This window comes from Zooshikella ganghwensis DSM 15267 (assembly GCF_000428585.1).
GTDB classification, from domain to species: domain Bacteria; phylum Pseudomonadota; class Gammaproteobacteria; order Pseudomonadales; family Zooshikellaceae; genus Zooshikella; species Zooshikella ganghwensis.
Genome location: NZ_AUAF01000004.1, coordinates 57,672 through 100,967 on the forward strand (window position 1 = coordinate 57,672; position 43,296 = coordinate 100,967).

Genomic DNA, 43,296 nt, shown 5'->3' on the forward strand with positions numbered 1-43,296 from the left:
TTATCAGCTTTAGCAACGTAATACAGTAGATTTTTAAGAAGCTCATCAGGGGCTGTCTGGTTTAACGACTCAGGTCCCTCTTCTGTAACCCGTTTTAGCTCAATATCAATTTGTCTGAGTAACGCCCTTATGGTTGAGCTGTTATGGATTGATCCATTATTAAGTCCATCAATTACCCCAGATGCAATCCACCAAAGTTGTCCCAGTGGGGTTTTCATGAATAACTGCTCAAGCCGATTGAAAACCTTTGCCATATAACCTAGGTTTTCGGCCATGTGCTGGTCTCGTAAAATACCCACCATGGCAAACTGATACATCTGCCGAAGCTTGCGCACCAGTGTATTGAAACTTTCCCCCTGTAACTTGGCTAAAGCAGCGTCACTCAGTTTAGGATTTTTTTGGCTTAAATCAGGCGAAAACAGTGATGTTTCAGAAAGTAGGCTTTCACCACGAGCAGCTCGAATATCATTTAGAATAGGTAGCAGAATAACAGGCAAATCTCGGCGTCCACTTTGGACCCGGTCCAGGTACATTGGCAGCTGTAACATCGCCTGCATCAATACTTCGTGCGCTTCCCCCTTGTTAGTCACCGCTTCATCTAACAATCCTTTAGCGAGTGCTTCCATTTCTTCAGCAAGCAAAGCAGCACCATAAAACTCCACCATTTGCAACGTTCCATGCACCTGGTGTATGTAATTCAAACAAAAGCGAAGCTTGGTAGAATCCTGGGGGTTTTCCGCATAAGCCTCTAACGCTTGGCGTGCCTGTTTAAGCGTTTCTTCTATCTCACCTTTAACCCAGTCCAGGGCTACATAGTCGTGGCGATCACCCATAACTACTCCACTTGTCATCAATTCGCCGCCTTATGCTTGATAAAAGCTAAAGCACGATCAGTGTATGCGCGCCGCAGATCTGAGTGCTTCCAATCTACAATTTCCCCTAGCCCTAGTACCAATAACCCCCCTGGTACTAACCGCTCAACTAGGCAATTCACGATCATTTTGCGCCGCCAACGCCGGAAATAAATCAGTAGGTTTTGGCAAAAAATAATATCCATACCGTACATTGGGGCCTTATTAAGCTCCAAAACATTGACTCGGGCAAAACAAACCCGTTCTTTAAGTCCTGGATTTACCTCAAATTTTTGCTGTCCAATACTTCTAAAGTATCGATCACGAATGTCTGAATCTATATTTTCTAGTTTACGCTGACTATAGATTCCCTGCCTGGCTTTAGCCAAAGCAGGTACACTAATATCCGTTCCAGTTACACCAAAATATTGAGATTTGCCTTGTTCGCCGAGAACTGCATTTGCGAGCATCGCTAGAGAATATGGCTCTTCACCGGTTGCGCAGCCAACACTCCAAATTTCAATAGGTTTGTTGAACTCGCTTACACGCTGGCTTAAGTACTCTTCAACAACTTCAAAGGAAGGACGGTGCCGAAAGAAGCTGGTTTCCTGAACAGTTAAGCGATCTACAAGGGTTGTCCACTCTTGTGCCGCTGCTGGGCCATTCATAATCTCTTCAAAATAGGTCTGGTAATCTGAATAGCCGAGCTCACGCATGCGTATACCAACACTGGTTTGTAAAAACGACTTTCTTTGCTCAGATATACGCATGCCAGTCCTATCTTCAAGAAGAGACTGCCACTGCTCAAACTGTTGCTGGTCCATGTCAGGCAGTGACTGCATTGACCAATCTTTAGTTATCATGCTCACTTACTTCAGGCGACCCACCTTTGAATTAAACTAAACAGTGTTATAAACCAAAGGGACTATTAACCCTCTGGCAGCTTAAAGCCTGCTACCGATTTACGCATTTCAGTAGCCAGTTCAGCAAGGTGTCCGATAGAGTTAGCAGTCGCATTGGTACCCGCAGAGGTTTGAGCTGTAATCTCTTGAATAACGTTCATCGTATTAGAGATATGACCTGCAGATGAGGCCTGTTGACGTGCTGCGTTAGAAATGTTTTGAATCAAGTCAGCAAGGTTTTTCGATACTTTCTCGATCTCTTCTAGTGCCACACCCGCGTCTTGTGCGAGGCGAGCACCTTTAACCACTTCTGAAGTCGTTTGCTCCATCGAGATTACCGCTTCGTTGGTATCTGTCTGAATGGTTTTAACCAACGCTTCGATCTGTTTGGTTGCCGCAGATGCACGTTCCGCCAAGCGCTGTACCTCGTCGGCAACCACCGCGAAACCACGCCCTGCGTCCCCTGCCATCGATGCCTGAATCGCCGCATTCAATGCCAGAATGTTCGTTTGGTCAGCGATGTCATTGATCAACGATACGATATCACCGATTTCCTGAGATGACTCACCCAGACGCTTGATACGCTTAGAAGTATCTTGAATCTGTTCACGAATGGTATCCATGCCGGCAATGGTATTCTGTACAACCTCATTACCTTTGTTCGCGATCGCCACCGACCGCTCCGCTACCGCAGCAGACTCAGAAGCGTTAGCCGATACCTGGTCAATCGACACAGCCATCTCATTAACCGCTGCGGAAGCACCTGCAATCTCTTGAGCCTGGTGCTCTGCGGCTTCAGCAAGATGCATCGCTGTTGCTTGGGTTTCTTGTGCAGCTGAAGCCACTTGTACTGCTGTATTATTGATGGTTGCAACCAGCTGCCTTAGCTGGTCAATAGAGAAGTTGATAGAGTCTGCAATCGCACCTGTGAAGTCTTCTGTTACCGTAGCCGATACAGTTAAGTCACCATCAGCCAGGTCAGCTAGCTCATCCAGCAGTCGCAGGATAGCCGCCTGGTTTTGTTCGTTATGCTCTGCTTGCTCTTGCAAACGCTGGCGAGTATCACGAACCATAACCAAACCAATCAAGACAATTGATAGTACGGCCAGCAAGCCAAATAGTGCACCCGTTTGGGTACTGATAACCCGCTCACCCTCCAAGCCTTCAAACAGGTTTACTAACTTAGATGCTTCTTGGAGTAGCTGCTGAGAATCAGCAAAAATTTGGTCAGACGCTTCACGGACCTGAAATAACTCTGGGGATGTTTCAAGGATTTCATCCACACTACCATCAACAAACTCAAACAAATCAGAAATTTCATTCAGTCGGTCAATAGCTTCACTATCACTCACTCGGGTAATACCTAACTCACTGTCGCCATTTATCATCCCGCGTAATACACGACCAAACAAACTCGCATCACGACCGAAGCTGTCTGCTGCCATAACTGAGTCTTCGGTACCTTCTAGAACTTTGTTTACACTACCTAGGATACGTTCTGCTAACCAGGATTGCTTTTGTGCCAGTGCAACCTGACCAGCCGGGGCATTGGTTTCCAGCAGAATTTCTACTACCTCATCATATTCAATTTGCAGCTGTGGGACTGTTTCAGATAAGGTGCCTGCTACATCATGAAGAGAGAGTACAGTATCTTCTGTATTCATGATGTCATTCGCGTTTTTACTCACCCGCTGCCATATTCCTGCAAGGGAGTTCATCTGCTGATTGAGTGTATCTGAATTTTGCTGCTCTACCGCAGGGAGGTCATCAGATCCCTTCTGCAAGGTAGTAAAGCTTACATTGAAGGCATCATGGGCAGTACGTAGCAGTTTAAACGCATCACTCTTACCCGCTGCAGCCTCTGTAGAGTTTTTTGCTATCTGCTGAGAAAGTACCCGCAACTCCCCTGAGTGACCTATATATTCCTTGTCTTCAGAGGCTTTATTATTTACGTAAAGGAAGTTTGCGATCATCGCAACTAATGAGACAATTAACAGCACAAACAATGCAGCGATTATTTGGCTGGTTTGGTTCTTCGCAGATATACCCTTCATATGTATTTGGCCCCCACATGGCCTACAGCTTCTTGTTATGGCACAGTGTTAAACAAAATAATGGTGGTTACGCCACCTGCTGCTTCCTACTACTTCAATTCCTATACAGCAACTTTTGAAAAGCTTGGGTGCTCTGCCAGAGCATACAGGCTAAAAATCAGCCAGCGACCATCTTCTCTTTCATAAGAGCCCGTCAGAAATGACTGAAATGGCTCTGGTGTGCTGCGTGGTATTTGGTCTGAGTAGCCATCAACAGGGAAATGCTGCATCCCCATAACCTCATCAACCACTAATCCGCTAAACAGTTCACCATGTTCAACAACCAGTATACGCCGGCTTTTTCGTGCTGAAGCCAGCTGGTGTCCAAGAAAAGTTGGTAAATCCATTATGGGTAACAGTCGTCCACGAACATTCGCGATTCCCTTTACCCAACTTTGTACTCCTGGCAATTGAGTATAGTTAGGAACTGGTAAGATTTCTGCCACTTCACCCATTGGGGCCACAAAGTTCAAGTTAGCAAGACGGAAACCTATTCCACTCCACTGGGCTTTAACTTCGGTTTGGGCTGGAAGACCTGCCGCATGTTGACGGCAACGCCTAGCAATTGATTGAAGAAGCTCAAAAGGATGTTGCACTTCTGACATGATTTAAACCACTCTAACAACCAGCCTCAAAGTACATTATTGAGTGTTTTCACTAAAACAGATTCCTCGACAGGTTTCGTAAGATAATCTTTTGCCCCCTGACGTTTACCCCATACGCGATCTGTCTCCTGATCTTTTGTCGTAACAATAATCACAGGTATATGACTAGTGTTGGGATCTTTCGTCAACTGTCGTGTAGCCTGAAAACCATTTAATCCAGGCATTACAATATCCATTAATACGGCATCTGGCTTCTGATCTCGCGCAAGAGCAACACCATCAGCTCCGTTGTCAGCCTCCAGGACTTCGTGGCCGTGCTTTTCTAACATTTCTTTAAGCTTGTACCGTTCAGTAGGAGAGTCTTCAACAATTAGTACTCGAGCCATAAATCCCCCAGCTACAAACATTACCAAAACCACTCCGAAATAAAGGAATGGCTCTTAAAAATTACTTACGCCAAATTACGCATTGGCAGAGGCGCTAGAACTCGTGTTGACATGCGCCCGAATCGCCCCAAGCAGCTCTTCTTTACTAAAAGGCTTAGTGAGGTATTGGTCAGAACCCACAATGCGACCTTTTGCTTTATCAAACAAACCATCTTTGCTTGACAGCATAATCACAGGTGTCGATTTAAATGCACTGTTATTTTTGATCAGTGCACAGGTTTGATAACCATCAAGGCGTGGCATCATGATATCAACAAAGATGATGTTTGGCTGCGTATCTGCAATTTTAGCCAGGGCATCAAAACCGTCAGTCGCAGTGACGACTGTACACCCAACTTTTTTAAGCAGAGTTTCCGCTGTGCGACGAATAGTCTTACTATCGTCGATCACCATCACCTTCAAACTCTTAAAATCATCTTCCATATCTTAAGCCTTCAGCCCAAAGGAAATTACTTTTGTCTCATTCGCAGTGGTTTGACCACTAAAAGTTAGACAGAATTCCGTGCCGTCAAATGTTTTAACACACAATCCTAGTGCAATCTATAAGAAACGTTACGTGTTCAACATTCCTTTATTGTAGCCTCTTGACAAGTATATGAGGGAGCTTCTATTCCTTGAAGCATATTAAGCATATAGCTAGCAACTGTTTACCTTACAAATAGTTTAGCTATCAAATGGCAATAAGGGTAAACTTCATCACCTTAAACATATCTTTAAACTGAAGGCAACACTAGGGTGTGTATATGACAGTACGGCTCGGAATAGTGATGGACCCTATTAAAACTATCAATTATAAAAAAGATAGTTCGCTTGCAATGTTAATTGCCGCACAAAAACGCGGCTGGTCCCTATTCTACATGGAGCCTGAAGATATATTCCAAAGCCAAGGACAAAGTATGGGTATTGCCAGCCCATTAACCGTATTTGAGGATGCTAATCATTGGTTTTCTCTTGAAGAACCTCAGCGCATTGCTTTATCGAGCCTTGATGTAATTCTAATGCGTAAAGATCCCCCCTTTGATAATGAGTATATTTATGCGACTTATTTACTAGAACAAGCCCAAAACCAAGGCACCCTGGTTGTTAACAACCCGCAAAGTCTCAGGGACTGTAATGAAAAATTCTTTGCCACTCAGTTCCCCCAATGTGCACCACCAACCTGTATATCAAGGCGAGTTGATTTACTTAAAGAATTTGCTGCCAGTTATGGTGATGTTATTTACAAACCTCTAGATGGCATGGGTGGAAGCTCCATTTTTCGGGTACAGCCTAATGACCCCAACTTAAGTGTCATCATTGAAACACTGACGCTGCATGGTCAGCGACAGATCATGGCACAACAATATATTCCTGAAATAAAAGAAGGCGATAAACGGATTCTACTCATAGACGGTAAGCCTGTTCCTTATGCGCTTGCACGTGTGCCCGCCAAAGGTGAGCTACGAGGTAATCTAGCAGCAGGCGGCTCTGGGGTTGGTCAACCGCTATCAGAACGAGACCTATGGATTGCAGAACAAGTTGGCCCCGTACTACAAGAAAAAGGCCTGATATTTGTAGGTATTGACGTCATTGGCGACTTTTTGACAGAAATAAATGTCACAAGCCCTACCTGTATTCGAGAACTTGACGCTATATTTCAATTAGATATCGCTAACGAACTGATGAATTGCATAGAAAAAAAGCTCCAAGCGCGGAGTACTTCATAGACTTTTTCATACAGGGTTGGCAAACTTGCTCCCTTTGTATCTGCCTCCTGCAGGTTAATATGGGGCAAGGCGCTTCAAACCAAATGGAAGTAAACTAAGCTGGATGAATAACGGTATGGTTCAAGCGAAAACTCTAGTATCTGCCAATGATCGCCTGCTATTTAACCTTTTTATTGCACTCGCAATTCATGCTGCAATAATTTTGCTTGTAAGCTTTGACTTACCTGAAATAAAGCCTGCGCCTGTTCAGACTCTAGAAATTACTTTGGCCAATTACAAAAGTGATAAAAAAGTCAAAGATGCTGACTTTTTGGCCCAGGCAAACCAAGAAGGTAGTGGTACCCAAAAAGACAAGGCTCTTCCTACCACGAATCGAAAAGCACAATTTCGTGATAACCAGGTAAGGAAAGTCACCCCCCAGCCTCAACCTCAAGCAGCACCAACCCAAGCGCAGCAAAAGTCCAATATTGTCACTACGATTCAAAGTAGTTCACAAAAGGTACACAAACAACAGGAAGAAAAAAAGAAGCTTAAGAGAAGCAGTCAAGAAAAAACTCGACAGCGAATCGACTTAAGCTCAGAAATTGCCTCTCTTGAAGCACAGCTTGATCAGCAAGTTCAAACCTATGCTAAACGCCCAAGAGTACTACGCTTAACAGCTGCATCAACCATGCAGAGTAAAGGAGCTTACTATAAAGAAGCATGGCGGCGTAAAGTGGAGCGCGTCGGTAATATTAATTATCCCCAGGAGGCTAGGGAACGTAAGCTGTATGGCAGCCTTCGTTTGCTAGTTTCAATTAAATCAGATGGTAACATCAAAGATATTAAGGTCATGCAGTCATCAGGCCACAAAGTTCTTGACTCAGCAGCTATCAAAATTGTTAAAGCTGCTGCCCCTTATCCTCCATTTACAGGCGATCTCAACGATATTGATGAACTAGAGATCATTCGCACCTGGCGGTTTGAGAAAGGTAACTACCTTTCAAGTTTTTAGTTTTTCTTTCGTTGGGGCTTGTATTAAAAGCACTAAGCCCCAATACTTTTAATATGAACACTTCATCTACCCAAAGCTTCAAGGATCACTTTTTAATTGCCATGCCGCATTTAAAAGATCCTAACTTTGCTGACTCTGTAACGTATATTTGTGAGCATAACGACCAAGGTGCAATGGGGATCGTTATTAATCGTCCAACAGGCTTAACGTTGGATGAAATATTTCGCCAGGTAGGTATTACCCCCTCCCATGGCAATGCTCATATCAGTGATATCATTTGTGCAGGAGGTCCCGTTGAGCTTGAGCGGGGTTTCGTACTTCACTCTCCCAGTGAAAGTCATTGGGAGGCTACATTGCAAGTTGCTCCTGGCGTCCAACTCACCACATCTAAAGATATATTATTAGCCATTGCTCAGAATGAAGGGCCTGAAAATGCGCTTATCGCTTTGGGTTATTCAGGCTGGGATAAAGGCCAGCTGGAACAGGAAATACTCGACAACTCATGGCTTGTTTGTAAGGCTGACCCAAATATTCTCTTCAACACACCTATTGGTGATCGATTGAATGCAGCCGTTGCAGCCTTAGGCATTAATCGTAGTATGCTCTCGCCCGTTGCCGGCCACGCCTGATCCATTTTAGAACACTCCAGACTTTGAAATGACAATACCCACTAACATTAAGTGTCTTTTAGCATTCGACTTTGGAACACAATCAATAGGTGTAGCAACAGGTCAACGCATTGTTGGTACTGCCTCAGTTTTGCCCCCTATCAAAGCTCGTGATGGTATTCCAAATTGGGATGTAATTGCCGAAATCATCAAAGAATGGCAGCCTGATGCATTTGTAGTAGGTATACCCTGCAATATGGATGGCACTGAAAGTGAAATGAGTCGTAGGGCAAGAAAGTTTGGCAACCGGCTCCATGGACGTTTCAATAAACCATGGTTTCCTATGGATGAGCGCCTTAGCAGCTTTGAGGCCAAACAGTATGCTGCAGAGCTTGGTCATAAGGGTGACTATGCCTCAACCCCAATTGACAGCCTTGCTGCACAACTTATTCTTGAAACTTGGCTGGCTATGCATCCTATCTAAACCAGCACTCATTAATAAGTACCTCAAAAGGCTTTAAAACAAGCGTTGCCTATCTGATTCCTCCTCCTGAATACTAAGACCTCCCGCGACTGAGTTCAGGTGCTCAGAATCAGTTTCTGAACCCAGCTTGATCATTAAGCGTAAGTCATTAGGGGAATCTGCATGAGCAAGAGCATCCTCATAAGTTATTTCACCGTGCACATACAAGCTATAAAGTGCTTGGTCAAAAGTCTGCATACCTAGCTCAGTAGACTTAGTCATTAGCGGCTTTAACTCATGTACAGCCCCTTTACGAATGATATCAGATGCTAATGGGGTATTGAGTAATACCTCAACAACGGCTCGCCGCCCTTTTCCATCGGGTGTAGGCACCAATTGTTGTGCAATAATTGCACGCAGGTTTAACGATAAATCCATCCAAATCTGTCCATGCCGATCAGCAGGGAAAAAGTGGATAATCCGGTCCAGAGCCTGGTTCGCATTATTCGCGTGCAAAGTAGCAAGACACAAGTGTCCTGTTTCAGCAAATGCAACAGCATACTCCATGGTTTCTCGGCTTCGAACCTCACCGATCATAATGACATCAGGCGCTTGGCGTAATGTATTTTTTAAGGCTATTTCAAAGCTGTCAGTATCAAGCCCCACTTCTCGCTGAGAAATAATGCAGCCACGATGTTGATGAATATACTCAATAGGATCCTCAATACTAATAATATGCCCTGAGCTGTTGGCATTTCTGTGGCCAATCATGGAAGCTAATGAAGTCGACTTACCTGTTCCTGTCGCACCCACAAATATGATCAAGCCACGTTTAGCCATTGCTAAGTCTTTAATGACATCAGGAAGACCTAAATCATCAACTTTTGGAATATTTGTTTCAATACGCCGCAATACCATACCAACAAGATTACGCTGATAAAAAGCACTTGCCCGAAAACGGCCGATACCTCGTGCACTTATAGCAAAGTTACACTCATGGTTTTCTAAAAATTCCTGCTGCTGCTTTTCATTCATTACCCCCAAAACAGTTTCCCTGGTTTTTTCAGGGGACATTGCTGTTTTGGTAACAGGCACAATACGGCCATGCACTTTAATACTGGGTGGTACACCTGCGGTTATAAATAAATCAGAAGCCGCCTTTTCCACCATTACACGTAGTAACTTCTCAATTTCCATAAAACCAACTCCAATGACAGTGCTGAAAACTCAACAGCAAACACCCCTTTAAAAGTTCTCAGGTATTTTGGCTTTTTCTTTGGCTGACTCTTTGGAAATCAGACCACGCTGCAGCAAGTCTTTAAGGCACTGATCCAATGTCTGCATCCCTACGCTTGCACCTGTTTGAATTGCTGAGTACATCTGAGCAATCTTATCTTCACGAATCAGGTTTCGTATCGCTGGCGTACCAATCATGATTTCATGAGCCGCTACTCGACCACCACCAATTCGTTTTAACAGCGTCTGGGAGATAACAGCCTGCAATGACTCAGATAACATAGAGCGAACCATCGCTTTTTCTTGAGCAGGGAACACATCAACTACCCGGTCAATTGTTTTTGCTGCAGAGGTCGTATGCAAGGTCCCAAATACTAAGTGCCCGGTTTCTGCAGCCGTCAGGGCTAAACGAATGGTCTCTAAATCCCGCATCTCACCCACCAAAATAATATCAGGGTCTTCCCGCAACGCTGAACGCAAAGCTTCAGCGAAGCCTAACGTATCTCGATGAACTTCCCGCTGGTTAACCAAGCATTTTTTTGACTCATGAACAAACTCAATGGGATCTTCAATTGTCAAAATGTGTTCATAACGATTCTCATTAATGTAGTCCAGCATAGCCGCAAGAGTTGTACTCTTACCGGAACCTGTTGGCCCTGTTACCAGCACAATCCCCCTAGGAATAGCACAAACATTTTTAAAGGTTTGTCCCATGCCCAGCTCTTCCATGGTAAGTACTTTAGAAGGGATAGTCCGAAATACTGCACCTGCTCCACGGTTCTGGTTAAATGCGTTAACCCTGAAACGAGCAACACCTGGCACCTCAAATGAAAAGTCTGTTTCCATAAACTCTTCATAATCACGCCGTTGCTTATCGTTCATGATATCGTAAATCAAACCATGGACTGTTTTATGCTCCATTGATGGAAGATTGATCCGGCGAACATCACCATCAATCCTGATCATAGGAGGTAATCCTGCAGAAATATGAAGGTCTGATGCACCCTGTTTTGCACTAAATGCCAACAACTCAGTGATATCCATTTGAGTTCCCCAAACATTTATAACTTCTTTTTTTACAGCTTAGCTCTGTCTTTCCAAAAGCCCTAATTTACCTGGATTGCTTATTCACTAGCTTAAGACTGGCCTCGCCATAACATGCTTTTTTTCAAGATTTAACGATGGGCTTTCTTTTGAGGTGAAAGCCTTTGTGAACATTTTGATTTAAGATGACATGGTTTATTATCCTCTTACCAAGCAGTCTAAATCGTGGTTTACCATGTCAAACATAGCTAATAATCTACATACCATACGCCAACGAATAAGTACTGCTCAGCAGGTGGCAGGGCGAGATGAAAATACTGTACAGCTATTAGCCGTAAGTAAGAACCAGCCTATTGAGTCACTGGAAGAGGCCTATGCCGCAGGCCAGACATTATTTGGTGAAAACTATTTACAAGAAGCTTTACTTAAAATGAGTAAGCTTTCTCACCTCAATATTAGTTGGCATTTCATTGGACCCATTCAGTCAAATAAAACCACAACAATCGCTCAACATTTTTCTTGGGTACATAGTGTAGATCGTTTAAAAATAGCACAACGTTTAAATAATGCCCGCTCAGGTATGGGCCCACTAGATGTATGTATTCAAGTAAATGTTAGTGAAGAACCATCTAAGTCAGGTGTTTTACTCGACCAGCTGGAGCCTTTAGCGGCTGAAATACTACAACTGTCTAATTTGACTTTACGTGGACTAATGGCAATACCTTTAGCTACTTCTGAAATAACTGTTCAACAGCAACAGTTTCATCAACTAGCTCAAGCCTTAAAGCATCTTCAGCATTCATTCCCTGATGCAAAACTAGATACACTCTCTATGGGAATGAGTAGCGATATGGAAGTAGCCATCAAAGAAGGCGCTACGATTGTGCGAATTGGTACAGCCCTATTTGGTGCCAGAAAATAAATAGCCAAACTGCATACAGTGACCATAAAGGAGTTCGCATGCACAAACCAACGCTTGCTTTTATTGGTGCAGGCAACATGGCCAAAAGCATCATCAACGGATTATTAACAAATGGTTATTCACCCAATTTAATCTGGGCAACAGATACCAGAGCAGAGGCCTTAATATCGCTTGAATCTCAATTAAGTATAAACACCAGTAACAATAACCATGAGGCAATGAAACATGCTGATATTGTTATACTCGCTGTGAAGCCTCAAGTGATGTCTGATGTGCTTAACGAGTTAAATACTCAGCCCGGCTTAGATAACAAGCTGTTATTATCCATTGCGGCAGGTATTACTACAGCATTCATTCAACAACATTTCAGCATTGAGCTCGCTATAACCAGGGCAATGCCTAATACACCTGCAATGGTTGGTTGCGGAGCAACAGGGCTATTCGCCAACGACCTTGTCTCTAATCAGCAAAAAGCTTACTGCGAATCAATATTCAATGCCGTAGGCACAACTTGCTGGGTAGATGAAGAAAGCACGCTGGATGCAATTACTGCAATATCTGGCAGCGGACCTGCTTACTTCTTTCTCTTTATGGAAGCCCTTATTGATGCAGCAATACAACGAGGACTTCCTCCGGATATGGCCAAACAGCTGGTCATGCAAACCGCTGCAGGTGCCGCACTTATGGCAAATACCAGTGATCAAGCAATAGCAACTTTACGAAAAAACGTGACATCACCTGGGGGCACCACAGCACAAGCATTGAATGTGTTTGAAGAGAATAACCTTCGACTGCTGGTAGATCAGGCAACTGCTGCTGCCCAACAGCGAGCACAAGAACTTAGTAACCCTGAGTAACACTACTATTGAAAATACAGGCTAACATCCTTATTTGATTAATCATTAAAGGTCAGTGGTAGACAGAAAATCGTGCACTAACATGGTACAAAGCTGGCCTAAATAGAATATGCGCTCCTGAAAACAGCAAGGATTAATAGATCTATGCACTCGCCTATCTTCAGTACACTTAACTATATACTGCAGACCGTGGTAGGACTTTATATACTAGCCGTTCTACTTCGCCTATTATTGCAGCTTGTTCGCGCCGACTTTTACAACCCTATTTCACAGTTTATTGTTAAAGCAACTAACCCACTTTTAGTACCTTTACGCCGAGTTGTTCCCAGTGTTGGTGGCGTTGATACTGCCAGCTTAACACTGGCTTTTATTATTCAAATACTCCTGTTGTATATCATTGCGGCTTTTGATGGAATTTCCCCGGCAGACTTAAGTGTTTTTGCAGTAGTCTTTACTGCGTTACTTTGTTTAATTGCCGCTATTCTAAAGTTTTATTTTTTTGCACTTATCATTATTGCAATAGCCAGTTGGATTGCGCCAGGCAACTATAACCCTGCAATGATCATCCTTCGCCAAATAACTGACCCAGTCACAAACATAGTTAGAAGAGTTATTCCTCCTATGGGTGGATTAGACCTTTCAGTGATGGTGGTTATTCTTGCCATTTTCTTTATTGAACAAGGGCTGTTAGTCAGCCTAGCAAGCATTAACAGCGAAGTGCTCTCATTAAGTATTCGCAGTGTAGTCATGCCACTTCGCTAATTAGCAATACTCAAGATCACTCCCTATAAGCGCTTTTAAAAGCGCTTTTTTATTAACTTGAGGAATATTGTTGCCTACAATAAAACCAATTAACTTGTAAGACAGTTACACTATTTTTTTAGTTATTCAAAAACACACATCAAATATTGTCTTTCAGTTTTGATTGAACACTTTTATTAGAAAAAACAACAACTGACTTAAAAAATAAGATTAGACGTCAATTATTTGACAATTTTGCGCAGCTCGTCACATTACCCCACTACTCACATTGACCAATTCGCTTCCCGTTCGTTTAATTGATATGACATGCCTGAAAATGGCGGGAATCTCTTTGCTTGGATGTAAGGCAGCGGCAACAGGATAAGAAAGGTAGTCATCGATGAGTCGTGGCCAGCTAGTATGCCAAATAGAAAACTATATTCAATGGAAGCTTGACCTCAAAAATCAGCTAGCCCGTTACCATGCTTGGTTAAAAAACAACAAGCTTGATAACCAAGAATTAGAACAACGCATTTCGAGGACTACACGTCTTCTGAATGAAGATCGTATAGGGCTAGTCTTCACAGGGGAAAATTCCAGAGGCAAAACAGAGCTTGTTAATGCTTTATTTTTTGCCACATATGGGCAACGGTTACTACCCAGTGAGATAGGTCGCACAACAATGTGCCCCACTGAACTGACATTTGACCCTGAGCTAGAACCTGCAATTCGCTTGCTACCTATCGAGACCCGTAAAAGTGACCAGCCCATAGAGTACTACCAGGCTGTTCTTAGTCGCTGGACAACAATTCCACTCCGCTCAAATAATGCTGAAGAACTAATAAAAGCCTTCAATGAGGTATCACGCACTAAGCAAGTCTCAGTAGAAGAGGCTATTGCTTTAGGTTTTTCTCCTGGAGCCTTAGAAACCAATGAAGCTAAGCCAGGAACAGTATTTATTCCTAGCTGGCGCTACGCCACTATTAACTTTGATCACCCCCTTCTACATCATGGTATTCGCATCTTTGATATGCCCAGCTTAGATGCTTACGGGAATGAGCCAGAAGTAGCTCTCAACATCCTCAATACTGCACAAGCAATTTGTTTTGTCGTCAGTGCTGATAATGGTGTTGGGTTAGGGGACTTAACATTATGGCGCCAGCATATACGTACGTTTCTTGATGAAACGAACAAGTCACTCATCCCTGTTTTAAATAAAATTGATCTGCTGTGGGATGAATTAGAAGGTGAGCGATTTACCAATTTAACAATCGATCACCGTTGTCGGACTATTGCTAAAAAACTATCACTGGATGCAACACAAATACTCCCAGTGTCGGCTAAGCACGCTATCTTGGGTAAAACCAAGAATAATGCACGCTTCTTAGAGCGAAGTAGGATTCAATCATTAGAAGAAGAGCTTTCCAATGCCATTAGCCAACATAAGGAAGGCTTACTCAATCAAAATGTATTGCGGGGTACTCTCGATCTGATGCATAACAGCCGCAATAGTATGGTTGAGCGTCACAATGCGCTTCGAGAGCAACAGCAAAAAATCAGTAACGAACATAATAACCAGGCCATTATTGACTCATTTAATCAGCAAACTCGACAAGAGCACGACCTCTTCCACAAGCGTTTACTGACATTACGTTCCAATCGGAGAATGCTGGCCAGACAATCTGAGCTATTACAGGCTGCCGCAGAAACAAAGCAGTTTGAACAGTATCTGTACAAAATAAAACCAGACTTAATCAATAACTGGCAGCCTGGTGCTAACCTGGCGCAAGGCATTGCAGAATTCTTTAGAATGATTTACCTGGATTTAAGCTCTCTGCAAATGGAGGTTAGCATGGCCAATAAACTTGCTGCCTCTCTTTATAAAAAACATGGTAATCACAGCAGTAATACGGCCAGTGTAGCTGATAAGGAATGCTTCAAGCCGCCTCACTTTGACCTTAACCGCTTTATTCGTCAATTAAGAGCCCTTCAAAGTCGTGCGGAAGGCATTAACCTTCAGTTAAAAGATTACATTAGTAAAGACGGATTAACTGTTCAACGCTTCTTCAATGCATTACTACTGAATATAAAGAAAGTGCTCAACGCCCTTCAAAAAGAAATTCTCTATTGGGATGAAGACGTTTTGCTACCTTTGACTCAACACACTTTGGAGCAAAAACAACTTATTGAGCAGCAAATGGTCCAGCTGAAAAACTTAATGATAGATACAGGCCAACGATGGCGTGCAGAGAAACTAGGTCTTTTTATCAATGATCGTGAGAAGCAGCTAGCTGTTGCTGATACTTTTATGGGCAGTGACTTATCTCCTACCGGTAATACTGAATTTAACGGCAATATGCCATTTTAATACTCACTTCAGAAATACTTCAGTAGGCCATAGTTCGAATAGCCAAACTATATAGCTTATGGCCTCCACTTTTGGCACTTAACTAATCCAGCACTTAGTTGATATAGTACTACACCATCTGTTGTACCACCGAGTTGCTATCACTATGGTATTGTTTCAGTTGATGTTATGCTGTGGTGTGCGAATATTATTCGCTAACTGAAAGTGTACCCTCCACAGAGGGTATAGCATGTGCTTATTACTCTCACTATTGGTTTTTGAAGTATATGCCAGAATCAATTCCTGCTGATTCCGTAGGCCTCGTTACGCCTGAAACGATCACTTTTGATAAGCCACTGACGCTTGTTTGTGGAAGAGTATTGAATGGCTATCAACTTAAAGTAGAAACCTATGGAACGCTCAATACCAAGAAAACCAATGCGGTACTGATCTGTCATGCATTGAGTGGACACCACCATGCTGCTGGCTACCACTCTATGTCAGACCGAAAACCTGGTTGGTGGGACAATTACATCGGCCCAGGCAAGCCTATTGATACAAATGAACTATTTGTCGTCTCTCTAAATAATATTGGCGGCTGCCATGGCTCCACAGGACCAACCACCATAAACCCAGAAACAGGGAAGCCTTTCGGGCCAGACTTTCCCGTTGTCACGGTCAAGGACTGGGTTAATACTCAAGCAATGCTAGCTGACTACTTTGCAATCGAGCAATGGGCTGCAGTTATTGGTGGCAGTTTAGGTGGAATGCAAGCCCTACAGTGGAGTATGGCTTATCCCAAACGCCTTCGCTACGCGCTGATTATTGCCTCAGCACCCAAGCTATCCGCCCAAAATATTGCCTTTAATGAAGTTGCGCGCCAAGCCATTATGAAAGATGAAGACTTTCATGGCGGACGCTATCTTGAAAACTCAACATACCCTAAGAGTGGCTTAATGTTAGCCCGAATGGTAGGTCATATCACTTATCTGTCAGATGCAGCGATGCGCAGTAAGTTTGGTCGCGACCTAAGAAGTGGACACCTCAACTTCAATTATGATGTAGATTTTCAAGTTGAAAGCTATTTACGTTATCAGGGCGAAGTTTTTTCAGAAGGCTTTGATGCCAATAGCTATTTATTAATGACAAAGGCCTTAGACTACTTTGATCCTGCCGCCGAGTTTAATGGTGACCTTACTGCAGCGCTTGCTGATACACAGTGTAAATTTTTACTGATTTCCTTTACTACAGATTGGCGATTCTCTCCTGAACGTTCCAAAGAAATTGTAGATGCCCTCCTCAATGCGAAGAAAGAGATCAGCTACCTGGAGGTTGATGCTCCAGAAGGCCATGATGCATTCCTACTACCAATAAACCGTTACAAACAAGCTTTTCACGCATACATGAACCGTATCATTAGGGAAGTAGCATAATATGCGTACCGACTTTGCCATTATTGAGCCTTGGATTACACCCAATAGTCGAGTACTGGACTTAGGCTGCGGTGATGGAACACTGCTTCATCATTTACAGACCCACAAAAATATCCAAGGATATGGGTTGGAAATAGATGAAATTTACATTAATGAGTGCCTAACCAGAGGGGTCAATGTCATACAGCAAGACCTTGACCAAGGCTTATCAAACTTTTCTGACAATAGCTTTGATACGGTTGTCATGACCCAAGCCCTTCAAGCGGTTCACTATCCACATCTTGTGCTCGATGAAATGATGCGCGTGGGTCATGAATGCATTGTCACATTCCCTAACTTTGGTCACTGGCGCTGTCGGCTTTACCTTGCACAGCGCGGTAGAATGCCTGTATCAAAGTTTATGCCTTATACCTGGTACGATACCCCCAACATTCACTTTTGTACTTTCAAAGACTTTGAAGAGTTATGCCAGACCAAACGCCTGCGAATTTTAAACCGGACTGTAGTCGACCAATCTCACCAAGGCCATTGGCTATTTAATGTTTTACCTAATGTATTTGGTGAAATCGCTATTTACCGATTAGCAAGAAGTTAACCGCCATTTTCACCTGAATAACAGAAGAGAAATCCAATGCTAGCTATACTTTCTTGTTAAATGGGCTTATCTATTTTTGAATACTCTTCACTATAGTGTTATTAATTGTGTTGTATGTATCTGGGGGGCAATATCAACACCGAAAAACCACTCATGGTTATACATAACGTAAAATCAATTTTTCATACACCAGCAATAATAATCACTCTAATGAAAACAGTGTTTTGGAGAGGATAGCAACAGGTTTCAACGCATGTTAGCAAAATTATAAATTCACTAACTATCCCGTGCCTTCTTAGCCATGACACTGTAAATACTCTTGTCTTAACACCCTGAGGTTAGCTATGTTCAAGCATCCTAACTTATTAAAAACGCATATAACTTCACAGGAATACTCCGTCAGCAGCAAATTTCTGCAAGTGTTTACTATTACTACTTTAATGCTTTTTGGCTCACTAAACACATACGCAGAAGAAAATAACAGCAAAACACAGGGAGACTATACTATCCACTACAGTGCTTTCCCTAGTACGTTCCTTAAACCTGAAATTGCTAAGCGTTATAGTATCCCCCGAAGCGGAACAACCGGTGTTATTAATATATCTGTTCAACAGAAACAAAGTACTGGCTCTCAAGCTGTTTCCGCCAAAGTTTCAGGCTCTGCTGTTAATCTATTACAACAAAAAAACTCTTTAGCGTTTAGTGAAGTAAAAGAGCAAAATGCTATTTATTACTTAGCCACATTCCCTTACAGCAATGAAGAAATTCTCCACTTTAATATATCTGTAACTACAAACGAGTCTACATCTCCCATCTCTGTTAAATTCACTAAGAAGTTTTACAAGGATTAATCTGAACTATGCCTGGAGATATCCAACAAGTTGTATTAGCAAGTAATAACAAAGGTAAACTAAACGAACTACAACATTTACTTGGCAGCCTGAACATCAAGATGCTCCCTCAACAACAAATGGGTGTATCTGAAGTCGCTGAAACAGGTCTGACATTTGTTGAAAATGCCATTATCAAAGCCCGCCATGCTGCCAAAATAACAGGGTTACCAGCCATTGCTGATGACTCAGGTTTAGAAGTTGATGCTCTGGATGGAGCTCCAGGTATTTACTCAGCACGTTTCGCTGGTGAGCGAGCTTCAGATGCGGACAATATTGAAAAACTGCTCAGTGAATTAAATAGCGTCCCAACCCAGCAGCGCACCGCGCGTTTTCAGTGTCTTCTTGTTTACATAAAGCATGCAAAAGACCCAACTCCATTAATATGTCAGGGAACATGGGAAGGACTCATTTTAGAAGAACCCCGTGGTGAACATGGTTTTGGGTATGACCCTTTATTTTTTGTTCCCAGCGAGCACTGTTCGGCAGCAGAATTACCTGCAGGAACCAAGAATGAACTCAGCCACCGAGCCAAAGCAATGGCGAAGCTGTTACAAGCATTAAGAAAGCAGTGAACCCGCTATGCCATTACAGTTACCGCCTTTAAGCTTATATATACATATCCCTTGGTGCATAAAAAAATGTCCATACTGCGACTTTAACTCACATACAGCCCAAGATACGCTCCCTGAAAAGGAATATTGCAGTGCACTCCTTGATGACTTAATGGCTGACCTACATTTAGTTCAAGGGCGCCCGCTACAAAGCATTTTTATTGGAGGCGGAACACCAAGCCTGTTTTCAGCCAAAAGTTTTAACCACCTGTTAAAGGAAATACAACAAAAAATTCCTTTTGCTGATGATATTGAGATCACCCTTGAAGCCAATCCAGGTACTTTTGAACAAGCGAAGTTCAGTGGCTATTTTCAAACTGGAATTAACCGCCTATCAATTGGTGTACAGAGTTTCCAGCCCAAACAACTACAACAGTTAGGGAGAATCCATAACGCTCAAGAAGCAAGCCGTGCCATTGACATGGCCAAAAAAGCCGGATTTACAAACTTCAATATAGACCTCATGTTTGGTCTACCTGGGCAGACACTTGATGATGCACTGTTTGATTTAAACCAGGCTGTTTCTTTATCGCCCACACATATTTCCTGGTATCAACTGACGATAGAGCCCAACACCATTTTCTTTTCAAAACCACCCAAGTTACCTGACGATGATAGCCTATTCACTATGCAGCAAGCGGGTCAGAGACGGCTTCATGATGCAGGCTTTCAACAATATGAGATTTCTGCTTATGCTCAGGAAAACTGCAAGTCTAAACATAATATGAATTACTGGGAGTTTGGCGACTATCTTGGCATTGGTGCAGGTGCACATAGCAAAATAACCTTTCCGGACCAAAATAAAATTGATCGTCTTTGGAAGACTAGGATACCTAAAGACTACCTGGACCTCAGTAAAAGCTACTTGGCTGGAAAACGAGAAATACATCCAGAAGAGCGGGCATTAGAGTTTTTAATGAACACCCTGCGCCTTAATAATGGAGTACCAAGTCACTATTTTTTAGATAGAACGGGCGAGTCATTGCAATCAATTTATAATCAATTAGACTCGGCACAAAAGCATGCTTTGTTAATGCCATTTTCAAATCAACTACAGGCAACACCAAAAGGGCTGCTATACCTTAATACACTGCTCGAAAAATTTATGTAACTAGTATGAATGTGATCATTAGCACAGTAACTTCATTATCACAGTGGGCACGATCCTACCTTGATGAAATATCCTTAAGCATTATTGCTGTGCTATTGTTGATGTTCGGTAGCCAGTTTTCTCGCTATTTACGAAAGCGCTTATCGTCATTAAACAGTTTCTTAAGATCACTTCTGCTTATTATTTTGTGCTTGGCATGTAGCAGCCTAGCGATTATCGTTTTCCCCCCATACTTACATGCAGCAATATCATCATTTAACAACCAAACATTATTTCCTGTACTGCTCATTATTTTATGTTTACTTGGCGTGTTAGCCGATAAAAATAATTAATATAAACTTCTAACCTATAAAAAATCATGCACCACAGCAAGAAAAACCATTAGGCATAATTGGCTGATGACTTTCAGCAGCATAGTGATGTTGATTTGTAACCAATCGCACACTGCTTAAAATATCTAAAACAAATTGTTTTGGAGCGCCATCATCAATTATTTTTAAATATTTATTCTGATCTTTTACTGTTGTAATAATTGTAACCCTGTACTTAACTTTTCCACGCTTAACTTCCATCATATAAGCAGAAATATCATCAAAAGAATAATACTCTGGCACACTAATAAGCTGTTCTGATGCCTTATACAAAAAAGCCAAGCGCCAAACTGTTTTTTGGTATAAATTATCAGGCTCTTTTACTTTTTTACTGTTCAAGTAAGCAATGTTAAAAATATCTACAGGCACTAGCTTTTTATTTCCCTGTTTTTCCTTTGCTGCGTTTATTAACTCAGCATGCTTACCTGCAACGGGTTCTGGTGTTTGTTTTACAGAGATACCAATTCTAAAGTTATCATATAGCAAGGAGTAAGAAGGTAAACCACCATAAATATATTGATAATTAAAATTTTGAGGAATACTGACTTCGAAAAGCTCATTTGATATTTTGACTAAACGCTTACGACTTTCTCCCCGAGGCCAGTCTTTTTTGACAGCAACCCAGTCACACCACTTCACACCTTCACAGGTTTCTTCAGGGGTAGGCAATTGTAGAACCTTGTCAGGCTCAACTGAAAATGCAGCAACCTTAGTTACAATTGCCATCAACAGGGGCAGTAAAAGTTTAAATTTTATACACTTCATATAGTAACTACTATCCGTAATGGTTTGAACTTCCTTATTGGCGAGATTGTATAGTAGCATTAATTCAATAAAACTGTTACATTATACACTGTTAGTTGTATATATCTATATACTAACAAACTCATAAGTAAGGCTTATTTATTAGATATTCACATATCTTATACACTAAATTCATATATTTGGTTACAAACTCTCATACTCTCGTCACAAGTCATTCTTTTGATTATAATTGAGCAGTAAGCGCCAAATACAAGTATGTAGGTATCTCATTTGGAGCAAAAATTCAGGCCAACCTGACATTTCTCTGTTTTTCTTAGTAAGTGCATGGCTGCCAAAGGTATATAAAACTTAAATGAGTATTCTTGTATACAGAGCCGGATATGCTGCTGTAACCTCAACTACCAGAACAGCTTTTTATACCACAAGCCTGAACATTTTCTTATACATTAGAGATATCAAACATATATTAAAAAACACACAGGCTGGGCCTAAACAACAGATCTTACTAAAAACTTCATCAGCCCTTCAAATCTAAACTTTCTCTGATAAGAACTCGCTGAAAAGTATTTGGGGATTCAGTAAGTGTGTAATTTCAAAGTATTAATAACACTAACAAAAAGGTTTATAAGGAATACCACAAATGTAGCCAGCAAATTTTTTTGTGAACGGGAAAGTCAATATAGACACAGGACAGCTATTTATTAACCTGCCATACTTAGCCGTAAACTAGACGGGCTAAAGGGGTTGGTATTAGTTTGGTTAAATTCATTTGAGGAATAGAGTTAATGATACTTAACATAAAATCTCAACCGCTTTTTAATATTTAAAGTTACCCCTAAATTTATCGTTTTCTGTTTGCATAGATAAGGAAGTATTTTCGCAGCAGGTGTATCATGAAGGCTTTAGTTAAATCCAAACCTGAACCCGGCCTTTGGATGGAAGATGTGCCCGTACCAACAATCGATCCCCATGAAGTTCTTGTGGAGGTTGACGTAACAGCAATTTGTGGCACTGACTTACATATCTATAACTGGGACAAATGGGCACAAAAGACAATTCCCGTACCAATGCATATTGGACATGAGTTTGTTGGTCATGTCATTGAAGTGGGAAAAGATGTCAAAAATATTAAAGTAGGTGAACGTGTTTCTGGAGAAGGCCACATCACCTGTGATCATTGTAAAAATTGCAGGACTGGCAAGTCACACCTTTGTGCCCATACTGTTGGCTTAGGTGTTAACCGTCCGGGTGCTTTTGCAGAATATGTTTCGCTTCCAGCCAAAAATATCGTAAAAGTACCAGAAGATATCCCCAATGAAATTGCAGCTATTTTCGATCCTTTAGGGAACTCAATTCATACCGCCCTATCTTTTGACCTTATTGGCGAGTCCGTGTTTATCTCAGGGGCTGGACCTACGGGTTTAATGGCCACTCAAATAGCCAAATATATAGGTGCTAAGAACATTATTGTTTCTGATGTAAACGAATATCGTTTAACACTTGCAGAAAAAATGGGTGCAACCCACACTATTAATGTGCTTCAGACTCCACTAGATAGTGTAGAGCACGAGTATGATATTGCTTTGGAAATGTCAGGCAATGCTTATGCACTGCAAACCCTTATCAAAAATATAAGTCATGGCGGTAAAGTAGCCTTACTGGGTATTTTCCCTGAACATGTTTCTATTGATTGGGATAATGTTATTTTCAAAGGCCTCCACCTTAAAGGAATTTATGGCAGAGAAATGTTCACAACCTGGCATAAAATGCTGGCATTACTACAAAGTGGTTTAGTGATATCCCCAGTTATTACTCACCATTATCACATAGATGAGTACCAGTCCGGATTTGATATTATGAACTCAAGGAACTGTGGCAAAGTAATTTTAAACTGGAAGAAATAAGGTTCTTTTCTTAGGGAAATACACTTGTTCAATAAAGCACCACTATCAATATTGAACATAAAGTGAACAACAAGGAAGTTTTACTAGCCCCCAGCCCAAAAGCTGTATAAATCTCATACACCGTCAACTTATAATTTAACAGAAGAAAGTAAATAGCAACAAGTCCAAAGACAATAGTTGACGCACACCAAAGTCATATATCGAACCAGATCAAACTAGCAATTATTTTGTTGACTTAATTCAACCTATCAAAATGAACTAGTTTCAAGTCATAAGCCTATATTGTCTAATACTTAGCAACTGTTAGTAAAACAACACTCCATGTGAGTTTTTACATAACCCCCAAGCATTAGTCAAAGCCAATATATTAGTAGACTCGTATAAAAAGTACTTATAATTAATACGTGTATCGTTTGCTATTGATTATACTCATAATGAAGGGTTTTCAGCGGTATAAACATGATGCATGAAGGGTATAAAGAGACCTTTGATAAGGCAGTACAATGAACAAAAACATTGATAGTATAAAGGGTTCACTTTTCAATCAACAGGTTAACTCACCGCTTCCTCCAATTGACCCAATGAAGTCTGACCAGCGAGCACTTATTATTGGAGATAGCTTATGCGCTTCAAAGTTACTGGAAATTCTCAGTAACTACTTACCTATTGATGTTTTAGTTGCAAGCGACTCAGCTTCAGCTGTCAAAATGTTAGCATCTTATCAGCCTACTCTCATTTTCATTTGCTCTGATATCAAAGGACTTACCTGTTTAAGCATGCTCAAGATGCTAAAAGATAATCTCAGTAACAAAGATACACCTATTATCATTATCAACGAACGTGGAGAAAATTACTTAAGCGAACTTGCCCCTATTTTAGGCGCAAGCGCCTGTGTAAATATTCCTTTTAGATCAAAGGAAATCACTGATTTAGTGAACCAGTACCTCCCAGAATCAGCTCTGAATGAAACATATAATGTTAGATTACTGATCCAATGTGCTGAAAAAAGACAAAAAATTGCTCGCTCATTAACTCAATATGGATACCAACCACATTTTTACGACATGAATAATATAAGTATCTCAAAACTAGAATCAGTGGATGGGGTATGGATAATAGATTATGAAGACGAAGATGTTTTTGAGTTTGTAGAAGCACTACTTGAGTATGAAAACACTGCTGTGCTCTTTGGAATCGATGAGCCGCCAATGGGTATCGAAAACAAGCATCTTTTTACACTTTGGCAACAAAGACTCATTAATAAAGTACTTTCTGCTGGTAACAACTGATTTATTGACTATAAAGCTGTTGTCGTACTTTTAACTTTTGTGCACTAGAGGTACCCCACTGATAGTCATATAGTGCCCCCTCCCAGTCACCATAAATGGGGTTAGGCAATATAATAAAACGCTTACCAAACTCGCTACTCATCATATCCACTGCATTATTTCGTTGAACAACCGGTTTATCTGAAAATATCAGTGAAAAATCATTTAAATTATCACCAATTAATAAAATAACCTCATGAGTTTGCTCAACCCGATCTCTTCTTGGCTGCTTATTACCCGACTTACTCTTAAGCAATAAATGACGTTGATCAGCAAAAGGAAAGTCCATTTTTACAAGATTATTGATTGTCGCTGTTAACCCTTCATTCATAGACCGGTTGCTTATATAAAAAACTTCAACACCACGAAACCTTGCATACTTCAAAAATTCTAAAGCCCCAGGAATAGCTTGAGCTGTCGACATTTGCATCCATACTTTCCAACCACTTGGAAATACCTCACCTTTATCGATAAGCTGACTAAAATAGGGAACATTTGACAATACTGTTTCATCAATATCCACAATAACAGCCAGTGGTTTTTCTAAAGTACGGTGGTAAGATAACCGCCTATCAACCTGAAGTTTTGCCATATTAAACGCTTGATGACATAAAGCACGGTACTCTCCCGCCCTATCCATCCATAACGTACTTAATACAGACTGTTGGGCCAGACGTGGCTTGTCAGTAGTCGTACTAACTGATGTTGCACAGCCAGTAATAGCTAAACCAGTCAAACTTACGAGCATCATCCAAAATAAACAAGAGCGCATACTGTAAACACATGCCATAATCTGACTCCCTTCAACCACCCAGCATCTTGCAACATAAGATTAGCCAAAAACATTGGTCTTGTCCTAACAGTTAGGTTACTCAATAATGGCATTAATATTTATTACTTATTGTATTGTAAAACTATACTTTTGCTTTTAGCATTCTTTATATATGACTAATCCTATATTAGTAGTACTTTAATGTATGACTAATTATGAGCAATTTAAGTAAAACAATTTTTTGCTTAAATTTTTTGTCGAGCAGACTTAATCAAGAAAAATAACATTATGCCAACGATTTACGATTTAAAACCAAAGTTTCAGCAATTGTTACAGCCTATCGTAGACAAACTAGCTGTAGCTGGTTATACACCCAATCAGATAACCCTCTCTGCACTAATTATATCAATTATTTACGGCGGGTTGCTTGCTTATGCACCATCAAACATAGAATTACTTTTATTACTACCTATCGTATTGCTTATAAGAATGGCACTAAATGCTATTGATGGTTTATTAGCTAGACAACAGAAAATGGAAACAAAGCTTGGACTGTTAATAAATGAATTAAGTGATATTATCTCAGATACAGTTTTATATCTTCCCTTTGCACTTATTGTAAACGCATATGCACCTTTAGTTATTATCATTGTAATACTTTCTATAGTTGCAGAAACAACGGGTATTCTGGCAATAGTCACCAGTCATCATCGCGCTTACAATGGGCCAATGGGCAAAAGTGACCGGGCTTTTACATTTGGGTTGTTAGCCATTTTACTGGCCTTTAATACACCCACCTATTTAATCAATAGCCTATTAGCAATTACGATGGTTCTACTATTGTTAACAATAATAAACCGATGTAAAGCTGCACTATCATCAGATTGAACATGATTAAGCCCCTTTTATTTAGAGCCTACTAATACACAACACTGAAACTATTGACATAATATGTCTTGTCTCGTATGGTATCTACTGTAACTTCAGGAGGTTCCTATGACAGCCCCAACACACGAAAACTTTATACAGGCATATCACAAAGGTAATGTTCGTATTCAGTTTGATATGGAGCAAGCATTAGAAATTCTCTTACAACATCAAACTGATCCTAATGTTCACAAAACATTCTTGAAGCTGAAAAAAGCAAAAAAGAACACTAAATGGCTGCTTGCCGGTGGACTCATTGTTTTATTAACACCGTTTAAAGCACTCTGTTTAATCGTCCTACTGTTTTTGGCACTCATGTATCTTGGAGAGCGCTATGCAAGGACTTATATCACCCAACAAATGTTATCTAGTGAAAATTTTTATAATGAAATGGTAAACGAAAAAGTGGTAAATATTATTGTCAATCAATCTGGTAGCTCAATACCAGAACTGAAATGATACTATAACTCACACTTGTACGAAGCGGCAGCTCACTAATTAATTCCATGTTGTGATATTCACTTTTTACTAGCAAACAGCCAAGGATGGCAAGCTATCTGTCATACAAATACAGCTATAATCCAATATGAAAGGATCAACTTTATTCAAGGCTTACACCTCGGAGTTCTAAAAGACACTTTGTTATACCCTTCACGAATCATTTTTATAAATCAAGCTCAAAAAAAACGAGCACTTTATTTATAACTGCAATCAATTGATTGCTTTATAAATATAGTACCCGCTAACAACTCCATTTATTAATAGTAATGGAATATAAAAAAACCTAGCAACGTGCAATAATTTTAACTGCAAGTCCACCTTGAGATGTTTCTCGATATTTACTATGCATATCCTTTCCGGTTTCATACATAGTTTCTATTACTTTATCGAGAGATACTGTCGGAGAAGATGAGCGACGTAATGCCATTCGACTAGCATTAATAGCTTTCACTGCAGCTAAAGCATTACGCTCAATACAAGGTACTTGTACTTGCCCTGCCACAGGGTCACAAGTTAGCCCCAGGTTATGTTCCATCCCTATCTCTGCAGCGACAGCCACTTGTTGTGGAGACCCCCCCATAATTTCGGTCAATCCAGCAGCAGCCATTGAACATGCAACGCCAACCTCACCTTGGCAACCTACTTCAGCGCCAGATATTGATGCATTCATTTTATATAACAGACCAATACCACCTGCCACCATAAAATAAGCATTCAATTCCAAATCACCTACGGGATGCACAAACTTATCGTAGTAAGCTAAAACTGCTGGTAGTATTCCTGCAGCGCCATTTGTTGGAGCTGTCACAATCCTGCCACCCGCTGCATTTTCTTCACTCACAGCAAGGGCAAACATATTAACCCAATCCAAAATCGTCATTGGATCAACAGAAAGTGCATTATTTGCAGAAAGATAACGGTGTAATGCTGCAGCACGGCGAGGAACCTTGATTGGCCCAGGTAAATACCCTTCAGTTTCTATTCCCCTAGCAATTGCTTGCTGCATTACATTCCAAATTACCTTCAATTTAGCAACAATTGCTGACTTTTCATAAAACATGAGTTCATTTAAGTAAATAACACGACTTAAACTTAACCCATGGTTATCACATTGATGTAATAACTCTTCTGCAGAACTGAATTTATATGGCAACTCTTGTTCTGTGGGAGATGCATCCCTACTAAACTCTTCATCCGTGACAACATACCCACCACCGATAGAATAGTATATTTCTTTTAAATCCTGACCCTGAGCTGTTTTGGCAATAAAACACATTCCATTTTCATGCTTTGGTAAAGCTTCAGGAATAAAAGTAATACTACGAGAAAACCAAGGGACCGAAGGGCCCCCTGGTAAATCTAGCTTTTGCTTATCGGCAACATTTGCCAGTAATTCAGTGATTATCTCGGTAGGAACAGTGTCAGGCTTATGGCCAAGCAAGCCAAGGACTACTGCTTGGTCTGTGCCATGCCCCTTGCCAGTTAAGGCCAATGAACCATACAGTTCAACTCGAAGAGAAGTCACTTGGGATAACTTTCCCTGCTTTGCCAGCTTGCCAATAAATTGATAGGCAGCAAGCATAGGACCAACTGTATGCGAGCTTGATGGTCCAATCCCTACTTTGAATAAATCAAGAACACTAAACATGATGCCTACTCCACAAGGCCAATAAGGACCTGCTATGCCACCAATTGATATAAAATTGCAGAAATTGCGATGCACCCCATTATCAATACGAATGTATTCGTCCACACCCCACGATATTTTTGCATGGCAGGTACTTTACGTACCGCAATCATAGGCATGATGAATAATATCGCCGCTATAATTGGTCCACCTAAAGACTCAATCATGCCCAAAATACTTGGATTAATAATAGCTACGATCCAAAGGGTGACAATAATAAACACTATGGTTATAAGATTTACTGTTTTTTCAGGAATAGTAATTCCGGCACTTTTAGCTTGCTGAGAAATAATTCCATTTAATCCTTCTCTAGCGCCTAAATAGTGTCCAAAGAATGAACTAACAATTGCAAGAAATGCTATAACAGGCCCAATATAGGAAATAATCAAACTATCTTGCTTATTGGCTAAGTAAGATAAAATTGAAATATTTTGAGCTTTTGCTTCTGCCAGCTCTGCAGGGCTTAAACTCAACACACAGGAGAACACAAACAGCATGACAAAGCCCAATAGTAAGCCTGCATTCGCAAACAAAATTCGCTCAGACTTTTGTACCGCTTGTTTACCATATTCACGATGTTGAGCTAGTGCGAAACTGGAAATTGCTGGTGAGTGGTTAAAGGCAAACACAAGCACAGGGATCGTTAGCCATAACGTAGTACTGAATGAACTCAAGCTTGGCATATCTGATAATGAGCTCAAATTCCACTCTGGAATCAGCCAAAAAGATAATACCGCTAAAATAGCGATCAATGGATATACTAAAAGCTGAGTCACTTTCAGCATAAACTTCTCACCTAACAACATAACAGACATCATGCCCATTATTAACACTAGCGACAGAATCCAGCGTGCAGGTGAAGCAACTTCAAGCTGATTAACTAAAAAACTGTCGACGGTATTTGTAATACCAACACCGTATATTAAAAGAATGGGGTAAATAGCAAAGAAATAAAGAATGGTTATGAGTTTTCCAGCCCCTTCACCAAAGTGTTCTGCCACTACCTGTGTAATATCACTTCCAGGCTTTCCTGATGACAGTACAAACCGGCAAAGACCTCTATGGGCTAAGTAGGTCATAGGACCAACTAAGATTGTCATTATAACTAATGGCCAAAACCCTGCCATTCCTGCGTTGATGGGTAGAAAAAGGACTCCAGCCCCAACAGCTGTTCCAAAAAGGCTTAAAACCCAACTCACATCATTTTTTGTCCATGTCGACTTCTTTACGTTATTCTCTACAGCACTGCTCTGTACTACTTCTTCGTTATTCATAAAAGCCACCTAAGTATTATGTAGGCAAAAATAATTTATTTTATTTGTCTATATATTGAGCAAACTTGAGTTAGGTCTATAGTTTTTATAGATGTCTCAATTTTAAAAAAACATGTCTTCCACAAAAAAGACACCGTAGGTATTATTACCTAAAAAGGTGCGATATAAACTTAATAAAAAGCGGTATATTTTTAAGTAGTTTCCACATCAATTTATTCTACATGCAACATCAATATTTTTTTTAAAAGTCAATTAAAATAAAAATATTTTTTCAACATAGCATCAACGATTAAAAAACGATCAATTTATTAGACAGGTCACATTTTCTTCGCAAAATAATTTGTCATTAATCGCTATGAGCAGTTTTGATTAACTACGGAGAGTACTTATAGCAGTAATTATTTTGGCTTAGTTACGAACGTTTATTAATTATCAATCTATTAAAATTCCTTCACTGTGGGTATATTTTACGTATGGACTACTAGGGCCTGTTGACAGTGAAATCTATAGGCAAAAAGCTTCACTAAACAAATAAAACGACAGAATAGGCATAATAACCTTTGTATGAAAGCTCATAGAACCCACTCTTGGAACTTAACAATAGATCAAGCACAACAATTACAAGCTGAGTGGTCAACTTTCGTAAAACTTAGACCACTGAATAGCTCCATAAGCACAGTTGCTGGAGTTGATGTCGCTTATGATACACAGCATCAATTAATAGTCGCTGGTGTTGTATTACTGAGTGCAGACTCATTAGAACTCATAGAGTCCCATGTTACTTACCATCAATCGGCCTTTCCTTATTTTCCAGGGTTACTTTCCTTTCGGGAAATCCCCGCTATCCTTCCTACATTAGAACAGCTGAGCCAGGCTCCTGACCTGATAATCTGTGATGGTCAAGGCATTGCCCATCCTCGATTCTTTGGATTAGCCAGCCATTTAGGCGTACTTATGGAGATACCCACTATAGGCTGTGCAAAAACTCATTACTGGGGAGAATATGAACCTCCTCGACTTACTCGAGGGAGCACTTCGCCAATCCTTGCGGATAATCAAATAATTGGTCACGTAGTGTGTACACAAAACGACACCAAACCTGTATTTGTCTCTCCAGGTCACCTAACCCAACATCAGGATGCTATTGACTGGGTGCTAAAATGTAGTAATCACTACAGACAGCCTCAAACTACACGCCTTGCAGATCAACTTGTTAGGAAGCACTTAAAACAGTTACAGAACAGTTAGCAAGTCATAAAGACGCTAATACCCCTTCATTATGGGTATTCTTGAAGTCTATGAAAAAACTCACTACCAGCTGGTACGCTATACTAACCCTACATACAATGGCTTTAATTATTTTCCTTTTGATATCAAAACATGCCAAGGTTACTTAAAATCAGCTTTAGTTTGGTACTGGGTCTTCTTTGTTGCGCCAGTCATGCGTCTGAAAAAATTGATGTTATCTACCCAAGACCTGTAACAAGCGACGATCAACGAACGGCTTACCCATCCAAGTTACTGTCACTTGGCCTTGAGAAGTCTGGTGCTCCTTATCACCTCACCACAAGTGATAGTGTTATGTTACAAGGAAGGGCGTTAAAAATGCTTGCTGCAGGTGAGCAGGTTAACGTTGTCTGGTCGATGACCTCTAAGGAAAGAGAACAAGAACTACAGCCCATTCGCATTCCAATTTATAAAGGTCTTATTGGATGGCGCTTACCTTTAGTTAATGATGATCGAGTCATTTTTTTTCAAACTGTTGAGACACTTCCTCAACTCAAACTACTAACGGCAGGACAAGGTCACGACTGGCCAGATACAGCCATTCTCAAACAAAATGGCTTTAAAGTACTCGGTGTCGCATCTTATGAAGGATTGTTCCGTATGCTTGCCCTTCATCGTTTCGATTATTTTCCTCGTTCTATTGTAGAAATCTGGGCTGAAGCAGAAACACATGCCAAGCGCGGTATTGTGGTTGAGCCTTCAATCATAATCAAATACCCCACAGCCTTTTATTACTTTGTAAACAAAAAAGATCGAGACTTAGCCTACCTCCTCACTAAGGGGTTAAATATTGCCATTGAAGATGGTAGCTTCGATAAACTTTTCCTTGAATATCATCAAGCACTGCTTGACAAGGCCAAACTAAAAAAACGAAAAGTATTTGAAATAGGTAACCCTATACTCCCTAAAGAGACACCCTTAGATGATAAGCGGCTTTGGTTAGATATTAATGAGTACTCAAAATAAAGAATATCTATAAAATATTTATATTCATTGATACCGAAAAATATTTAACCAATACCTATCGTATCAAGCACGTTGCGGATACAGATTTCTTAGCTATCAGGCTTTTCAGTTAACTGATTAATTTGGGCACAGCTTGACGATAAAGGATTTAGTTCTGAGCTTAGGTCAGTATCTAACTCTGGTGTTTGAGGTGTTCGGCTACAAGCTACTTGTTTTTGATCCACTAGCCGATAAGCCAGGTAAATACCAATGAGTGAAAAGAACATCCCCCCAATTGCCTGGCCAAGTAATACCCCTTCTGCACCATAGAGTTCAGCCCCTAACCAAATAAATGGTACAGTGCCAAGAGTAGCTTTGCCCCAGCTCATCATCGTAGAAAAAGTCGGCTTACCAAGATTATTAAACGAGGCATTTGCCACAAATAAAATACCATTAAAAATAAAGGTAATCGCCACAAAATGACTAAAAAAACGTACTAACTCACCAGCCTCATCTTTTAAGGTAAAAGCAGCTATCACTTGATTATTAACCAGAAAAAACAGCAGGCTGACTACACTAATATAACTAATACAAAACAGGATAGCCTTATCAAGGCTTTCCCTGACACGGTCAAGCTGACCTGCCCCATAGTTCTGACCAACAATTGGTGCCACAGCTCCTGAAAGTGCAAAAATCACCCCAAATAAAACTGGTATCAGTCGGCCGATAACTGCATAGCCCGCCACAACATCGTCACTAAATTCTGCCATTGCCTTAGTAACAAAGGCATTACTGGTAGGCGTCGCAATATTGGTGAGAATAGCAAGTATAGCAATCCCATTAATGCTACGTAAATCTTGCATATAACGTTTAGGGTGAAAGGACGTATACAACTTGTGGTGTCTCACAATGGCCCAGCAAGCGATAACCAACATAGTAATACGTGCAAAAACAGAGGCAATGGCCGCCCCCTCTACACCAAGGCCTAGACTAAAGATAAAAATGGGGTCTAGTACCGCATTAACCAATCCACCTATAATGGTAGAGTACATAGCACGTTTACCATCACCAACAGCACGTAGACCTGCCCCAAGGCACATGGCAAGCGTCAAAAATGGTAACGAGGGAATGAGAATATTCAAATAACTGACCGCAAGCGCAAGGGTTTTACCCTGAGCACCAAGAAGCGACAACAAATCAGGAATATACAACCAAACAATACCTGCTACCAAACTCGAAAAAATCAAAGCCGTTGCACATACATGCACCATCAGGCGCTCAGCTTTAGCATGCTCGTTTGCCCCTACAGCTTTTGATATTAAGGCAACAGATGATATGGAAAGACCAATACCAAAAGACGTAGTGAAAAATGCAACCGTACCCGCATACCCCACCGCTGCAGCCAGCTCAATAGTGCCCAACATACTTAAAAAGAACATGTCCAGCAGGTCCACTAAAAACAACGCAGTAATACCAGCAGCACTAGTAAAACTCATTGCCAAGATATGAGACATAAGAGGACCGGTTACGAATCTGGGTCTGTTCATGTTTGTTGGCTCTGTAACAAAAGTTACTTAATGTCTAGAATACCTGACGTTTGATGCACAAATGCCAGCTAAAAGAAAAAACTTGCTTACACTGTCTGATGAGCACCTATAATAACTGTTTATGGTCTCTGCTCAAATTAACGGGTTCTTGCACAAGATGGCTTACTAGGGTCAGATACCAACCCACTAGCCCCAGTCAAACTGAAACTAGCCTGCAAATTTACCAGTGGCCAGAGACAGCAACCCTAAAAAGACCTTCATGAAGGGTATAAGTCAATGGTTTTACACTAAAGCTATTTTTTAAATAAAAAATGCTAATAATTCAAGGAGGAATAAAGCATGAAATATAAGCTATTAAATATACCTTTACTCTTATGCAGTGTTTCTTTCTCATTAGCTACTAACGCTGTCACTCCGCAATCAAGCTTAATAACACCTGTAACAGTAAATGCAGAAATATATTCTTCACTGCCCTCAACAAATAAGCGAAAAACTTATTTCAATTTAATTATACCTGACAATGCAACCACCTTAACATTTGATATGCCAGTAACAAATCGTGAACATAACTTGCAAATCAATATCATTAGCAATGCTAATAATGATGGTCTTTTCTGCCAAACTATAGAAAATAATATTAATGGCTATAATTCGTGCAGCATTTATATTGAGAAGAAAGGCCTCTATAGCATCGAAATTACATCTAGTAATACTGAAAGCATAATTAAGCTAAAATCCACCACCCAGCCTTTAATTAAAAAAGCCGGTTATTGTTATGATGAAAGACAAAATCCAAATGCTGATCTTTCGGATTTAATTAGTCGCTTTCGTGGTACAAATTGGCTCTCAATCTTAAAGTCAACCTACGATCGAAGATGGCCAAGTGGAGCCATGTTAGTTAAGGCACAAGCAAACGATCCCTATTTCTCACAATTTATTGATAAAACAAATTTTAGAAAAATGGCAGAGTCTCTCATGGTTGCTATTCATGAGGAGACACACATGTATGACCTGGATTCAAAAAGAACCGACTGGGAGCAAAACCTCACCGCATTTGTCAATCAACACTGGCAGCCTAAAGTACCAATACATGGTGGCTTTCCTCGTAAAGAAATTCTGCCATTAATTGAAGGTAATGCAACTAAGTCGTGGGACGATATTTATTTACGCGATCGGGTACAAGGTAATTACTTAATGCAAGGAGTGTTAAGTGAACTCAATGCTGGATTAATGGGTTTAGCAGGAGTTGGAATTGTGGGCGAGTTTGTAGGTGGCTATGGTGCAAGTAACGCCCGTGATAGTGCTGCAGCTTATATGTATCACTTGCAGCTTTATTTAAGACATGCCAAGGCCAACCATCCAAATTATTACAGTAAAATTAACAACGAAAAGCTATTTAAAGATTTTGTACTTATTCAATGGCTAAGACTGCACTACTATCTTGAGGTTACAAAAAATTTCAGTAAGCTAGATACTAACTCTGCTGCAATTACTCAGCTTTTATACCTCCCTCATAATATTGAAGCAATAGAAAACATTACAGGTCACTCATTATTACTCGCAGGTAACAAAAACTGCTTACCTGAAAATGATCCTTTTGAACCACCTTTTTAACAGAAAACATAGATTTCCCAACAAAGTTAAGTCAGTTAAAGGCTTTCCAACCAGCTATAATGAATGCAAGCTATTAAACAATAGCATCATTCATTATCACAATTGGGGAGCCTAATAAGTTGATGAAATTAACTTTTTTAGGAACAGCAGATGCAGGAAGAGTCCCTCTCTTTGGCTGCAACTGTGCCGCCTGCTCACTGGCAATAGCCCATGACGGCTATCGTCGAGCACCGTGCTGTGCACAATTGGATGTAGCTGGGCATAGCTTATTACTTGACGCAGGTTTACCTAACTTAGATATGCATTGTCGCACTCACCCACCTACAGCTATTTTCCTCACTCATTACCATATGGATCATGTTGCAGGCTTATTCTCAATTCGCTGGGGAAAAGGCAAAAAAATTCCTGTATACGGCCCAAATGATCCTCAAGGCTGTGATGACCTTTTCAAAAATCCTGGCATCATTGATATTCACACCATTACTGAACCCTTTACGCCACAAACGCTATGTGGAATTACTATTACAACGATTCCTCTCCAACACTCAAAGCCAACTCAAGGATACTGTTTTACCCACCCACAAGGTAAACTCGCCTATTTAACCGATACTGTCGGCTTGCCAGATGACTCCCAAAGATATTTAAAACATTTTGCGGCAGACTACCTTATTTTAGATTGCACACACAGCCCAGAACACGCTCACCCCAAAAGCCATAATAATCTAACTATGGCTCTTGAGATTATTGAGCAACTCAAACCCAAGCAAAGCTGGCTGACACATATTAGTCATCAAATGGATAATTATTTACTTACTCATAAACCAAGGTTGCCAGCCAACGTATCCATCGCAAGAGATAATATGATGATTGCACTTAGTTAAAGGTTTTAACTTGATCATATGTTCAGTTATCTAAAACTCAAAAAATGTAACGTATACCTTTCGCGAATCAATTTTAGGGTTTGTTGCCTTCGCTGTGGGTAAATAAACAAGCCGTTTAATTAAACATCACCTTCATCTTGATCAAAACTATCTGCTTTATTGTCATCAATTCTATTTTGTTTTTTGATTTCATCAGCCGCCAAAACAGCCACTATCGCTGCAGCCGATTTAGCAATATGAGATGGTAGCGGAATATTGCCTGTAGCCTCGGCCCCCTCTCCTCCTTCCTCTGGTAGTCGCACACGTACTTCACGATGGGCAAACTTAATACCATTACTTTCCAGAGCTTCCTTCACTCTCCGATAAGCTTCACGTCGAATCACCCACTGCTCACCAGGCTTACAGGTGAACTTCATTCGAACAATTAATGCTGATTCTTCGACGCGTGTAACTCCCTGAGACTTTAGTGGTAGCAGAAAATGCTGACCATATTCCGGGTCTTCCGCCATTTGCTGTCCCACTTTTTTAATTACTTTTCGTACCTTTTCAAGGTCAGTATCATAAGGTAAACGGAGTTCTAGTTTCATTGTTACCCAATCACGACTTAAATTAACGACTGTCGCGATTTCACTATAAGGTAATGTCTGTACTGCGCCTAGGTGGTGACGTAGTCGCATAGACCGTACTGAAATATGCTCAACAGTCCCTCTTAAACCTGCGGCTTCGATATATTCTCCACGCCGAAATGCATCATCCCACAGGAAAAACACCCCTGAAATAATATCCTGCACTAATTTTTGAGCGCCAAAACCAATAGCAATACCGACTACCCCAGCTCCTGCTATTAATGGCCCAATTTGAACCCCAAGTGACTGTAAAATGGTAATGATGACTGTGACAACAATAACAGCTAATAAAAACGTTCTTAACAACGGCAAAAAGGTTTCTACTCGTGAAGCCCCTGTGCCCCCACCTTCTCCCTCCAAAGAACTGGCTTCCTCGTCAGATAATGGTTCAGGTAATTTACGCTCTATCAGTGAATGAATAACCTCCCAGGCAATATACGCAGTAAGCAGTGTAATCATGATATCTACTGCTGCATAAATTACCCGTTGACCTACTGCCGTGTTCAAAATAGCCAAAGCCCCAAATCCCCAGGATTCAGCTAATGCTACAATGGCAGTACCAATTAGCAATATACGAAAGCCCAACTGTAATACATGAACAAATCGATATGAGCGTTCAGGAAATGTCCTACTTTGCAACCATTGAAGGGTGATCACTTTGAGTAATAAGCGGTAAAATATACGGTCGATCAGCGGAAAAAATAGTGTAATCCACCACGCAATACTAACTTTATCTACAAGCTCGTAATTGCCGGCAATTAAATTCATTGCCCAAACACCCCAAAGTGCCACAATCCAGAACGAGAATAACAAAGGCCAAGCTTGAGCGACTATTTGTATAGCGGTCGAACAGTCTTTTTTCTCTGATTTTTCTAATTTCTCTGGCTTTACAAGTTTTTCTTGGAATAATTCGGCAATAAGTTTTCTCTCTCGCCAGGTAAAAGCAATAACCAGGATAGTTAATGGGATTCCTACTAAAACAATGATTGCAAAGTCATTCAATACTTGGGGTACACCATGAGCTAATGCAAGGCTAAATATTTCCCCCATAGCAAAATAAATAACACTGAATAAAATAACCCAACGATGGAATCTTGCAGCATCCAGGCAATGCAAAGGTAATGGTCGAATGCCTTTACTGTGAGGTGCAAAAATAGCTCGGGATAATACATATGCAATCCGAATGTTAATCACTGCATAAAGCACTGAAAGCATTGCAGTTTCAAGCCCTTCAAACTGCTCGACCCCAAATATAAATAAAGCACAGCCTGCAGCAAAAAAGCCAACACTCATCAGGTTAAAACAAACGCGCAATACAAAATAACCCAGCACCGTCGACCATTCATGGGACTCTTGCGTTAGAATTCGTTGATTAAACTGATTGAGTTTAATACCAAGCACTTTCTCTACTATTACCCCAAAAATGAGCATACCAGCGGTAAGCATCAATAGCAGAGTGAAGGCATCCTCTTGTTCTCCCAAAATACCTTGAGAAAGTCGATCCGATATTTCTGGCCACTGCTGTAAACTGTTTTTAATTTCTTGAAAGCGTTGTCTAAATAACCCTGCTTGATCCCGAAATGTGTTAAACATATGTTGCTTGGTGCGTGACTCAGCATCAGCTGTCATTTTATCAATGAGCAACGCTCGCACTTCTTTATCGCTTAACGGTGCTATTTCAGCTTCAACAGACGTTTTATCATTAATCTGCGAAGACGCTACCGCATTAGCTGAACTGGGTACTATGGCAATCATCAACCATCCCAATACAAAATAGCTCACTGCGAATAATATCATTCGAGACCACGGTAATGGCACGGACTTCACCTCCAAACCCAGTAAAAAATAAACAACTTTGTGACAATTAAATTATCATAATAGGTTTTTTGTATAACCTTATAAAATAATTTTATAGTGCACATTCTTACAGTAATTATTTTCGCTAACAAGTCGCAATCATTAGAAATGACTGCTATACCAATGTAAAACCATTATACATATTTACCCTCATAATGAGGGCCGCAAAAGGTCAGGAGCGAGTTAATTATGATTTCATCAATACGACACATATCCTTAATCTGCCTACTGGTTATTACCACCTGTACAGTTAATGCCAAAACCCTTGCACTTATCACTACTCGATCAGCAGGTGACTCTTTCTGGGGTCCCGTTGAGGAGTTTATGCATGCTGCTTGCAGAGATTTAGGCATGGAGCTCAAAGTATTCTACGCTGAGGGACGTCGCGAAAATATGATTTCTGCTTTTCAGAAAGCTATTAACGAAAAGGTTGATGCCGTCGTATTCCCAAACTTTCAAAAATCAGCTTACCAACTCATTAAAGCTGCAGAAGAGGCAAAAGTACCTGTCTTCTTATTTAACTCTGGTATATCCAGTGAGCACGCTAACACTGTGGGTAAACCACGGGAAAAATACAAATTCTGGCTAGGCGAAATGTTGCCCGATGACAAAGGCGCTGGAGCAAACCTCGCCAATACCCTGGTTGATATGGCTAAAAACGCTGGAAAATTGGGTAAAGATGGCAAGGTTCACGTCATTGCCATTTCTGGCCATAGCACCGATGGTGCTGCGATTGAACGAAATAAAGGCCTGAAAGCAGCGATGAAACGGAGTGATGCAGTGCTTAAACAGGTCGTACCAGCAAACTGGGATAAGGATACTGCTAACCTCAAATTCTCAAAACTGTACGAACGCTACCCAGAAGCCTCAGTCGGGTGGGCAGCCAGTGATCTTATGTCCATTGGTATTGTTGATGCCATAAAAAAACTAGGGAAAACACCAGGCCAGGATATTTTCACTGGTGGTGTTGATTTAAGTAAAGAAGGTATGGAAGCTGTTAGCCAAGGGACCATGTCAGTCACAGCAGGAGGTCACTTCATGGAAGGAGGCTGGGTTGCAGTAATGCTCTACGACTACTTTAATGGTATCGATTTTGTCGATGAGGGTCTTTCCATGCGCTCAAAAATGAGTGTCATTACAAAAGATGCTGTTCAAGAATATCTAAAACGATTTGGGAAAGGAAACTGGGAAGCTATCGACTTTAAACAATTTTCCAAAAAACATAATAGTGATTTGAAAAAATATAACTTTGGTTTAGATACCGTTATGGCTCAGCCTCAATAAGCCAAGCGTTTAACCAAAAAGATCTACTTTACTTCAAGCTGCCCTGGTTAAATGTTATTATTTTAAGCAACATCTAACCTAATTGGGCAGCTTAAACGCAACACTACTCTTCTTAGGGCCTGTTAACACATTATCGAGCGATAAATACTATCAATAGTACGACAACTGGTACTTATTCTTGAGTGCGTGTTTAGTAACATGGCACGACAGTTCATGACTAACTGGAGTGTAAACATGTTACTAAGAATAAATGGACGTTATTTAATTCTTTCCAGTCTATTCTCAACAATATTCTTATCTCCCCTTACTACAGCTGTAGCTTCAAACAATCAATATGATTGGGGGGAAGGTTTAATTAATTTTAGTGATTCAACACTAGTTAATAACCAGCAGGGGGAACATAATCACTGGCGAGCTATTGCTCGAGTATCCGTTAGCGGTGGAATGACTTGCACAGGTACATTTATTGATACAGGCAGTGACAATGGACCAGCTTATGTATTAACGAATGGGCACTGTACAGGCGTTTGGAATGAAAACGAGTTTCAAGTTAATAAAAAAGCATCTGGGTCTGTCACTTTTAACTATTTCATTGATACAAAGGAACAGCAACAAGCCTATTCGGCTAAAACAATTAAATGGGCAACCATGCGGGGACATGACTTAGCTGTTATTGAACTTAACGCTACCGTTGGAGAGTTAAAACAAGCAGGCATCACGCCAATGAAGCTGGCAACAAAAGTGTTACCAGAGAACAATGATATCCTTATTATCGGTGCACCAACCGATGGCGAGCCCTACGATCAGTCCTACATGCGTATTGCCGCCTGTATCCAAGAATCCACTCACAATGTTATCGAAGCTCACTGGAACTGGTTTTCAGCTCAACGTAATAAATGTCATGATATTAAAGGTGGTAGTTCTGGTTCTCCGGTCATCAACCGTTACACAAATGAAGTAGTCGGTGTGTTGAATACGACAACAGCAGGCAGCAGTGATTATGCTGTATGCTTTAGTGGTGCTCCCTGTGAATTAACTGAAAACGGTGTAGAAAAGCAAAAAGACAGTAACTATGCTTTTCCTGTTACGCAGCTTAGCGCCTGTTTTGTAAATGGTATTTTTGATTTAAATGCTTCCTCTTGCACTTTGGACAAGGGCAATGGCGTAACACTTGATTATCAATATGGTGATGCAAAATCTGAAGTAGATGATCAAGGCATCGCGCACTATCCAAGCTGGGAAGCTTCCGTCAAAGGCTATGATTATTACCGTTATAAAGTAACCTCATCTCATGCAGCTTGTCTGGATATATACAACTATAGTGGTGTTGTTACTACCGAGCTTCAGCCAATCATTCAAGATACACTTGGCACTCAAGAAGGGTATCGCTTTTTATGTGTCATTGGAGGAAGTACGCCAGAATACTCTGAACATTGGCAATCACCACAACATGCTACTATTGCACACAAAAAGCTTGATAGTACTCCACCAACAGTGAGGCCACCACTTCACATTGAGTCTGGTGAAGATAGTGTATTTGCTCAACTAGGTTACTTGCCTCCTGAGATCAGTCTTTTTAAAGTGAAACAAGGGCAACCAGACAAAACCGATTGCAATAATATGGAAGGTTATCGTATTCCATTTTGGACCAATTTTTTCTTTAAACGTGAAGAATTACCCCAAGTACTTTGTGTCATAGCTGCAGATCAGGCAGGTAATGAGTCAGCCCCCTGGAAATTTGATATTAAATAAACCTTTTTAATAAATACAAAGAGGAGATTAATGTATCTCCTCTCTGAACCCTTACTTTAGGATAACCCTTAAATAGTAAAGTGCCATTTTAAAGTACTTAGTCATAAGGCTTTTTATACGTTATGACTGGCTTTAATTTAGCGATTTTTGTTAATAAACCAGAACGTTCCATTACTTCGATAACGTGATTAATATCTTTATACGCTTCAGGAGCTTCTTCAAATAGTAGCTCGCGATCATCACAAATTACACGACCACCTATTTTTGTTTGCTGCAATGCGCGTACCGTGTAACGTTTTTTTAGTCGTCCATAGCACTCACTACGCTGCCATTTCCGACCAGCACCATGTGCCAGCGAGTTTAAGCTTATCCAATTTGCATGGGGTTGAACTAAATAGCTATAGTCTCCTCTTGAGCCTGGAATCACTACTGGCCCTAAGTCTGCAGGAACAGCACCTTTACGGTGTAACCAACCTGACTCCCCATTAATACTCACTGGAGCAACTAAGTTATGAGCCACATCCAACAAACAATGCATTTGGCACTTTATTGCTTTTTGAATACGTAAAGCAATTAACGTACGATTTAATTTTGCCCAAGCCAGTGCCAAATGATGCTGCGCCATATAAGCTTGCTGAACCTGCTGATTAGATAATGGCTTATGACCATACTCACGAATATGGCTCGCCAATATTTGTTGACCTAAACCACGGGAACCTGAATGAATAAGACAGTAGAGCTGGTCTTTAGCCATTGTCATTGATGCAGTGTTCTCATAAACCTCGACCACTTGCTGAAGTTCAGCAAAATGATTTCCACCACCAACTGTACCTAATGAATCGTTCACCGGTAAATCAGGTATTTCTGATTGCTGTAGTAATGAGGCATAGTCAGTTTCATCCAAGCCGGGTAACTGACTCAGTTGCTTTTCTAACTTAGTTAGCTTCAATCGATGCACTATCGCATCAGTACTAAAAAGAGCAACACCACAACCAATATCATTACCCACTAATGCTGGATACAATGTGTTTTCATTACTCCAGCAAACCACTCCAATTGGATAACCTCGCCCAGGGTGTAAATCAGGCATACCTACAACCTGACGCATACCCTCTAATTTTGCAGTAGTTTGTAATTGTTGAAGTGCTCGCCCTTCTATCCAGCATTCTGTGGTTGCTATTAATGCTGTTTTTTCATCAAGAATGCGCAATGAATTGCCCATAAACAACCTTGTTAACCAATAAAATAAGGCTCTATATGGATTCCTAGGGGGTTATATCAATAGCTCTACTAGATCATTAAGTAAGCTTTTTCCTCGGCACTTTATATTGTACACAAACTCAAATAATGCTAAATAAAAAGGTAGTTTTTCTTGAGAAATACCTCGATGAGGTCTTAACCATGAGCGTAGTAATGACCAACAACCTTCAATGGTGTTAACATGTACTTCGTGAAAACCATCCCCATCTTCATCACGAGCATACTCCCCTTTCCCATGACAAACGGTTTTATGTTG

Annotated in this window: 39 protein-coding genes and 1 pseudogene (1 of these 40 cut by a window edge); 24 read left to right on the forward strand and 16 right to left on the reverse strand. The window is 40.7% G+C overall.

Annotated features, from left to right (window positions below):
• From F607_RS0101820 to pilG, 6 genes are all read right to left on the reverse strand, one after another.
• On the reverse strand, positions 1-833 hold the 5' portion of the coding sequence (locus F607_RS0101820; protein ID WP_027706670.1) for an Hpt domain-containing protein. 5,917 nt of this gene lie to the left of the window's left edge; the window shows 833 of its 6,750 coding nt (coding positions 1-833); the start codon lies at positions 831-833; the stop codon falls past the left edge of the window.
• Between the two features lie 17 nt (positions 834-850).
• Positions 851-1,714, reverse strand: coding sequence for a CheR family methyltransferase (locus F607_RS0101825; protein WP_027706671.1), 864 nt, complete (start codon positions 1,712-1,714; stop codon positions 851-853).
• Positions 1,715-1,779: 65 nt separating this feature from the next.
• Positions 1,780-3,807, reverse strand: coding sequence for a methyl-accepting chemotaxis protein (locus tag F607_RS0101830; RefSeq protein ID WP_027706672.1), 2,028 nt, complete (start codon positions 3,805-3,807; stop codon positions 1,780-1,782).
• 101 nt (positions 3,808-3,908) lie between these two features.
• Positions 3,909-4,451 (reverse strand): chemotaxis protein CheW, encoded by a 543-nt coding sequence (locus F607_RS0101835; protein WP_027706673.1) that lies wholly within the window; start codon positions 4,449-4,451, stop codon positions 3,909-3,911.
• A 26-nt stretch (positions 4,452-4,477) separates the two neighbouring features.
• A complete protein-coding gene (pilH, locus tag F607_RS0101840; RefSeq protein ID WP_027706674.1) occupies positions 4,478-4,837 on the reverse strand; it encodes a twitching motility response regulator PilH in 360 nt (119 codons plus the stop codon).
• Between the two features lie 75 nt (positions 4,838-4,912).
• Positions 4,913-5,320, reverse strand: coding sequence for a twitching motility response regulator PilG (pilG, locus tag F607_RS0101845; protein WP_027706675.1), 408 nt, complete (start codon positions 5,318-5,320; stop codon positions 4,913-4,915).
• Between the two features lie 320 nt (positions 5,321-5,640).
• Between pilG and gshB the strand changes: the two genes are divergently transcribed.
• From gshB to ruvX, 4 genes are all read left to right on the forward strand, one after another.
• Complete coding sequence (gshB, locus tag F607_RS0101850) at positions 5,641-6,603, forward strand: glutathione synthase (RefSeq protein WP_027706676.1); 963 nt, start codon at positions 5,641-5,643, stop codon at positions 6,601-6,603.
• Positions 6,604-6,718: 115 nt separating this feature from the next.
• Positions 6,719-7,597: an energy transducer TonB gene (locus F607_RS0101855; protein WP_027706677.1), complete on the forward strand. Its 879-nt coding sequence runs from the start codon at positions 6,719-6,721 to the stop codon at positions 7,595-7,597.
• A 53-nt stretch (positions 7,598-7,650) separates the two neighbouring features.
• Positions 7,651-8,226: a YqgE/AlgH family protein gene (locus tag F607_RS0101860; RefSeq protein WP_027706678.1), complete on the forward strand. Its 576-nt coding sequence runs from the start codon at positions 7,651-7,653 to the stop codon at positions 8,224-8,226.
• Positions 8,227-8,254: 28 nt separating this feature from the next.
• A complete protein-coding gene (gene ruvX / locus F607_RS0101865) occupies positions 8,255-8,689 on the forward strand; it encodes a Holliday junction resolvase RuvX (protein ID WP_027706679.1) in 435 nt (144 codons plus the stop codon).
• A 33-nt stretch (positions 8,690-8,722) separates the two neighbouring features.
• On the opposite strand, the gene F607_RS0101870 is transcribed toward ruvX, so the two are convergent.
• On the reverse strand, positions 8,723-9,865 hold the full coding sequence (locus F607_RS0101870; RefSeq protein ID WP_027706680.1) for a PilT/PilU family type 4a pilus ATPase: 1,143 nt from the start codon (positions 9,863-9,865) through the stop codon (positions 8,723-8,725).
• 48 nt (positions 9,866-9,913) lie between these two features.
• Positions 9,914-10,948, reverse strand: a complete 1,035-nt coding sequence (locus F607_RS0101875) for a type IV pilus twitching motility protein PilT (protein WP_027706681.1) — start codon at positions 10,946-10,948, stop codon at positions 9,914-9,916.
• 235 nt (positions 10,949-11,183) lie between these two features.
• Here F607_RS0101875 and F607_RS0101880 point away from each other — a divergent pair, with 235 nt between their 5' ends.
• From F607_RS0101880 to F607_RS33400, 10 genes are all read left to right on the forward strand, one after another.
• The gene (locus F607_RS0101880) at positions 11,184-11,870 is read left to right on the forward strand and encodes a YggS family pyridoxal phosphate-dependent enzyme (protein WP_027706682.1); all 687 of its coding nucleotides are present in this window, start codon (positions 11,184-11,186) and stop codon (positions 11,868-11,870) included.
• Positions 11,871-11,908: 38 nt separating this feature from the next.
• The gene (gene proC, locus F607_RS0101885) at positions 11,909-12,727 is read left to right on the forward strand and encodes a pyrroline-5-carboxylate reductase (protein WP_027706683.1); all 819 of its coding nucleotides are present in this window, start codon (positions 11,909-11,911) and stop codon (positions 12,725-12,727) included.
• Between the two features lie 144 nt (positions 12,728-12,871).
• Positions 12,872-13,489 (forward strand): YggT family protein, encoded by a 618-nt coding sequence (locus tag F607_RS0101890; protein ID WP_027706684.1) that lies wholly within the window; start codon positions 12,872-12,874, stop codon positions 13,487-13,489.
• 379 nt (positions 13,490-13,868) lie between these two features.
• Complete coding sequence (locus F607_RS27740; protein ID WP_051310709.1) at positions 13,869-15,836, forward strand: dynamin family protein; 1,968 nt, start codon at positions 13,869-13,871, stop codon at positions 15,834-15,836.
• A gap of 266 nt (positions 15,837-16,102) precedes the next feature.
• A complete protein-coding gene (gene metX / locus F607_RS0101900; protein ID WP_027706685.1) occupies positions 16,103-17,248 on the forward strand; it encodes a homoserine O-succinyltransferase MetX in 1,146 nt (381 codons plus the stop codon).
• A gap of 1 nt (position 17,249) precedes the next feature.
• Entirely contained in the window at positions 17,250-17,843 is a 594-nt protein-coding gene (gene metW / locus F607_RS0101905) for a methionine biosynthesis protein MetW (RefSeq protein ID WP_027706686.1), read from the forward strand.
• Positions 17,844-18,187: 344 nt separating this feature from the next.
• A complete protein-coding gene (locus F607_RS0101910) occupies positions 18,188-18,694 on the forward strand; it encodes a DUF4426 domain-containing protein (protein WP_051310711.1) in 507 nt (168 codons plus the stop codon).
• Between the two features lie 8 nt (positions 18,695-18,702).
• The gene (locus F607_RS0101915; RefSeq protein ID WP_038289601.1) at positions 18,703-19,308 is read left to right on the forward strand and encodes an XTP/dITP diphosphatase; all 606 of its coding nucleotides are present in this window, start codon (positions 18,703-18,705) and stop codon (positions 19,306-19,308) included.
• Positions 19,309-19,315: 7 nt separating this feature from the next.
• Positions 19,316-20,458 (forward strand): radical SAM family heme chaperone HemW, encoded by a 1,143-nt coding sequence (gene hemW / locus F607_RS0101920; protein ID WP_027706689.1) that lies wholly within the window; start codon positions 19,316-19,318, stop codon positions 20,456-20,458.
• Between the two features lie 5 nt (positions 20,459-20,463).
• On the forward strand, positions 20,464-20,790 hold the full coding sequence (locus F607_RS33400; RefSeq protein ID WP_084611063.1) for a DUF3392 family protein: 327 nt from the start codon (positions 20,464-20,466) through the stop codon (positions 20,788-20,790).
• Positions 20,791-20,814: 24 nt separating this feature from the next.
• Here F607_RS33400 and F607_RS0101930 read toward each other — a convergent pair whose 3' ends face one another.
• The gene (locus F607_RS0101930) at positions 20,815-21,594 is read right to left on the reverse strand and encodes a hypothetical protein (RefSeq protein WP_027706690.1); all 780 of its coding nucleotides are present in this window, start codon (positions 21,592-21,594) and stop codon (positions 20,815-20,817) included.
• A gap of 893 nt (positions 21,595-22,487) precedes the next feature.
• Here F607_RS0101930 and tdh point away from each other — a divergent pair.
• Positions 22,488-23,498, forward strand: coding sequence for an L-threonine 3-dehydrogenase (gene tdh / locus F607_RS0101935; RefSeq protein WP_027706691.1), 1,011 nt, complete (start codon positions 22,488-22,490; stop codon positions 23,496-23,498).
• Between the two features lie 503 nt (positions 23,499-24,001).
• Positions 24,002-24,787 carry a PleD family two-component system response regulator gene (locus tag F607_RS0101940; RefSeq protein WP_027706692.1) on the forward strand — a complete coding sequence of 262 codons (786 nt, stop codon included), beginning with the start codon at positions 24,002-24,004 and terminating at the stop codon, positions 24,785-24,787.
• A gap of 1 nt (position 24,788) precedes the next feature.
• Here F607_RS0101940 and F607_RS0101945 read toward each other — a convergent pair whose 3' ends face one another.
• Positions 24,789-25,616: a 5'-nucleotidase, lipoprotein e(P4) family gene (locus F607_RS0101945; RefSeq protein ID WP_051310713.1), complete on the reverse strand. Its 828-nt coding sequence runs from the start codon at positions 25,614-25,616 to the stop codon at positions 24,789-24,791.
• 270 nt (positions 25,617-25,886) lie between these two features.
• On the opposite strand from F607_RS0101945, the gene F607_RS0101950 reads away from it, so the two are divergent.
• Positions 25,887-26,486: a CDP-alcohol phosphatidyltransferase family protein gene (locus F607_RS0101950; protein ID WP_027706694.1), complete on the forward strand. Its 600-nt coding sequence runs from the start codon at positions 25,887-25,889 to the stop codon at positions 26,484-26,486.
• 108 nt (positions 26,487-26,594) lie between these two features.
• Complete coding sequence (locus F607_RS0101955) at positions 26,595-26,984, forward strand: hypothetical protein (protein WP_027706695.1); 390 nt, start codon at positions 26,595-26,597, stop codon at positions 26,982-26,984.
• A gap of 325 nt (positions 26,985-27,309) precedes the next feature.
• On the opposite strand, the gene F607_RS0101960 is transcribed toward F607_RS0101955, so the two are convergent.
• Positions 27,310-28,674, reverse strand: a complete 1,365-nt coding sequence (locus F607_RS0101960) for an L-serine ammonia-lyase (RefSeq protein ID WP_027706696.1) — start codon at positions 28,672-28,674, stop codon at positions 27,310-27,312.
• Positions 28,675-28,706: 32 nt separating this feature from the next.
• Complete coding sequence (locus F607_RS0101965) at positions 28,707-29,987, reverse strand: serine/threonine transporter (RefSeq protein WP_027706697.1); 1,281 nt, start codon at positions 29,985-29,987, stop codon at positions 28,707-28,709.
• 564 nt (positions 29,988-30,551) lie between these two features.
• On the opposite strand from F607_RS0101965, the gene nfi reads away from it, so the two are divergent.
• Positions 30,552-31,235 (forward strand): deoxyribonuclease V, encoded by a 684-nt coding sequence (nfi, locus tag F607_RS0101970; RefSeq protein ID WP_027706698.1) that lies wholly within the window; start codon positions 30,552-30,554, stop codon positions 31,233-31,235.
• A gap of 132 nt (positions 31,236-31,367) precedes the next feature.
• Positions 31,368-32,240 (forward strand): type 2 periplasmic-binding domain-containing protein, encoded by an 873-nt coding sequence (locus F607_RS27745; protein WP_211233583.1) that lies wholly within the window; start codon positions 31,368-31,370, stop codon positions 32,238-32,240.
• An 89-nt stretch (positions 32,241-32,329) separates the two neighbouring features.
• Here F607_RS27745 and F607_RS27750 read toward each other — a convergent pair whose 3' ends face one another.
• Positions 32,330-33,766 (reverse strand): MATE family efflux transporter, encoded by a 1,437-nt coding sequence (locus F607_RS27750; protein ID WP_038289626.1) that lies wholly within the window; start codon positions 33,764-33,766, stop codon positions 32,330-32,332.
• Between the two features lie 339 nt (positions 33,767-34,105).
• Here F607_RS27750 and F607_RS35090 point away from each other — a divergent pair, with 339 nt between their 5' ends.
• Complete coding sequence (locus F607_RS35090) at positions 34,106-35,380, forward strand: hypothetical protein (RefSeq protein WP_211233584.1); 1,275 nt, start codon at positions 34,106-34,108, stop codon at positions 35,378-35,380.
• 122 nt (positions 35,381-35,502) lie between these two features.
• Entirely contained in the window at positions 35,503-36,261 is a 759-nt protein-coding gene (gene phnP, locus F607_RS0101990) for a phosphonate metabolism protein PhnP (RefSeq protein ID WP_027706699.1), read from the forward strand.
• Between the two features lie 119 nt (positions 36,262-36,380).
• Here phnP and F607_RS27760 read toward each other — a convergent pair whose 3' ends face one another.
• The gene (locus F607_RS27760) at positions 36,381-38,705 is read right to left on the reverse strand and encodes a mechanosensitive ion channel family protein (protein ID WP_157365357.1); all 2,325 of its coding nucleotides are present in this window, start codon (positions 38,703-38,705) and stop codon (positions 36,381-36,383) included.
• Between the two features lie 228 nt (positions 38,706-38,933).
• On the opposite strand from F607_RS27760, the gene F607_RS27765 reads away from it, so the two are divergent.
• Together F607_RS27765 and F607_RS32460 are read left to right on the forward strand one after the other, a co-directional pair.
• On the forward strand, positions 38,934-40,028 hold the full coding sequence (locus F607_RS27765) for an ABC transporter substrate-binding protein (RefSeq protein WP_051310718.1): 1,095 nt from the start codon (positions 38,934-38,936) through the stop codon (positions 40,026-40,028).
• Positions 40,029-40,262: 234 nt separating this feature from the next.
• On the forward strand, positions 40,263-41,780 hold the full coding sequence (locus F607_RS32460; protein WP_051310720.1) for a trypsin-like serine peptidase: 1,518 nt from the start codon (positions 40,263-40,265) through the stop codon (positions 41,778-41,780).
• A 97-nt stretch (positions 41,781-41,877) separates the two neighbouring features.
• Here F607_RS32460 and F607_RS0102010 read toward each other — a convergent pair whose 3' ends face one another.
• Both F607_RS0102010 and F607_RS0102015 read right to left on the reverse strand, forming a co-directional pair.
• A complete protein-coding gene (locus F607_RS0102010) occupies positions 41,878-43,002 on the reverse strand; it encodes an RNA ligase RtcB family protein (protein WP_027706700.1) in 1,125 nt (374 codons plus the stop codon).
• Between the two features lie 51 nt (positions 43,003-43,053).
• Positions 43,054-43,296: pseudogene (locus tag F607_RS0102015) on the reverse strand (IS1595 family transposase); the annotation flags it as partial.

What these genes read in the sequence shown, in the direction of transcription:
- F607_RS0101825 (WP_027706671.1), bottom strand. Translation starts at nt 1,714, where the DNA reads ATGATAACTAAAGATTGGTCAATGCAGTCACTGCCTGACATGGACCAG.
- F607_RS0101830 (WP_027706672.1), bottom strand. Translation starts at nt 3,807, where the DNA reads ATGAAGGGTATATCTGCGAAGAACCAAACCAGCCAAATAATCGCTGCA.
- F607_RS0101835 (WP_027706673.1), bottom strand. Translation starts at nt 4,451, where the DNA reads ATGTCAGAAGTGCAACATCCTTTTGAGCTTCTTCAATCAATTGCTAGG.
- pilH (WP_027706674.1), bottom strand. Translation starts at nt 4,837, where the DNA reads ATGGCTCGAGTACTAATTGTTGAAGACTCTCCTACTGAACGGTACAAG.
- pilG (WP_027706675.1), bottom strand. Translation starts at nt 5,320, where the DNA reads ATGGAAGATGATTTTAAGAGTTTGAAGGTGATGGTGATCGACGATAGT.
- gshB (WP_027706676.1), top strand. Translation starts at nt 5,641, where the DNA reads ATGACAGTACGGCTCGGAATAGTGATGGACCCTATTAAAACTATCAAT.
- F607_RS0101855 (WP_027706677.1), top strand. Translation starts at nt 6,719, where the DNA reads ATGGTTCAAGCGAAAACTCTAGTATCTGCCAATGATCGCCTGCTATTT.
- F607_RS0101860 (WP_027706678.1), top strand. Translation starts at nt 7,651, where the DNA reads ATGAACACTTCATCTACCCAAAGCTTCAAGGATCACTTTTTAATTGCC.
- ruvX (WP_027706679.1), top strand. Translation starts at nt 8,255, where the DNA reads ATGACAATACCCACTAACATTAAGTGTCTTTTAGCATTCGACTTTGGA.
- F607_RS0101870 (WP_027706680.1), bottom strand. Translation starts at nt 9,865, where the DNA reads ATGGAAATTGAGAAGTTACTACGTGTAATGGTGGAAAAGGCGGCTTCT.
- F607_RS0101875 (WP_027706681.1), bottom strand. Translation starts at nt 10,948, where the DNA reads ATGGATATCACTGAGTTGTTGGCATTTAGTGCAAAACAGGGTGCATCA.
- F607_RS0101880 (WP_027706682.1), top strand. Translation starts at nt 11,184, where the DNA reads ATGTCAAACATAGCTAATAATCTACATACCATACGCCAACGAATAAGT.
- proC (WP_027706683.1), top strand. Translation starts at nt 11,909, where the DNA reads ATGCACAAACCAACGCTTGCTTTTATTGGTGCAGGCAACATGGCCAAA.
- F607_RS0101890 (WP_027706684.1), top strand. Translation starts at nt 12,872, where the DNA reads ATGCACTCGCCTATCTTCAGTACACTTAACTATATACTGCAGACCGTG.
- F607_RS27740 (WP_051310709.1), top strand. Translation starts at nt 13,869, where the DNA reads ATGAGTCGTGGCCAGCTAGTATGCCAAATAGAAAACTATATTCAATGG.
- metX (WP_027706685.1), top strand. Translation starts at nt 16,103, where the DNA reads ATGCCAGAATCAATTCCTGCTGATTCCGTAGGCCTCGTTACGCCTGAA.
- metW (WP_027706686.1), top strand. Translation starts at nt 17,250, where the DNA reads ATGCGTACCGACTTTGCCATTATTGAGCCTTGGATTACACCCAATAGT.
- F607_RS0101910 (WP_051310711.1), top strand. Translation starts at nt 18,188, where the DNA reads ATGTTCAAGCATCCTAACTTATTAAAAACGCATATAACTTCACAGGAA.
- F607_RS0101915 (WP_038289601.1), top strand. Translation starts at nt 18,703, where the DNA reads ATGCCTGGAGATATCCAACAAGTTGTATTAGCAAGTAATAACAAAGGT.
- hemW (WP_027706689.1), top strand. Translation starts at nt 19,316, where the DNA reads ATGCCATTACAGTTACCGCCTTTAAGCTTATATATACATATCCCTTGG.
- F607_RS33400 (WP_084611063.1), top strand. Translation starts at nt 20,464, where the DNA reads ATGAATGTGATCATTAGCACAGTAACTTCATTATCACAGTGGGCACGA.
- F607_RS0101930 (WP_027706690.1), bottom strand. Translation starts at nt 21,594, where the DNA reads ATGAAGTGTATAAAATTTAAACTTTTACTGCCCCTGTTGATGGCAATT.
- tdh (WP_027706691.1), top strand. Translation starts at nt 22,488, where the DNA reads ATGAAGGCTTTAGTTAAATCCAAACCTGAACCCGGCCTTTGGATGGAA.
- F607_RS0101940 (WP_027706692.1), top strand. Translation starts at nt 24,002, where the DNA reads ATGAACAAAAACATTGATAGTATAAAGGGTTCACTTTTCAATCAACAG.
- F607_RS0101945 (WP_051310713.1), bottom strand. Translation starts at nt 25,616, where the DNA reads ATGGCATGTGTTTACAGTATGCGCTCTTGTTTATTTTGGATGATGCTC.
- F607_RS0101950 (WP_027706694.1), top strand. Translation starts at nt 25,887, where the DNA reads ATGCCAACGATTTACGATTTAAAACCAAAGTTTCAGCAATTGTTACAG.
- F607_RS0101955 (WP_027706695.1), top strand. Translation starts at nt 26,595, where the DNA reads ATGACAGCCCCAACACACGAAAACTTTATACAGGCATATCACAAAGGT.
- F607_RS0101960 (WP_027706696.1), bottom strand. Translation starts at nt 28,674, where the DNA reads ATGTTTAGTGTTCTTGATTTATTCAAAGTAGGGATTGGACCATCAAGC.
- F607_RS0101965 (WP_027706697.1), bottom strand. Translation starts at nt 29,987, where the DNA reads ATGAATAACGAAGAAGTAGTACAGAGCAGTGCTGTAGAGAATAACGTA.
- nfi (WP_027706698.1), top strand. Translation starts at nt 30,552, where the DNA reads ATGAAAGCTCATAGAACCCACTCTTGGAACTTAACAATAGATCAAGCA.
- F607_RS27745 (WP_211233583.1), top strand. Translation starts at nt 31,368, where the DNA reads ATGCCAAGGTTACTTAAAATCAGCTTTAGTTTGGTACTGGGTCTTCTT.
- F607_RS27750 (WP_038289626.1), bottom strand. Translation starts at nt 33,766, where the DNA reads ATGAACAGACCCAGATTCGTAACCGGTCCTCTTATGTCTCATATCTTG.
- F607_RS35090 (WP_211233584.1), top strand. Translation starts at nt 34,106, where the DNA reads ATGAAATATAAGCTATTAAATATACCTTTACTCTTATGCAGTGTTTCT.
- phnP (WP_027706699.1), top strand. Translation starts at nt 35,503, where the DNA reads ATGAAATTAACTTTTTTAGGAACAGCAGATGCAGGAAGAGTCCCTCTC.
- F607_RS27765 (WP_051310718.1), top strand. Translation starts at nt 38,934, where the DNA reads ATGATTTCATCAATACGACACATATCCTTAATCTGCCTACTGGTTATT.
- F607_RS32460 (WP_051310720.1), top strand. Translation starts at nt 40,263, where the DNA reads ATGTTACTAAGAATAAATGGACGTTATTTAATTCTTTCCAGTCTATTC.
- F607_RS0102010 (WP_027706700.1), bottom strand. Translation starts at nt 43,002, where the DNA reads ATGGGCAATTCATTGCGCATTCTTGATGAAAAAACAGCATTAATAGCA.